This is a genomic window from uncultured Stenotrophomonas sp. (assembly GCF_963519925.1).
GTDB lineage: Bacteria > Pseudomonadota > Gammaproteobacteria > Xanthomonadales > Xanthomonadaceae > Stenotrophomonas > Stenotrophomonas maltophilia_AE.
In genome coordinates this window covers 1-56,895 of sequence record NZ_CAUQPH010000008.1, presented here as the reverse complement: position 1 = coordinate 56,895, position 56,895 = coordinate 1, and the positions used below count along the sequence as shown (strand labels likewise).

The following is a 56,895-nucleotide window of genomic DNA, read 5'->3' as shown; positions in this document are numbered from 1 at the left end:
CCCCTGGTCACCCTGCGCGGCCAGGCCCAGGAAGCCGCCCTCCTGCAGGCCCAGGCCACCTTCGCCGAAGCCGACCAGCTCTACAAACGCCAGCGCGAACTCGCCGCCCAGCAGCTCGTCGCCAGCGCCACCCTCGACACCCAGCGCGCCATCCGCGACGCCGCCGAAGCGCGCGTCCGCGAAATGCAGTCCGACATCGGCGACCGCCGCGTGCGTGCCCCCTTCGCCGGCGTCCTCGGCATCCGCCAGGTCAGCGAAGGCTCCCTGGTCACACCGACCACCGTCATCGCCACCCTCGACGACATCGAACGCATGCACGTCGACTTCCAGGTTCCCGAAGCCGAACTCGCCTCACTGACCGAAGGCGACACCGTCAGCGCCACCAGCGTCGCCTATCCCGGCCGTACCTTCGACGGCAAAGTCGCCACCATCGACACCCGTGTCGACCCCGGCACCCGCGCCGTCACCGTGCGCGCCGACTTCATCAACGCCGACCACAGCCTGCGCCCCGGCATGCTGCTGGATGTGCGCATGTTCCGCCCCGAGCGCCAGGCGCTGGTCATCCCGGAAATCGCCGTCGTCCAGGTCGGTCGCGACTCCTTCGTGTTCCGGGTCAAGCCCGACCATACCGTCGAACGCGTCGACGTCGTCAGCGGCGCGCGCCGCTCCGGCGTCGTCGAAATCCGCGAAGGCCTCAAGGCCGGCGAACGCATCGTCATCGACGGCACCGGCAAACTGCGCCCCGGCCTGAAAGTGGACGACAGCGCCGCCCCGGCCGACGAACCGGCTGAAAAGGCGACCACCCCCGCACCGGCCGGCAGCCCCCGTGCACCCGCCGGCGCCACCACCACCGTCGCACCTGCGGGCCGCGCCGGATGAAACTCTCCAACATCTCCATCCAGCGGCCCGTGTTTGCCGTGGTGATGAGTCTGCTGCTGGTCGTGCTGGGCATCATGTCCTTCACCCGCCTGACCCTGCGCGAACTGCCCGCCATCGACCCGCCCATCGTGTCGGTCTCCGTCGACTACACGGGTGCCTCCGCCGCCGTCATCGAAAGCCGCATCACCCAGGTGCTCGAAGACGCCCTCGCCGGCATCGAAGGCATCGACACCATCAACGCCCGCAGCTCCAACGGCCGCTCCCAGGTCAGCATCGAATTCACCTCCAACCGCGACATCGAAGCCGCCGCCAACGACGTGCGCGACGCCGTCAGTCGCGTCGCCGACCGCATGCCCGAAGAAGCGCGGCCGCCGGAAATCGCCAAAGTCGAAAGCGACGCCGACCCGATCATCTGGTTCAACATGACCTCCTCCAGCATGAACACGCTGGAGCTGAGCGACTACGCCGACCGCTACGTCGTCGACCGTTTCTCCAGCCTCGACGGCGTCGCCCAGGTCCGCATCGGCGGCCGCCAGCGCTATGCCATGCGCATCTGGCTCGACCGCGACCAGCTCGCCGCCCGCGGCTTCACCGTCGGCGACGTGGAAACCGCACTGCGCAACGAAAACGTGGAACTGCCGGCCGGCCGCATCGAATCGGCCGACCGCGATTTCACCCTGCGCGTCGAACGCAACTACGTAAAGCCCGAAGACTTCGCCACCATCCCGCTGGGCAAGGGTGCCGACGGCTACGTCGTGCGCATGGGCGATGTCGCGAAGATCGAACTGGCCTCGTCCGAGCGCCGCGCCTACTACCGCAGCAACGGCGAACCCGGCATCGGCCTCGGCATCGTCAAGACCTCCACCGCCAACTCGCTGGACGTCGCCCGCACCGCCCGCGCCGAAGCCGAGCGCGTAGGCCAGACCCTGCCCGAAGGCACCCACATCTTCGTCGCCTTCGACAACACCACCTTCATCGAAGCCGCCGTCGACCGCGTCTACGCCACCCTGGTCGAGGCCATGCTGCTGGTGCTGGTGGTGATCTGGCTGTTCCTCGGCAGCTTCCGCGCCGCACTGATCCCCGCCGTCACCGTCCCGGTCTGCCTGGTCGCCGCCTTCATCGCCCTGTACGCCTTCGGCTTCTCGATCAACCTGCTGACCCTGCTCGCCCTGGTCCTGTGTATCGGCCTGGTGGTGGACGACGCCATCGTCGTGGTGGAAAACGTGCAGCGCCGCATCGACCTCGGCGAACCGCCGCTGGTGGCCTCCAAACGCGGTACCGCGCAGGTCGCGTTCGCGGTCATCGCCACCACCGCCGTGCTGGTGGCCGTGTTCCTCCCGGTCGGCTTCCTCGAAGGCAACACCGGCCGCCTGTTCCGCGAACTCGCGGTCGCCCTGGCCGCAGCGGTCGCGCTGTCCGCGTTCGTGTCGCTCACCCTCACCCCGATGATGGCCTCCAAGCTGCTCAAGCCGCACACCGGCCAGCCGCCCAAGGGCCTGCACGGCTTCATCAACCGCAACCTGGACCGCGTCTCGGCGTCCTACGGCCGCGTGCTCGACGCCCACGTCGGCAGGATCTGGATCTACGTGGCCGTCATGGTGCTGTCGCTGGCGGCCAGCGCGCTGCTGCTGAAGGTGTTGCCGTCCGAGCTGGCCCCGGCCGAAGACCGTGGCTCGTTCCAGATCATGATCGACGGTCCCGAAGGCGCGGGCTACGACTACACCGTCGGCCAGGTGCAGGAAGTGGAAAAGATCGTCGGCGACTTCGTCGGCGAGGGCAAACCCATCGTGCGCGCCAACCCGCGGGTTCCCGGCGGCTTCGGCGCCAGCGAGGAAATGCACACCGGCCGCATCAGCGTGTTCCTGCAGCCTTGGCGTGAACGCGCCACCGCGACCCCCGACGTCGCTGCCGAACTGCAGAAGCATTTAGACACCATGCGCGGCGTGCGCGTGCGCACCCAGGTCGGCGGCGGCCTCGTGCGCAGTGGCGGGCAGCCGTTCCAGATCGTGCTGGGCGGCCCCGAATACGCCGAAATCGCCCAGTGGCGTGACCGCATGCTCGAGCGCATGGCCGACAACCCCGGGCTGGTCGGCGCGGATTCGGACTACAAGGAAACCCGCCCGCAGATGCGCGTGAACATCGACCGCCAGCGCGCCGCCGACCTCGGCGTCTCGGTCACCGCGATCGGTTCGGCGCTGGAAACCATGATGGGCTCGCGCCGCGTCACCACCTTCGTCGACAACGGCGAGGAGTACGACGTGCTGGTGCAGGCCGGACGCGAAGGCCGTGCCTCGCCGGACGACCTTGCCGCCATCCGCGTGCGCGCCAGCAACGGCGAACTGGTGCCACTCTCCAACCTCGTCACCCTCAGCGAAGTGGCCGAAGCCGGCAACCTCAACCGCTTCAACCGCCTGCGCTCGATCACCATCAGCGCCGGCCTGGCCCCGGGCTATCCGCTCGGCGAAGCGATCGCCTGGGCGCAGCAGACCGCGCGCGAAGAACTGCCGCAGCACGCGCAGATCGACTGGAAGGGTGAATCGCGCGAATACCAGAACGCCGGCAGCGCCGTGCTGCTGACCTTCGCCATGGCGCTGCTGGTGGTTTACCTCGTGCTGGCCGCGCAGTTCGAAAGCTTCATCCACCCGCTGGTGATCATGCTCACCGTGCCGCTGGGCGTGCTGGGGGCGCTGCTTGGCCTGTACGTCAGCGGCGGCACCATCAACCTGTTCAGCCAGATCGGCATCGTCATGCTGGTGGGGCTGGCGGCGAAGAACGGCATCCTGATCGTCGAATTCGCCAACCAGCTGCGCGACGAAGGCCGCGACGTGCACCGGGCCATCGTCGAATCGGCGATGGTGCGCCTGCGCCCGATCCTGATGACCTCCATTGCCACCGTGGTCGGTGCGATCCCGCTGGTGGTCGCCGGCGGCCCGGGGTCGGCCAGCCGCGGCACCATCGGCATCGTGGTGATCTTCGGTGTCACCGTCTCCACCTTCCTGTCGCTGTTCGTGGTCCCGGCCTTCTATTCGCTGCTGGCCCCGTACACGCGCTCGCCCGAGGCCGTGGCCCGCGAGCTGGAGAAGCAGGAAGCGGACACCCCGTCGGTGGGCGGCCATGCCTGACCGCCCGCTGCGGCTGGAAGGCGACGGATTCGTGCTGCGCCCCTGGCGCAGTGACGACCTCGAGTCCCTGCTGCGGCATGCCAACGACGAGGCGGTCTCGCGCGGCCTGCGCGACCGCTTCCCGTTCCCCTACACCCGCGACGACGGCGAGGCGTTCCTCGCTGGCCGGATCCTGGCCCCCGGTACGCTCAGCCTGGCCATCGAGATCGAAGGCGCCGCCTGCGGCAGCATCGGCGCCCAGCCGGGCGTGGCCGAGCGTGGGCACAGCGCCGAACTGGGCTACTGGTTGGGCCGGGCGCTCTGGGGGCAGGGCTGGATAACCCGCGTAGTAGGCCTGTTCGCGCCGTGGGTGATGGACGAATTGCGCCTGTTCAGGCTGCAGGCCGAGGTGCTGGATTTCAACGAAGGCTCGGCCCGGGTACTGCTGGCCAACGGCTTCCAGGAAGAGGGCACCGCCCGCTGCGCGGTCTACAAGCGCGGCCAGCTGCACGACCTGCGCCGGTTCGCCCGCGTGCGTGAACGGGTGGACTGAGGGCCGTCGAGTTTCGTCCCGACCAACGGTCGGGACCTACCGTAGAGGGGCCGCCGGCGCGAAGCGGCACCTGGCGCGGTGATTCTGCCAGCGCCGAGCGATGGTAGGCCACGACCGTTGGTCGTGGCGGCAGCCGCCGGGTTGATCAATCGGCCCTATCGGGCTGGCGCGCTATGGTGGAGAATCGACCGGGTCCCTTCCAGCCGACGGGACGTCCTTCATTTTCCGCCGACTGGAGAGAGCGCGTGGAAGCAGTAGTTGAATTCATCAATGGCATCATCTGGAGCAAGGCGCTGATCTTCCTGTGCCTGGCTGCCGGCCTGTTCTTCAGCGTGCGCACGCGCTTCATGCAGCTGCGCGGATTCTTTGAAATGTGCCGGCTCACCGTGCAGGGCGAAAAGTCCGACGCCGGCGTGTCCTCGTTCCAGGCGCTGGCAATGTCCATGGCCGGCCGCATGGGCATCGGCAACATCGCCGGCGTGGCCACCGCCATCGCCTTCGGCGGCCCCGGTGCGATCTTCTGGATGTGGGTGATGGGCTTCCTCGGCGCATCCACCTCGTACATCGAGTGCACCCTGGCGCAGATCTACAAGACCAAGGATGCCGAAGGCCGCTACCGTGGCGGCCCGGCGTACTACATCGAAAAGGCCATGGGCCTGAAGTGGTATGCGATGGCCTTCGCCATGGCCACGATCGTCGCGGCCGGCTTCCTGATGCCGGGCGTGCAGGCCAATGCGATCGCTGACAGCATCATCAATTCCTGCCGCGGCGGTTCGCTGTGCGGGCCACTGGATGGCCAGTTCATGGGCATGGAATCGGTGCAGGCCTTCAAGCTGGGCATCGGCATCGTGGTCGCCCTGCTGCTGGGCGTGGTGATCTTCGGCGGCGTCAAGCGCATCGCCAACTTCGCCGAAGTGGTGGTGCCGTTCATGGCCGCCGGCTTCATCCTCATGGCCATCGTCATCATGATCCTCAACTATGACCGCGTGCCGGACATGTTCCGTACCGTGTTCAGCAGCGCCTTCGGCGCCCACGCCGCGTTCGGCGCGATGATGGGCCTGGCGGTGGAGTGGGGCGTCAAGCGCGGCATCTACGCCAACGAAGCCGGCCAAGGCACCGGCCCGCACGCGGCCGCGGCCTCGGAGGTTTCGCACCCGGCCAAGCAGGGCTACGTGCAGGCGTTCGCGATCTATTTCGACACCATGATGGTGTGCACCGCCACCGCGTTCCTGATTCTGGCCGCCGGCACCTACAACGTGTACTCGCCCACCCCGGGTGCCGAGCCGGTGTTCGCCGGCCTGGCCGGTGTCGCCGAAGGCGCAGGCTACGCGCAGGCCGCGGTGGAAACCGTGCTGCCGGGCTGGGGTTCGGGCTTCGTGGCGATCGCGATCTTCTTCTTCGCCTTCACCACCATCATGGCCTATTACTACATGGCCGAAACCAACCTCAGCTACCTCAACCACAACCGCAAGCGCCCGCTGACCGTGCTCGCGCTGCGCCTGGGCATCATCGGCATGGTGGTGTTCGGCGCCTTCCACAACGCCAAGATGGCCTGGGCGCTGGGCGACATCGGCGTGGGCCTGATGGCGTGGTTGAACATCGTCGCCATCCTGATCGTGCAGAAGCCGGCCCTGATCGCACTGCGCGATTACGAGCGCCAGAAGAAGCTGGGCCTGGATCCGACCTTCGACCCCGATGCCCTGGGCATCAAGAACGCCGATTTCTGGCGTCAACGCAAGCTGGAGCCGTCCCGTAGTGAATGATCCCTGGAAGAACGCCCGCCGCCCGTCGTCGCGACCGCCGCGGGCCACCCCGCTGCCGCCGCGCGAAGGCGGCACCCCGCCACCGCCGGGGCGCGGCAACGACGAACTGCGCCTGTACGGCTGGAACGCCGTGCAGGCCATGTTCGAGCGCCGCCCGCAGGCGCTGCGCAAGCTGTACCTGGCCGACGCGCTGATCCCGCGCATGCAGCCGGTGCTGAAGTGGTGCGTGGCCAACCGCGTTGGTTACCGCGTGGTGGAAGAGGGCGACCTCAACAAGCTGGCTGCCACCACCCACCACGAAGGCGTGGTCGCCGACGTGGTGCGGGCGCCGATGCTGACCCTGCCGGAATGGCTGGATGGACTGCCGGCGCGGAAGCCGGTGCTGGCACTGTGGCTGGATGGCGTTGGCAACCCGCACAACTTCGGCGCGATCCTGCGTTCGGCCGCGCACTTCGGCGTGGCCGGGCTGCTGCTGCCGCCCGATTCCACGCTGGCCCTGTCGGGCGCGGCCGCGCGCGTTGCCGAAGGTGGCGCCGAGGCGGTGCCGCTGGTGCGCCTGCCGGCGCTTCCGCAGGCGATGGAGGCACTGCGCGCCGGCGGGTTCGGCCTGGCCGCCACGCTGGTGGACGGCGGCGACAACCTGTTCAAGTGCGCCTTGCCGGAACGGCTGGTGTACGTCATGGGCGCCGAAGGCGAAGGCATGGATCGCGCGCTGGCGCAGACCTGCGACATGCAGGTTTCCATTCCGGGCAGCGGTGCGGTGGAAAGTCTGAACGTTGCCTCGGCAACGGCGGTGCTGTTGTCGCACTGGTACGCACAAAGGTAGACGACGACCGCTGGTCGTCGTGCTTTGAACGGGGCAACGCAAACGCGCGCTGCCCCACGTGATGTGATCGACTTCTCCAATGAAGTCACGCTTACACGGGATTCGGATTTTTCGGATGGTGTGCAGCGATCCTGCTGCGCCACAGTGAAAAGCAGCACTGCACTGCGTAGGTGAGGAGAGACACCCACCCAGTGCGGCGCCGTTGTCCGGATCACGGTCTGTCCGTGGCGCTCACCGCGTGGGGTGTGATGAATCCCGGTAGCCCGGCCCTCTGGCCGGGCTTTTTTTTCGCCCGCTGCACGCCTGCGGGTGACATGCGACAAACCACGCCTGGAAATGGGAATTTCGTGCTTCGACCGAAGCGTCGTTTCGGGCCGTCCGCGATGGATTTCCTGTAGCGCGTCCAGCGGTCTGGCCCTGCCTGCAACCGTGTTTGGCGCGATGAGCCTGTTCGCGTGTGCGCCCGTGCACAGAACCCCACAATCGCGTGATTTACCGATATTTAACGGCTTGCTTCCTGTGCAGATTGCCGGTGCGGCGGATTGGCCCGCCGCATCCACCCGTCACCACGGAGGCATTCCATGAAGCCCATTGCGCTGCGCTCCCTTCGCTCATCCCGTTCCGCCTTGATCGCCGCCCTGATCGCCGGCCTGTGCCTGCCTGCCGCCGCGTCCGCCGACGAGCGCACGCTCGACGGCGTCAATTTCATGGGCCCGCTGATCACCCCGAACCCGGCCGGCATGCCCAAGGGCGGGCTGTTCATCGAGCCCTACCTGGTGCGGATCAACAGCGACAGCTACTTCGACGGCGAAGGCCGTCGGCATGACAGCGACGGCCGCAGCAGCGCGTGGCTGACCGTGGTGCCGATCGCCTACGGCCTGGGCCAGCGCGTCACCGCGCAGGTCAACCTGAGCGCATCGCGCGCCGAGACCGGCAGCGACCGCAGCCGTGGCTTCCGCGCCGGCGATACCACCGCCATGGTGCAGTACCTGCTGCAGGCGCCCAGTGCCGACGGCACGCGCCCGGCGGTGTCGGTGTCGCTCAGCCAGCGCTACGCCACCGGCAGTTACGACCGCATCGACGGCAACCCGCTCAATGCGCAGGGCGACGGCGTGCAGCGCACCACCTTCGGCCTGGGCGTGCAGCAGGTGGTATGGCTGCCCAACGGCCGCCCGCTGCGCTGGCGCAGCCAGCTCAGCGCCAGCCCCGCGCCGGCACGCGTGGCGCTCAACGACCACAGCGTCTACGGCACCCCTGAAGGATTCCGCGGCAACATCGCGCCGGGCTCGCTGATCGGCCTGTCCGCGGCCGGCGAATACAGCTTCAACCCGAAGTGGGTGGGGGTGATGGAGGTTGCCGTGAGCCGCCAGAGCGACCGCCACCTCAGCGGTTACGCGCCCGCTGCCGACGGCAGCATGCAACGCTTCGACGAGCGCCGCCCCGGCAGCCGCAACGTTACCCTCGCACCGGCCGTGCAATACCACTTCAGCCCCAGCGTCGGCCTGATCGCCGGAGTTGAATTCACCGTGGCCGGGCGCAACACCGGCAGTTACATCAATCCGCAGGTCGCGCTGGGCATGTTCTTCTGATGGGCGTCGAGGATATCGTCGCCCGCCTGCTGGGCATCGTCTGGAGTCCCGCGCTGGTCGGGCTGTGCCTGCTGGTGGGCCTGTATTTCAGCGTGCGCACCCGCTTCGTGCAGCTGCGTGGCCTGCCTGAAATGCTCAAGCTCATGTTCCAGGGCCGCAGCTCGGCGGCGGGGGTGTCCTCGTTCCAGGCCTTGAGCCTGTCGCTGTCGAGCCGGGTCGGCGTGGGCAACATCGCCGGCGTGGCCATGGCCATCGCCTACGGGGGACCCGGTGCGATCTTCTGGATGTGGATCGTGGCGTTCCTGGGCGCCTCCAGCGCCTTCGTGGAATCCACGCTGGCGCAGATCTACAAGCAGCGCGACAGCAAGGGCATGTATCGCGGTGGGCCGGCGTATTACATCGAGAAGGGCCTGGGCAAGCGCTGGTATGCGGTGCTGTTCGCGCTGAGCACGGTGGTGGGCTGTGGCCTGCTGTTGCCGGGTACCCAGTCCAACGCCATCGTCAGCGCACTCGACGAAGCGTGGGCCCTGCCGGGCTGGATCACGGCCGCCGGCATCGGCACCGTGGTGGCGATGGTGATCTTCGGTGGCGTACGCCGCATCGCCCAGGTGGCGCAGGTGATCGTGCCGTTCATGGCGCTGGGCTACCTGCTGGTTGCCGCCGTGGTGATGGCCCTGAACCTGGACGCGGTACCGGAGATGTTCGCCATCATCCTGCGCAGTGCGTTCGGCCAGGACGCCGCGTTCGGCGCCATGATCGGCACCGCCATCCAGTGGGGCGTGCGCCGCGGGGTGATGAGCAACGAAGCCGGCATGGGCAGCGGTGCCCATCCGGCTGCAGCGGCCGAGGTCTCGCATCCGGTCAAGCAGGGTCTGGTGCAGGCGTGTTCGGTGTACATCGACACCATGGTGGTGTGCAGCGCCACCGCGTTCCTGATCCTGTCGACCGGCGCGTACAACGTGTATGACCCGGCGGTGCCGTCGCAGTGGATCGTGGCGAACGTACCCGGGCTGGAAGCCGGGCCGCGGTTCGTGCAGCAGGCGGTGGAATCGGCATTGCCGGGGTTCGGGCGCTCGTTCATCGCGCTGGCGATCATTCCGTTCGCCTTCACCACGATCCTGGCGCTGTACTACACCGCGGAAACCAACGTGGTGTACCTGGTGCGCAACCGGCATTCGCCTTGGGTGATGGCGCTGTTCCGCCTCGGCTTCATCGGCGCCATGCTGTATTCGGCGCTGAACACCGCCACCGTGGCCTGGTCGCTCGGCGACATCGGCGTGGGTCTGATGACCTGGCTCAACATCATCGCGCTGCTGCTGTTGCAGAAGCCGGCGTTGGCCGCCCTGCGTAACTATGAAGCCTCGCGCGGCGCGGGGCAGGACCCGGTGTACCGGCCGGACAACGTCACGCTGCCGGCCAGCACCGTATGGCTGAGATAACGCCGGGGGGTAGAGCCGTCTGTTAGACGGCTGCCGTTGGGTCAACGTGCAGCGGACCAACGGTCCGCTCTACCAGGTGACAGCGCTTTGCGCTGTCACTCGTTCGGCGGGGTGGTCGCCTTCGCTTCGCTGCCAAAGCTGCCATCGGCTTCCGCGGCCAGGTAGGCGAACACCGTGTACGCGGCCACGTTCTGCGCCAGCGCCGCCGGCTCGATCTTGTCGAGCGTGTCGTCGGCGGTGTGGTGCAGGTTGAAGTAGTCGGTTCCGTCCTGCGCCAGCCACGCCCACGCGCCACCCTTGGCCGCCAGCGGACCGATGTCCGGGCCCGGGCCACCCTTGTCGGCCACGTACTCGATGCCCAGCGGCTTCAGCACTTCGGCGATCTGGCGGGTGGCCTCGCGGGATCCCTCCGGGTTCGGCGAGCCGGTGTTGAAGGCATAGATGCGGCCGGCACCGAAGTCGCTCTCGGCGGCCAGCTGGTGAAGGGCGATGTCCTTGGCATGCGCTTCGGCATAGGCCTTGCCGCCGTACAGGCCCTGTTCCTCGTTGGCGAACGCCACCACGCGGATGCTGCGCTTCGGGGCCTGCTTGAGCTGGCCGATAAGGTGGCCGGCGGCCATGGTCAGTGCCACGCCCGCACCGTCATCGATCGCGCCGGTGCCCAGGTCCCAGGAATCCAGGTGACCGCCGATCACCACCACTTCCTTGGGCAGGCTGCGCCCGGTGATCTCGCCGATCACGTTGTACGACGTGGCGGTGCCGTCCCAGCCGCAATCCAGGCTCAGCTTGACCGTGGTCGGGCCCAGCGCGACCAGGCGCGCCAGCTGGTTGGCGTCGGGCACCGACAGTGCCGCCGACGGCACCGGGGTCAGGCCGTCGTCGAAGCGGGTGATGCCGGTGTGCGGGACGCGGTGCGAATCGGTACCGGCCGAGCGCATCACGAAGCCGACCGCGCCCTTGCGGATCGCCTCGGACGGCCCCTTGCTGCGCACCGCGCCGCCCTTGCCGTAGTCACGGCCGTCGCGGTAGGCGGTCATCTGGTAATCGACGAAGGCGATCTTGCCCTTAAGCGAACCTTCCGGCGCGGCCTGCAGGGCGGCCAGGTCGGCGAAGCGCACCACCTCGGCCTCGACCGTGCCGCCCGGGCTGCCGCCCAGTGCGGTGATCGCCAGCGGCTGGGCGTGCTTGCCCGTCACCTGCGCGTGTTCGCTGCGGCGCTCCCATTTCGGGAAGGTCACCGGTTCTTTCCAGACCCTGTCGAAGCCGAGTGCCTTGAATTTCGCCTCGGCCCAGGCCACGGCGCGGGCGTCGGCTTCGCTGCCGGCAATACGCGGACCGATTTCGGTGGTCAGCGACTCGACAACCTTCCAGCCGGTGTCGTCCTTGAGGGCCTGTTCGCGCAGTTCAGCGGCAGTGGCCAGCGACTTCGGCGGCAGGGTGGTGGTGCCGGTCGCGGCGAACGCCGGAGCGGCCAGCAGGGCAAGGGAAGATGCGATGGCAAGGACGCGGCGACGCATGGGACGAACTCCGGGGCAACAGGGCGTAAGCCACCGAGCTTAGCAGCCTGTCCACCGCGCACATGGGCGCAAGGTCATGGTTGTGCGGATGCTGATTTCCATCGGTGGTTCGGCGACGACCAACGGTCGTCGCCTACCCGCATATACGCGACATGCCCGCCAAGGGCCGTACCAACCCGGACGACGCGCGCCGGCTGGTACCCCGCGCGCGCGGCACGCCCGCCACCGGGGTACCGCACGCGCGCGGCACGCCCGCCACGGTAGGTACCGACCGTTGGTCGGTACGCCGTCACAACGTTCTTACTTTTTCAGGTTGTCGCGGATTTCGCGCAGCAGCACGATCTCTTCCTTCGGCGCCACCGGCGCTGCTTCCTTCTTCCGCGCCACGCGGTTGATGACCTTGATCAGCAGGAAGATCGCGAACGCCACGATGATGAACTGCACCAGCGTATTGAGGAAATCGCCGTAGCCGATCACCACGGCGGGAATCTCGGTGCCATCGGCGGCCACGCGTGCCGGCGCCAGAGTCCACGCCAGCTCCGAGAAATCCACCCGGCCGATCAGCCAGCCCAGCGGCGGCATGATGATCTTGTCCACCAGCGCGGTGACGATCTTGCCGAACGCCGCACCGATGACCACACCGACCGCGAGGTCGATGACGTTGCCACGCATGGCGAATTCCTTGAACTCAGTCAGCATTCCCATCGGGTTCTCCTGTAACGGGGGATATCAAAGGACGCTGCAGCGTAACGCGGTGCGTGTCGTCATCCGGCGATGACGCCGTGGCGCTCGGCCACGTTTTCCAGGCGCGCGCTGAAACGGTCGCCCGGCTTCAGCGCCGCTACGCCGGCCGGCGTGCCCATGAACACCAGGTCGCCGGCGCGCAGCGCCCACAGCTTCGACAGCTCGTGCAGGATCTCCGGCACGTTCCAGATCATCTGGTCCAGCAGCGATTGCTGGCGGACTTCGCCATTGACCTCGAGCGACAGGTTGAGCGCGGCAAGATCGCCCACTTCACCGGCCGGTACCAGTTCGCTGACCGGCGCGGAATAGTCGAAGCCCTTGGCCGAATCCCACGGATGGCCCTTGGCCTTGGCCGCCGCCTGCAGGTCGCGACGGGTAAGGTCAAGGCCCACGCCGTAGCCGAACACCAGCGCCTCTGCCTGTACGACCGGCAACTCGCCCGCCGGCGCATCACGGCCGATCGCCACCACCAGCTCCACTTCGTGGTGCAGGTCGTGGGTGGCGGGCGGGTAGGGGATGACATGCACATCGTCGACTACGATCGCATCGGCCGGCTTGCTGAAGAACATCGGGCGGCCGCGATCATCCGCGGCGGGAACGGCGGCGCCCATTTCCTTGGCATGGTCGGCAAAGTTGCGGCCTACGCAGTACACGCGGCGCACCGGGAACGTACCGCCACCCGCAACGGGAATACGGGTCGGCTCGGGCGTGGGGATTACATCAGTCATGCGCGCATCCAGAAACAGGGGATGCTGGCAGTGTAGTGCCGACCGTTGGTCGGCAACAATGTCGGACGGAGCCGCCCATGTAGTGCCGACCGTTGGTCGGCAAGAGAGCCTCAACGCGACAGCGGCAGCGCCTGCTTGCGCACCACGCGGTACTCACCTTCCACGACCTGCGGGTCGGCCGCACGCACCGCCTGGCGGCGGTTGGCCAGCAGCTTCCAGGCCACGCCGGCAATGATCATCGCCGCGCCCACGAACACGCCCACGAACACCAAGGCGGCCAGGATCGCCAGACCGAGCAGACCCACCGCAACGCGCACCAACGGATGGCGCGGCTTGCGCGGCGCAAACAGGGAGCGGAACTGGTTGAACTGGAATCGGTTGTACATGGCGGTTCTTTGGCTGAAGTCAGCGAAGTGCCAGTATCCCGGCACCGTTCTGTCATTGAGTGAAAAATACGTTAATCCCGACGCTCGTTCATTTGAAATCAAGCACTTGTGTTCATCGCGGAGCCAGCCAGATGAGGGCGTGCGACAATGCCGCATCCCGTCCTGGATCGCGTTTTCATGTCCGTTTCCGATGCTCCCGCCGCTGCCCTGATCGCCCTGGAACGCATTGCGGATGGGGGATTTGCCGAAGCCGAGGCCTGCATCGACGGCGACCACGAGCCGCTGGTGCTGTACCGCGAGGGTGAGCGCGTGCGGGGCTGGCTCAACATCTGCCCGCACGCCGGCCGTCGGTTGGACTGGGCGCCCGGCCAGTTCCTCAAGAGCAAAGCCGGGGACCTGGTCTGCGCCGCGCACGGCGCGTCGTTCTCGCTGACGAATGGCGAATGCGTAGCGGGCCCGTGCAAGGGCGACCGGCTGCGGAGCGTGGCGCTGGACGTGCGGGACGGGCAGGTATTCCTGGCGTGAGCCCATGCCGACCAACGGTCGGCATCTACCTGTGCCATGCCGACCAACGGTCGGCATCTACCGGTAGGTACCGACCGTTGGTCGGTACACCACTCAGAACATCAGGTTGATCATCGCCACCACCACGATGGTGTAGATCAACGACAGCGGCGCACCCACCCGCCACAACTCGCGCGGGGTGTAGTTGGCCGGACCGGTGATCATCGAAATCACCGGGTTTGACGCGGTCATCAGGTTGTTGGATGCCGACAGCGCCACGATCAGCGCGAAGGCGGTGGGGCTGCCGCCGGCCGCCAGGGCCAGGTTCACCGCGATCGGCACCATCACGATGGTCGCCCCCACATGGCTGATCACCAGCGAGAACACCGTGGTCAGCAGCGCCAACGCGATTTCCAGCACCCACACCGGTATGCCGGTCGGGAGTCGGTCGATGGTATGCCCGGCCACCCACGCCGCCGCGCCGCTGCTGTCCATCGCCCAGCCCAGCGGGATCAGCCCGGCCATCATGAACACCGTCTTCCAGTTGATCGAGGCGTAGGCCTCGTCCATCCGCAGCACCCCGGTGAGCAGCATGCCGGCCACGCCGGTCATCAGGGTCAGCGCCACCGGCAGCCGGGAGGTCAGCGCGATCAGGATGGTGATGGCGAAGATCGACATCGCGATCTTGAACTTGTGCGGCCGCTGCTCGCCCTTCGGGTAGTCGGTCACCACCACGAAGTCACGGCTCTTGGCCGCCTGCGCCAGATCGGTCCAGATGCTGTGGAACACCAGCATGTCGCCGGCGCGCAGCGGCACATTGCGCACGTCTTCGCGGATCACCTGCTTGTCGCGGTTGATCGCCAGCAGGCTGATGCCGCGCTGCTTGCGCAGCCGCAGGTCCGACGCGCTCTTGCCGATCACCTCGGAGGTGGGCGGCACCACCGCTTCGGAAATGCCGGCGCGGCTGGGGTTGAACAGGTCGCCCAGGTGCTTCAGGCGCGAGGACATGCGCAGGAACTGGTTCTGCGCGAAGTCGCTCACCTGCTGGCGGCTGCCCATCACCCCGAGCACGCTGCCCACCCAGATGCGCATTTCCGCCGGCGGCGCCAGCCGGGTGTCGTTGCCCGTCTTCAGCGCCAGCATCAGCGGCGCATCGTGCACGGTTTCGGCCTCGCCCAGGGTCATGCCCACCAGCGGGCTTTCGGCGCTGACCACCAGTTCGAACACGTCGCCCTCGATCCCGTAGGTCTTGGCGAAGTAACTTTCGGTGCGGGCCGGGGTGACCCCGTCGTTGGCCAGGGTTTCCTCTTCCACCAGCTTGCGGTCGCCGAAGTAGCGGAAGTACAGCAGCGACGCGACCAGCAGGGCCAGGCCGATCGGCAGCGGCGCGAACATGCGCAGCGGCTCGATGGTGGCCAGGCCCGAGGGCAGGTTGTTGTTGGCCGATGCGAGCAGATCGTTGAGCAGGATCAACGGTGAATTGCCGACCATGGTCAGCGCACCGCCCATCACGATCGCCGCGGCGATCGGCAGCAGCAGGCGCTGCAGCGTCAGCCCGGTGCGCGCCACCAGCCGCGACGCCACCGGCAGGTACAGCGCCATCACCGACGGGTTCTGCATGAACGATGAGTTCAACCCGGCAATGGCCGTGGTCATCATCAGCAACCGTGTTTCGACGCCATGCCCGCGCCGCAGCAACCATGCCGCCAGCCGGTTCAGCGCGCCGGTGCGGTCCAGCCCTGCGCCGAGGATGGTGGTGGCGATGATGCTCATCACCGCGTTACCGGAAAAACCGCCGAAGATTTCCTCCGGCGCGATAAGGCCGGTCACGCCCAGCACCACCAGCACCACCAGCGCCACCACGTCGGCGCGGATGCGTTCGAACAGGAACATCGCCATCGTGAAGCCGACCAGCCCCAGGACGAGCTTCATGTCGGTGGTCAGCGTCAGCGTGGTGTCCATGGGGTGGTGCGGTTCCTATTGTGGGATCAGGTACGGTCGTACAGCAGGTCCCACACCCCGTGGCCGAGTTTCTGGCCGCGGGTTTCGAAGTGCGTCTGCGGCCGCCATTCGGGCCGCTCCACCTGGCCACGCGGACCGGCACGGTTGACCAGCCCCGGGGTGGCGTCGAGCACCTCCCACATCTGCTCCGCATAGTCTTCCCAGTCGGTGGCGCAGTGCAGCCGCCCGCCCACGCGCAGCTTGCGCACCAGCAGCTCGGCGAATGCCGGCTGGATCAGGCGACGCTTGTTGTGGCGCTTCTTGTGCCACGGATCGGGGAAATAGATCCGCACTTCATCCAGCGCGCCGTCGGCGATTTCCTTTTCCAGCACCTCCACCGCATCGTGGTGGTACAGGCGCACGTGGTCGGCGTTGTCGTCGGCCAGTGCGTTCAGCAGGCGGCCCACGCCGGGGGCGTGCACTTCCAGCCCGATGTAGTCACGGCTCGGATCCTGCTGCGCGGCAAAGCGCAGCGCGGCACCGTTGCCGAAGCCGATCTCCAGCACCTTCAGCGCATCGCGCCCGAAGGTGGCATCCAGGTCACGCGGCTCGCCGGTGAAATCCAGCCCGAAACGCGGCCAGCGGTCGTCGAACGCGCGCTGCTGGGCCGGGGTGAAGCGGCCCTGGCGCAATACGAAGCTGCGCACCTCGCGGCGGCCTTCGGTAACGGTGAAGGGCTTGGGCGGCGCCTTGGCGCCTGCGCTGTCGAAGGGATTGGTCATCAGCCGATCAACCCGTCCACCGGCGACGACGCACTCGCATAGCGCTTGCGCGGGATGCGCCCGGCCAGGAACGCCTCGCGTCCGGCTTCCACCGCCTTGCGCATGGCGCTGGCCATCAGCACCGGGTTGCGCGCACCGGCAATGGCGGTGTTCATCAGCACGCCATCGCAGCCCAGCTCCATCGCGATCGCCGCGTCGGACGCGGTACCCACGCCGGCATCGACGATGATCGGCACCTTCGCGCTTTCGATGATCTCCAGCAGGTTGTAGCGGTTCTGGATGCCCAGCCCCGAGCCGATCGGCGCCGCCAACGGCATCACCGCCACGCAGCCGATCTCTTCCAGCCGCTTGGCCAGGATCGGATCGTCGGAGGTGTAGACCATGACCTCGAAACCATCCTTGACCAGCTGTTCCGCGGCCTTGAGGGTCTGCACCACGTCCGGATACAGCGTCTTCTGGTCGCCCAGCACTTCCAGCTTGGTCAGGTTGTGCCCGTCCAGCAGCTCACGCGCCAGCCGGCACGTCCGCACGGCGTCTTCGGCGGTGTAGCAGCCGGCGGTGTTGGGGAGGATCGTGTAGCGGTCTGGCGGCAGCACATCCAGCAGGTTGGGCTCGCCCGGGTTCTGCCCGATGTTGGTGCGGCGGATCGCCACGGTCACGATCTGGGCGCCGGCTGCGTCGGTAGCAGCACGGGTTTCATCCAGGTCCTTGAACTTGCCGGTCCCGGTCAGCAACCGGGAGGCGTAGGTCTTGCCGGCGATCACCAGCGAATCGGGGGAAGAATGAGCAGTCATAAGCGAATTATCACACAGCCCACTGCGGCACAGACCCGGTAGCGCCGGCCGTTGGCCGGCCCACGCGACCCGTCAATCGTCACCCGCCCCCCAACGCGTGCACGATCTCCACCACATCGCCTTCCTGCAGCACATGCGTGCCGTGCAGGCTGCGGGTCACGATCTCCCCGTTGACCTCCACCGCGACCCGGCGCTCGGTGAGGCCATCGACCTGGAGCAGGTCCAGCACAGTGGCACTTTGCGGAAGCTGGCGGTGTTCGCCGTTGAGCGTGATGTTGACGAAGTTCATGGCGCGATTGTCCCCCAAAGTCGTCACTTCTGCGTACCCTTGCGCCCCCACCGATGCCCGTCCCGGCTTGTCCCGCCTGTGTTGCCAGCGCCCCTGGCCCCTGCCATGCCGCAGCGCAGCGTGATGTACCCGGGGTGCAGTGGAACCATGGCACCGTGCGCCGGCGTACGTCGGCTGTCCTCACCCGAAAAGGAGTTTTTTCCATGCTGCTCAGCAAGCGTCCCCTGCGTTCCCTGATGGCCGTGGCCATCGCCTTGGCCGCCGTGCCGGCGATGGCGCAGTCGCCCTATTCGAAGACCGTCTTCATCGGCGACAGCCTCACCGACCAGGGCTACTTCCGTCCGCTGCTGCCGGCCTCGCTGCAGCCGGTGACCGGCCAGTTCACCACCAACCCGGGCTGGGTCTGGGCGCAGTACGTAGCCGACTACTACGGCACCAACGCCACCGCGCACGGCAATGGCCAGAACGGCGACAATTACGCCATCGGCGGCGCCCGCGTCGGCGTCGACAGCACCCAGACCCTGGCCCCGGGCACCCCGGCGATCCCGGTCTACTCGCTCAAGACCCAGACCGCGCAGTACCTGGCCGCCAACGGCGGCAAGGCCGACGCCAACGCGCTGTACACCGTGTGGGGCGGCGCCAACGACCTGTTCGCCATCCAGGCCGGCGCCCCGCTGCAGGCCACGCTGGGCGCGGCCGTGACCGACCAGGTCGGCATCGTGGGTACCCTCAAGGCGGCCGGCGCACAGTACGTCGTGGTGCCGACCCTGCCGGACATCGGCCTGACCCCGGCCGCGCGCGCCGGCGGCGCGGTGGGCATGGCGCAGGGCACCGCCCTGGCCAAGGCCTACAACGACGCCCTGTTCGGTGGCCTGAAGGCCGCCGGCCTGCAGGTGATCCCGGTGGATACCTTCCACATCCTGCAGGAAATCGTCGCCAGCCCGGGTACCTACGGGTTCGTCAACGTCACCAGCCCGGCCTGCACCACGGCCTCGTCGCTGACCTGCAACCCGACCGCCTACGTCAACCCGAACGCGGCCAACAACTACGTGTTCGCCGACGGCGTGCACCCGACCACCGCCACCCACCAGATGCTGGGCCAGTACACGCTGTCGATCCTGGAAGCCCCGCGCAACCAGCAGATCCTGACCCACTCGGCACAGACCGTGGGCCGCGCGCGTGCCGACCAGGTCGGTTCGCACCTGGACGGCCGCCCGGCCGATGGCCTGAGCTGGTGGGGCGGCCTGCGTGGCGACATGCAGCGCTATGACCACGCCGACCTGTACGACGGCATGGCCCCGGCCGGCCTGTTCGGCATCGACTGGGCCAAGGACGGCATGGTCGTCGGCGGCTTCGGCGGCTACGGCCGCATGGATGCCGACTTCGGCAACAGCAAGGGCGACTTCACCCAGTCCGATGCGACCCTGGGCCTGTTCGCCGGCTGGTACGGCGACAACGTGTGGGTCAACGGCCAGGTCAGCTACAGCTGGCTGGATTACGACGTGACCCGCCGCGTCCAGCTCGGCCCGGCCGAACGCACCCACACCGGCTCGCCGGAAGGCAGCAACCTCACCGTGGCCCTGAATGCCGGCTATGAATTCGGCACCGAAGGCGGCTTCCGCCATGGTCCGGTGGCCGCCGTGATCTGGCAGCAGGTGAAGCTGGACGGGTACGTCGAATCCAACCCGAGCGCCACCGCGCTGGGCTACGCCGACCAGGACGCCGACTCCACCGTTGGCCGCATCGGCTGGCAGGCCCGCTTCGACGGCGGCAGCGTCAAGCCGTACGTGCAGGTCACCTACGACCACGAGTTCGAGGATGGCAAGCAGGCCAGCGCCTGGCTGCAGACCATGCCGGACGTGGGCATGTACAAGGTGCCGGGCCTGGAGTTCGACAAGGATTACGCCACCGCCGTGCTGGGTGCGCGCATGAACCTGTTCGGCCTGACCAGCAACATCGGCATGAGCACCACCGCCATGCAGAAGCGCCAGCGCGACGTGAGCCTGTTCGCGACCGTCAGCGGCAGCTTCTGAGGTAACGCCGGTCCCACACCGGTAGGGCACGACCGGTGGTCGTGCCGCAAGCAACGGGCGGCTGATGCCGCCCGTTGCCTTTTAACCCCCCGGGCAACTAAACTTCCCCGGCACCAAGCGGGTGTAGCTCAATGGTAGAGCTGTAGCTTCCCAAGCTACTGACGAGGGTTCGATTCCCTTCACCCGCTCCACGGTTTGCCCAGCAAACCATGGAGCGTGGCGGCATGCCACCAGATCCCCGCGCTGACACCCCCCTATCAATCTCCTTGCGCCGCATTAACCTGGCAGCGGTGACCATCCATCCGTCGGCGTCCTGCGCCATCGGTGGAGCATCCACATGCCTGGTACCAACAAGTCCATCCTGCTACAGGCCAACGAGGCCATTGTTGCAGGCGACAATGAGGGATTCCTTTCCCACTGCACCGAAGACATCCGCTGGACGACGGTGGGCGAGGGCACGCTGGAAGGCAAAGAGGCGGTTCGGCAATGGATGAAGGGCGCCTACGCCAGCCCACCGCAGTTCAAGGTTGATCACCTCATCGCCGAAGACGACACGGTGGTGGCGCTCGGCACCATCGTTGTCAGTGGCGATGATGGCCAGCCAACAGAGTTCACCTACAGCGACGTATGGCGGTTCCGGGACCGGAAGATGGCCGAACTGCGCGCGTTTGTTGTCCCGACACAGAAGTCGCGATAACCCTAGCTGTCATCGTAGTTGAACCGCTGCAGGATTCCCGGCACCTGCAGGGAAATCTCCCGTGCGAGGAAGCCCAGCGGGCCGACCGAGTCAGCAAGCAACCGACCCGCTTCCCCGTGCGTCCACACGCCCCACAACGCGGCCTCCATCGGTGTTGCACCACGCGCGGCGAAGCCGGTGATGAGCCCGGCAAGTGCATCGCCGGAGCCGGAAGTGCCGAGGCCGGGGCCGCCACCTTCATGAAGCCATGCCTCTCCATCGGCCCCGACGATGAACGTTCGCGGCCCCTTGAGGACCACCACGCTGGACGTGGCACGCGCCATCTCGACGGCGTGCTCCAGCGGGCTGCGCTCAACGTCCTCCTTGCGCCCGCCGCACATGAACGCCATTTCGCCCGCGTGCGGGGTGAGGATGAACGGGGCGCCCGCTCCGGCGCATACCCCGCCGTTTAGCGCGCCAGCGTCGAGCACAACGGTCGCCTTCATCTGATGCAGCCGCGCCGTAAATCGGGTCAGGAACGGCGTGGCGCGCATTCCCGGCCCCACGAGGACGGCGTCGCATTGCTCCAAGGCGGCTTGCAGGGCAGGGCTGCCGGGCGCGATCTCGCCGGTTGCGTCCTCGGGCAGACCAAGCACCAGCGCTTCGGGAACCGCCACCCCCAGCGCCGTGGCGCAGGAGCGCACCGTCGCGATCTGCAGCTTGCCTGCCCCGGCGCGCAGCGCCGCCTCCGCAGCCAGCAGCGCCGCGCCGGGGACCTGGACCGAGCCGCCCACGACGCATAGCCGCCCCCGGTCCTCTTTGCTGGTCCCAGGCGCCGGCAGGGGCATCGCCTGCAGCGCGGCGGGGGTCAGGTCACGGACAACAGGCCGTTTCATTTCACCGCGCTCCCGCCGGCGTATCCGGCGCGCCGGTGCGGCCCTGCTGCGCCAGTTCGGCAGGAACGAAGTTGGTCGCCACCAGTTCCAGCGCATCACCGGCGTCGGATGCCCGGTATTCGGTCACCCCGCAGTTGGGCACATCGCCTTCGCGGTCGATATCGAGGATCGCGCGCTCATCCAGTCCTTCCAGCAGGTAGCGCATGCAGTTGACGATGACCTGATGGCCCACGACCATCACGTTCGCACCCACATGGCTGCGCTGCAGGTCGGCAATCACGCCGCGCAGGCGCAGGATGACGTCGCACCAGCTCTCGCCACCGGGTGGCCTGAAATAGAACTTGCCCACCAGCTTGCGCTGTTCGGCCAACTCGGGAAACGTCGCCCGGATGCCGCTCGAGGTGTATCGGTCCAGTACCCCGAATTCTTTTTCGCGAAGCCGCTCATCCACGATCAAGGCGTTGCTGGGATGGCCAAGCACGGCCGCAACGGCTTCGGCGGTCTGGCGTGCCCGCACATAGGGGGACACCAGCACGACGGTCGGACGATCCGCTTCGGGCATCTTCCCGACCCAGTCTGCGAGCGCCGCCGATTGGCGTTCCCCCAGCGCAGACAGCGGAACATCGGCATCGCGATGCTCCAGTTCGATCAACGTGATGCCCTCGGCCTCGGCGTGGTCGCGCGCCACATTGCCTGCACTCTGGCCATGCCGGACCACCCAGATGCGGTCCGGCCATCGGGCGGTAACGCCCTCCATCGCACTTTTCTGGTCCACCTGCACCTCCTGGCTGGTTGGGCGATCACCTCGCGGCGTTGATCACACGCTAGAGGGGCCTTTGTTATGCATACGCGTAGCATCGTGAAGATGGGCTACACGGTGCTGGCGAAGCGCCACGCATCGCCGCACATCTCATGGATGTCCCGTTGTGCGGTCCAGCCGAGCAGGGCGGCGGCGCGCGTGGGATCGGCGTAATAACAGGCCACGTCGCCGGCCCGCCGGGCCACGACCTGGTAGGCCAGCGGATGGCCGCACGCCGCGGCATACGCGCGTACCAGGCCCAGTACCGACACGCCCACACCGGTGCCAAGATTCGCCACCCGCAGGCCGGGCGCCTGCAGGGCCAGCCGCACGGCCGCAACATGCGCTTCGGCCAGGTCCATGACGTGCACGTAATCGCGCACGCAGGTGCCGTCGCAGGTGGGGTAATCGTCGCCGAACACCCTCAGCAGGGCGGTTTCCCCGGAGGCGACCCGGCCCAGGTACGGCATCAGGTTCTCGGGCACGCCCAAGGGCGACTCCCCCAGCCCGCCCCCGGGATGCGCGCCGACCGGGTTGAAGTAGCGCAGGGTCACCACCGAAGCGTCGGCGTCGGCCGCGCAGACATCGGCCAGGATCAGCTCGACCATCATCTTGCTGCGGCCGTATGCGCTCTCCGGCCGCAATGGATGGCCTTCCTGCAGCGGAAGTGCGTCCGGCTCGCCGTACACCGTGGCCGACGAGCTGAACACCAGACACGGCGGACCCTGCCGCGTCATGGCCGCAAGCAGCGTCAGCGAGCCGCTGACGTTGTTGTCGTAGTACATCACCGGTTCGCGCACCGACTCGGCCACCGACTTCACCCCGGCGAAGTGGATCGCCGCCAGGGGCCGGTAGCGGTCCACAATGGCATTCATGGCGGCGGCGTCGCGCACATCGGCGTGCTCGAACAACGGGCGGCGGCCGCTGATCGCCGCGATGGCCGACAGCACGTCCTCGCTGCTGTTGCTCAGGTTGTCCACCACCAGCACGCTGAAGCCGGCATCCTGCAGGCAGACGCAGGTATGCGACCCGATGTAGCCGGTGCCGCCGCTGACCAGGATCAGCGTCGTGCCGGTGGGCTGGAAGGGCAGGCCGGAGTCCGGGCCCTGGGTAGCGCGCGCGGCGATCATGTGGTGCCCGCCCGGCGTACGGTCAACGCGCTGCGCACCTGTCCGGCCGCGCGGCGCCCGGCCAGGAAGGCATGGTCGGAGTTGTAGTACTCCCACTCACTGTAGCGGCCGGCCAGCACGATGTCGTGGGTGAGCAGCCAGCTGCGGATGGTCTCCACGTTCGCCGCGCGCATGTGGTCGTAGAGCACGTAGGCATATGGCATGTCCACGATCGATGCGGTGAGCACCGTGTCGTCGGCGGTCATCATGCCTACCTCGATGCACTCGCGGATGCAGCGTTCGATCAACGCATCGCCGTCGACCGGCAGCGGCTTGGTCGGCGAGTAGGTGATCTCACAGGTGAGCCCGAAGCCGCCGGGCGGGTTGTTGTGCGGGCTCGCGTTTCCCTGCACGAAGATGCGATGGAAGATCGTGTCTTCCGGGTAGTAGATCCAGTGCTTGTCGGTCAGATTTTCGCGGCCGATGCCCAGGTTCACGCAGCGCACTGAAACATGGCGCAGCCCGGCCGCCGCGGCGCGGACGCGCTCCGGCGCTTCATCGCCGATCAGCCGCACGAACTCGGGCAGGGGCAGGGTGCTCACCAGCTGCTGCCAGCGCATGCGATGGCCGTCGGAGAAGGTCACCTGGCGGCGGCGCACCGAAATGGCCGTGGCGGTCTTGCCCAGCAGGAGCTTGCCTTCCAGGTGCGGGAGGAATCCGTCCATCAGGGCCTGGAAACCGCCGTGCAGCGGGTAACCGAAGCGCGCGTTGGGCCCAACCGGCGATGCCACTGGTTCCAGCGCACCTTCGATCATTTCCTCCAGGTTCGGCATCGGCACGCGCCCGCCCAGCCACGAGGTCTCCATCTCGCGCAGCGGGACCGTCCACAGCTTGACGTTGTAGGGCACCGCGAAGTGCCTGGCCACGCCCGCGCCCCACACCTGATAGATGAACTCCTCGAAGTTGGCCGGCGTGCCGCGCCGCGCGAACGGGGTGACCTTGGCCGGGGTGGCCAGGTCCTTCGGATCGCCCACGCCCTCCGCATCCGGCACCGCGCCGTCGGCACAGCAATCCATGGCGTCATTGGCGGCCATGGCCGACAACTCGCGCACCGCCGTGGCCACCGGCCTGGCCGGTGCCGCAGCACTGCCGTCGAGTGCGCCGAACCGCGCTTCGATCGCCCCGACCAGGCATTCCTTCAGCACCGCCGGTGGCAGGCCATGCAACGCGCCCTGGAACGGGTAACGGGTATGTACGCCTTTGCTGAACACCCAGGCTTCGCGGTTCTGCCAATGCAGGTTGTTGCCCAGCAGCGTCTCGTAAAGCTTGAGCACGTAGGCGTCGTTGGAAAACATGATGTGCCCCGCATGGTCGAAGCGGAAACCCTGGTCGTCGATCGAGCGGCACCACCCGCCCACCGTCTGCTCGCGTTCCACCAGCACGCTGCCTTCGCCATAGTGATACGCCGCCGACAGGCCGGTAGGCCCGGCGCCAAGGATCAGGCACGGCACCGGTGCGTCCTCGATCGCCACCACGTGGTCACCGCCCAGGTACGCCTGGGCGCGGGCGTTGAGCCCATCGGCCATGGCCTGCACCACGCAGGTGGCCATGTCGTCCGCGGTCTGGTCCCAGGAGGTGGCCGCGGTGAGACGGTCCTGCACGGCAATCCGCTGCTGTCGCGCCGGTTCCTGCTCGGCCAGCGCGCTTTCGCACGCACGGATGAAGGCTGCGGGGGTGTCGCCCACCTGCACGCCGGTGGCATACAGCCGCACCACGTCGCGCACCGGTGTGGTCACCACCGGCTTCCGGGCCGCCATGTATTCCAGGGTCTTGGTCGGGCTGATGAAGGCGGTGGAGGCATTCATCGCGAACGGCAGCAGGCAGACATCCCAGCCGGCGACCAGGCCGGGCAGCTCGGCGTAGTCGCGCTGGCCGAGGTAGTGCAGGTTGGCCGCCTGCGGCATGGTGGCAGGGTCGATCTTGACCACCGGGCCGACCAGGTCGATCTGCCAGTCCGGATGCGAGGCCGACAGCGCCTCCAGCAGCGCCAGGTCCAGGCGCTCGTCGAGCACGCCGAAGAAGCCCAGGCGCGGCGAAGCGCCCTGCGCGGCGGGCGGCAACGCCCCCCGGCCCTGCGCGAAGTGGGCAACGTCCACGCTGCTGGGGAAGCACAGCACCTTCGGGTTGTGTGGCGCCTTGGCATCCTGCAGCGCGGGGCCGCCGGTGAACACCAGATCGGCCACCTCCAGCAGCGTGCGCTCCCGGTCCATCAGGCGCTCGGGCGCATTCTTGAACGCGCCCAGCTCATCCATGCAGTCGTAGATGATCGCGCCCGGGGCCAGCCCGTGCAGCAGGGGCAGCGCCATCGGCGTGTACAGCCACACCGCCATGCCAGGCTCGCCATTTCCGGCCAGCCAGTCCTGCAGCAGTTCGGCCAGCGCCGGGAACTGCGCGTCGGCAAAGCCGGGGTCGGCAATCGGGGTGTGCGGGCGCAGTACGGTCACGCCGATGCAGGGCCGCAGCACCTCCAGCCAGGCCGGGCTGCCGGGGTCATGGACCGGCTCTTCGAAAACCACCACATCCCACCGCTGGGCAAAGCGCGAGAGCAGGTGCTGCGGGCGCTGGTAGACGAAATCCCAGCGGAGATGCGAGAAGACAAGGAGCTGGTGCATGGTCGGGTGTCCTGGGGAAGGTGATGCGGAAAGGCCGGCGGACCGCGCCGCCAGGTAAGCCTGGGCGTAGTCGCGCACGAGTACGGGTGACGCAGTGGGCGATCGCGCAGGGATGTCCCACAGACCGCTTTGATGCCAATGACCGGGGTCTTCCCAATCCGGACGATCCATCACCGGATACAGGCAGATGCCCTCGATCGGGACGCCGCCTGCAGTGGCGTGGTCCACCTGGGTGACGACCTCGCGCAGCCAGGCCGCGCGTCCGCTGCCCACGTGGCTGGTCTCACTGAGGGTCATCGGCAGCCGGTAACGCTCATGGACCTTTCGCAGCAGCCGTGACAGCGGCAGCCGCAGGGGATCATCGCGGTGCCAGTCCAGGGAGCGGTGGCTGCCGGCCTCCCACTGGTTGCCGTGGTAGTAGTTCAGGCCGATCAGGTCCACGCAGGCGGGATCACCGCCCAGTTCAGGCCGCGTGCGTCCGATCAGCGCGTCCATCACCTCGAACTGGCTTTCGCAGTGCTGCAGGGCCTCGCCGCGCAGACCGGGCAGGTCAGGCGGGGTGGCGACGTGGATCAACGGTTCAACCCACATCATCCGCGCCCCGGGTTCGATCTCGCGGTACGCACGGCACCCTGCCAGCGCGGCGCGGATCAATCGTGATTTCAGCCGTCCCGCATCGTCATGACGGTCCCCCCGATGTGGATGGATCAACCCCGTCCGGGTCGCGGCCCAGCACAGGAACGACAGTTCATTGATCGGCGTCACGATGCGCGGCATGGCGTGCGGGTAGCCGCTCAGTGCGACAGCCGTCGACCTGCAGAACCGCGCGAAGCGTTCGACGAAAACATCGTCGTCGCCGTCCAGCAGATCGATATCCGCCGGCGTGCCGTAATGCATCAGCGTCCAGCGGATCTCGATGCGCTGGCGCGCTGCGGCCAGCATGCGTGCATGCAGGTCGTGGAAGTCGAACACCCCTGCGTTTTCGGACAAGCGCCAGCCGACGCTCTCCCTTACTGCCGTGAATCCCATCCGGCGCAGGCGCCGGTAGTCGGCATCCAGCCGACCCAGGTGACCGCTGTCGCGGGCCATCGACAGCGGTCTCCCGCTGCCGTTGACGTGGTCGGCGCCTTCGAAGCCGCCGATCCACTGCACCGTCGTCAACCCAGCAGGGCGTCGGCAGGCTCGTCGCCGCGAACGCGTCCCGAGCCCAGCTCGGCACCGGTAAGCGGGTCGGAATCAGGATCGGAGGCGGTGCGGACCGCCAGCGCGTCCAGCGCATCCTCCTGGGCTTCGGTCAGGCCATCAACGGTGGCTTCGCCGTCGCCGCCGTCCAGCGCGTACTGCTCTTCGCGCGACGAGATCACGGTCCACTGCTCGCCGCTGTTCCACGGCCCTTCCACGTCCCCATCGCCCTGCGACATGTCCATGTACACATCGGTGAACTCCGGATCGCCCGGCAGCTTGCCCGGCGGGAAGTTCGGTTCAATGGCATACAGCGCCTTCTCGAACGACTTCTGGTGCGCGATCTCGCGGGTCATCAGGAAGCGCAGCGCGTCCTTGATGCCGGGGTCGTCGGTGACATTGATCAGACGCTCGTAGACGATCTTCGCGCGCGACTCGGCTGCGATGTTGGAGCGCAGGTCCGCGGTCGGGTCGCCGATCGAATCGATGTAGGCCGCGCTCCACGGCACTCCGCTGGAGTTGACCAGCGCCGGCCCGCCGCCATACAGGATGGACTGGGTATGGCTGGTGCTGTTCTGGGTCAGCCCGCGCATCTCGATCGCTTCGATCATGCCTTCGGAGAGCTCACCCTTGACGCCCTTGTTGAGCATCGCAATCACCGAGCCGATGATCTCCAGATGGCTCAGTTCTTCCGTGGCCACATCCAGCAGCAGGTCCTTGCGACCGGCGTCTTCTTCGGCCAGGGCCTGGGTGAAGTAGCGCATGGCGGCGGCGAGTTCGCCCTGCGGGCCACCAAACTGCTCGAGCAGCAGCGCGGCAAGCGCGGGGTCGGGGCGTTCGACGTGCACGGTGTACATGAGGCGCTTGTTATGCATGAACATGGGGCGTAACTCCTGGATGGCAGGGGCGTGTGCCGCTGCGTGGGTGGGCGGGTCGGATATCGACCACACCTGCCGGCCCGGTAGTGGGCGTCGTTCGGCGTTCTGATGCATTCGACGCTACGCGGCGGCCCGTGAGGGTGGGCAGCGGATCAAGTGAGGGTAGAGAGACAAGCTGCCTATACAGGTGCGCTGCGCGCTGAAGTGTTCAGATCCATGGCGCATCGCGAGGCCGTCATCCTTCCTTGGCCGCTGCGCGCTATGCTTCGCGCTTTCCCCATCCCCATGCCGCAATGAAACTGGCCATCCTTTCCCGCAACAGCAAGCTGTACTCCACGCGGCGGTTGGTGGACGCGGCGCGTTCGCGGGGGCACACCGTGCGCGTATTGGACCCGCTGCGCTGCTACATGCGCATCGCCGCCAACGGATTCACCCTGCACTACAAGGGCCGGCCCATCACCGGGGTGGACGCGGTGATTCCGCGCATCGGTGCTTCGGTCACCCGCTATGGCACCGCCGTGCTGCGCCAGTTCGAGATGATGGGGGCGGTTACGCCAAATCCGTCCGACGCGATCCTGCGCGCCCGCGACAAACTGCGCGCGCACCAGATCCTGGCCTCCAAGGGCATCGACATGCCGGTAACGGTGTTTGGCGACAACCCTGACGACACCGTCGATCTGCTGTCCATGCTCGGCCCGCCGCCGCACGTGGTGAAGCTCAATGAAGGCACGCAGGGCAGGGGGGTGATCCTGACCGAGAAGGCCAGCGCCTCGCGCGGCATCGTCGAAGCCCTGCGGGGCCTGTATGCCAATTTCCTGATGCAGGAATTCATCGGCGAAGCGCAGGGCGCGGACCTGCGCTGCCTGGTGGTGGGTGACCAGGTGGTGGCGGCGATGCAGCGCCAGGCGCCGGACGGCGACTTCCGGTCCAACCTGCACGCCGGCGGCAGCGCCCGCGCGGCGAAGGCCAGCCGCGCCGAGCAGCAGGTGGCCGTGCGCTCGGCACGCGCGCTGGGGCTGGGCATCGCCGGGGTCGACCTGATCCGCTCCAGCCGTGGGCCGCTGGTGCTGGAAGTGAACTCCACGCCCGGCCTGGAAGGTATCGAGGGCATCAGCCAGGACGATCTGGCGGGGAAGATCATCGAACATGTCGCAGCCCAGGTGGCTGCAGTAAAAAAGCCTGTAAAATCAAAGAATTGAAAATTAACGGGTCGGTTCGAGCGGGTTTTAACACCTGTTTAATCGCCGCCCGCGTAGGCTTCAACGAACCGCAGCTCTGCCCTCCTCAGCAGATAACGGTAATCGGGAATGACTTCAGGCCCGGGTGGGCAGCTACCCGGGCCTTTTTATGCCCTGCCGGAGGTCACGTTGTTTCGGCGGCGACGGACTCGTAAAGTAATGCTTCGTTCATGGAAGGATGGGTGGAAGCATATGTACCGCATTGGTTCGATTGTTTTGCTGTTAGCACTGCTGGGCTCGGTGGAAGCCCAGGGTAAACCGAGCAAGGACCCGGTTCAGATGGGCGGGGCAAAACCCGTCTCTGAACAGATCCGGGAAGTGGAACTGGCCATGTCCAGTGATGAGTACAGCGAGCTGACCCTGCAGGACAAAAGCACGGTCAAAGCGTCACTCAGCCAGATCCAGTCCGAGATCGGCGATCACGAGCGCGTTGACCAGCTCCCGCCGCAGAAGCAGGTGGCGATTTTCAACGAGCAGGAGAAGGTCAATACCATCCTGACCCGCAGCCATGCGGACAGCCGCGTGGTGTGCCGCCGCGAGAAGACCGTGGGCAGTAACTTCCCCAACAACGTGTGCATGACCGTCGCCCAGCGTCGCGATGCGTTGGAGGCGGCCCGCAAAAACATGCGCGACGCGAACCGCTCTCAGTTGATTCCGATGGACTGACTGCTCTTCACGCCTTGGCACGGGTACGAAATGTTAAGACGGGACCCTGTATGGTCCATCCGCTGATCATGGTCCCCGCACCCTCCGGTGCGGGGACCGCGACTTAATCCGAACCCCGAGGTACCCGTGCGCATCCTAGTAATTGAAGACAACAGCGACATCGCCGCCAACCTTGGCGACTACCTCGAAGACCGCGGTCACACCGTCGACTTCGCCGCTGACGGTGTGACCGGCCTGCACCTGGCGGTCGTGCATGAGTTCGACGCGATCGTGCTGGATCTCAATCTGCCGGGCATGGACGGCATCGAGGTCTGCCGCAAGCTTCGCAACGAAGCGCGCAAGCAGACCCCGGTGCTGATGCTGACCGCACGCGATTCGCTGGACAACAAGCTGGCCGGCTTCGATTCCGGTGCCGACGACTACCTGATCAAGCCGTTCGCGCTGCAGGAAGTGGAAGTACGCCTGAACGCCCTGTCGCGTCGCGGCAAGGGCGTGCAGACCCGGGTGCTGGAAACCGGCGACCTGGAATACAACCTGGACACCCTGGAGGTTCGCCGCCAGGGCAAGCTGCTGCAGCTCAACCCGACCGCGCTGAAGATCCTGCAGGCGCTGATGGAAGCCGCACCGGCCGTGGTCACCCGCCAGGAGCTGGAAACCCGCGTGTGGGGCGAAGAACTGCCCGATTCCGATTCGCTGCGCGTGCACATCCACGGCCTGCGCGCCGTGGTCGACAAGCCGTTCGAGGTGCCGTTGATCCAGACCCGCCATGGCATCGGATACCGAATCGCCGCGCCGGAAGTCTGATCCGGTGAGCGACAGGGGAAGCCGCCGCCGCGCGCCGTACCGGCGCCGGTTGCGCAGCCGCATCATCGTCTCATTCGTGCTGTTGGGCTTCTGCCTGACCACGCTGTTCGCGTTCGCCACGAACTGGACGCGCGCGCGTGTGGAGAACCAGCTCGTCGAAGATGTGATGAACCGCAACATCGACGAATACGCGCGGCGGTTCCAGCTGGACCCGTCGCGCAGCCCCGACCTGCCCGTGCAGCAGATCCGGGCGTTCGTATATCCCGCCGACAAATTCGACCGGGTCCGCGAGGAGCGCCCCGAATGGGCCGCGTTCTCCAATGGCAACTACAACGTCAGCGGGATGGACGAGGAGAACAACCCCTTCTCCTACAAGCTGGCGGTACGCAAAACCCCAGAGGCGTGGTTCTTCCTCGCCTACGACATGACCGAAAGCCTGCGTGGCGAAGGCCAGTTGAACCGCGCGCTGTTCTTCTCGGTGCTGGTGTTCAGTGCGCTGTCGCTGGTGCTGGGCTGGTGGTCGGCGTCGAAGGTGATGAAGCCGGTTTCGGACCTGGCCGCGCGCCTGCGTGCGTATCGCGGCGGCACCAGCGATCCGGAGCCACTGGCGCCACGGTTCCCGGACGACGAAGTGGGGCAGCTGGCACAGGCCCTGGATGATTATTCCGCGCGCCTGACCGAAGTGGTCCAGCGCGATCGTGAGTTCAATGCCGACGTCAGCCACGAACTGCGCACCCCGCTGGCGGTGATCCGTGGCGCCACCGAGCTGCTGCTGACCCGTCCCGATCTGGACCCGAAGGTGCTGCAGCGCCTGCAGCGCATCCAGCGCGCCGAACAGCAGTGCACCGACCTGATCGGCTCGCTGCTGCTGCTGTCGCGTAATGAGCGCGGGCAGGGCAGCAGCAACGTGGCCCGCGTGGCCGAACAGCTGCTGGATTCGCACCGCGCCCAGCTCGGTGGCAAGCCGCTGGAGCTGATCCTGGAAGGTGACCGCGAGCTGGTCATCGACGCGCCCGAATCGGCCCTCTCGGTGGCACTGGGCAACCTGATCGGCAACGCCGTGAAGTATTCGCAGGAAGGCTCGGTGCGGGTGGTGGTCACCGGCAACCGGGTGGAAGTGATCGACAGCGGCCCCGGCCTGAGCGCCGAAGACGCGGCCAAGCTGTTCCAGCGCGGTTACCGCGGCACCCATGCTGGCCACTCGCAGGGCGGCGGCATCGGCCTGTCCATCGTCAGCCGCCTGTGCGACCTGTACGGCTGGCAGGTAAACGTACGCCCAGGCGAGCAACGCGGCGTAATAGCCACCCTGGCGTTCTCCCCAGCGTAGAGCCACGCCCTGCGTGGCTGCTCTTCGCAGCCCACCATCCCATCGGTAGAGCCACGCCCTGCGTGGCTGCTCTTCGCAGCCCACCATCCCATCGGTAGAGCCACGCCTTGCGTGGCTGCTCTTCGCCGCGCAACCCGCAGCCACGCAGGGCGTGGCTCTACGACGCCAGCTGCCGATAAGCCCGGTCCAACCGCTCCACCTCGGCCTGCAGCTGCTCCGGGTGCCCATCATTGACCACCACATCATCGGCCAGCGCCAGGCGTTCCTCGCGGCTGGCCTGTGCGGCAATCATCCGATCGGCAAGATCAGCATTCGTCCCGTCACGCTGCATCAGCCGCGCATGCTGCACGGCCACCGGCGCATCCACCACCAGGATCCGGTCCAGCCACGGGTAGCGCTGGCGGCCACCGGCCTCGGTCAGCAACGGAATGGCCGCAATGGCGTAGGGGCTGGCCGCCTCTTCGCAGGTGCGCCGCAGCAGCTCGCGGATGGCAGGGTGGGTAATGGCTTCCAGCGCCTGCCGCTCCTGGGCGGAGGCGAAAATGCGCTGGCGCAGCGCGGCACGGTCCAGCTGGCCATCGGCCAGCAGGATCCCGGAACCAAAGTGCGCCACGATCCGGTCCAGGCCGTCGCTGCCGGGCGCCACCACCGCGCGGGCGGCGACATCGGCATCGGCCACTACGATGCCCAATGCCTCGAAGCGGCGGCTGACTTCGCTTTTGCCGGCGGCCACGCCGCCGGTCAACCCCACCACGAACTGACTCATCGCCGTGCCCTCAGCGCAGGCCGGACATTCTCATGTACGCGTCGATCAGCGGCTCGCCCCACATGAACACGATCCAGCCAGCAATGGCCAGGTAGGGCCCGAACGGGATCGGCGTGGCATGGTCGCGGCCGCGCGAATACAGCCAGATGGAGCCCAGGATCGCGCCGATCACCGACGACAGCAGGATGATCGGCAGGATGCCCTTCAACCCGCACCAGGCGCCCAGCGCGGCCAGCAGCTTGAAATCGCCGTGACCCATGCCTTCCTTGCCGGTGATCTGCTTGAACAGCCACCACACCGACCAGAGCGACAGGTACCCGGCGATGGCGCCGAGCAGGGCCGGTTTGGCCGGCATGTACAGGTTGTCGATACTGCCTATCAGCCCCAGCCACATCAGTGGCAGGGTGAGCTGGTCGGGCAGCAGCTGGGTGCGCAGGTCGATCCCGGACAGGGCGACCAGGAAGCAGCTCAGCACGATGGCGCCAAAGCCCTGCCAGCCGAAGCCGAACTGCCAGACACTGGCCACCACCAGCAGCCCGGTGATCAGTTCCACCAGCGGGTACTGGATCGAGATCGGTGCGTGGCAATGGCGACACTTGCCGCGCAGTACCAGCCAGCTGAACAGCGGGATGTTCTCGTACCAGGACAGCTTGTGCTTGCAGTGCGGGCAGTGCGATGGCTCGACCACGATCCCGGGCGGGGGTGGCTCGTAGATGTCCGGCAGCTCCAGCACCTCGCGGGCGTCGCGCTTCCACTGCCATTCCAGCCTCTTGGGGAGGCGCAGGATGACCACGTTGAGGAAGCTGCCGATCAACAGCCCCAGTGCGGCCGCGGCGGGATAGCCGAGGCCGGGATGCTGGTCTAGAAATGCCATGGTGTCCTTAGCCGACGACGGCGCCGAGTTTGAAGATGGGCAGGTACATGCCGATCACCATGCCGCCGACAATAGTACCAATGAACACCATGATCATCGGCTCCAACAGGCTGCTCAGGGAGTCCACGGCATTGTTGACCTCCTGCTCATAGTACTCGGCCACCTTGAACAGCATGGTATCGAGCGCACCGGCCTCTTCGCCGATGGCGGTCATCTGGATGACCATGTGCGGGAAGATGTTGACCTGCTTCATGGCCATATTGACCGGGTAGCCGACCGCCACGTCGTCGCGCATCCGCAGCACGGCCTCCTCGTACACCTTGTTGCCGGTTGCGCCGGCTACGATGCCCAGCGCTTCGACCAGCGGCACACCGGCCTTGAAGGTCACGGCAGTGGTGCGGGCGAAGCGCGCGATGGCGCTGTTGTTCATGATCTCGCCGATCACCGGCACCTTCAGGATCAGGCGATCCATGGTGTGTTGCAGCTTGGGCGAGCGCTTGTAGGTGTAAATGAACCCGGCAAAGGCGCCGCCGAAGATCAACCCGATCAGCCACCAGTACGACACAGTGAACCGGGACAGGCTGACGATCATCTGGGTGAAGGCGGGCAATTCCGCGCCGAAACCGGAGAACACTTCTTCGAATTGCGGGACCACGAAGATCAACAGGATCGCGCTGACAATGATCGCCACCGCCACCACCATGGCAGGATAGAACAGCGCCTTCTTGATCTTGCCCTTCAGCGCTTCGATGTTCTCCTTGTAGGTGGCCACCGTGTCCAGCACGGTTTCCAGCACGCCAGCGCCTTCACCGGCCCGTACCAGGTTTCGGTAGAGCTCGTCGAACTGCACCGGGTGTTTGCTGATGGCCTCATACAGCGACGAGCCACCCTCGATATCGGTGCGGATTCCGTCCACCAGCTTCTTCATGCGCGGATTCTTGTGTCCGCTGCCAATGATTTCCAGGGCGCTCACGATCGGCACGCCGGACTTCATCATGGTGGCCATCTGGCGGCTGAAGAAAGAAATGTCCTTCGCCCCCACGGCTTTACCGGCCGCACCGAACAACGGTTTGGGCTTGGGCTTGACCACCCCCGGCATGATGCCTTGGCGGCGCAGCTCGGCGCGCAGCAGGTTGGCGTTCTTCGCCACCTGCTCGCCCTTCATCTTCACACCCCGCTTGTCGGTCCCCTCCCAGACAAACGGCTGCATCTCCATGGTGCTACGCGCCACGGGCTCTTTCTTGATCGCACTACGGCTGACAGACATGTAAGGCTCCCCGGCCGCGCCATCCCCAGGCGGGCTTCTGGCCGAATGGTAGCCGGTTCCGGCCCGCAGTGGCATCCCTCTTGCACGGCAGACCATGACCCGCGGCACGGGCCGGATCCGTCAGAAGGTGACGCAACACGTCACTATGCTGGGTGGGTCTCACTTTGTTGCGCGGGGGGTTCCAATCCTGAAGATTGCTGCCATCATTGCGCCGGGGAAATGCTGGGGAGCATTGCCGGGAACTTGGCACGCAACCTGCTATCAACCACCCGCACGGGCGTCAGCCTTGCTCGGCCGGTCCATCGGCCAGGCTTCGTCCCAGTGTTCGCTAACTATCTACCTCTAGGGGATGTACACATGAAGAAGCAGCAGGGCTTTACCCTTATCGAACTGATGATCGTTGTCGCGATCATCGCCATCCTGGCCGCCATCGCACTGCCGGCGTACCAGGACTACACCGTCCGTTCGCGCGTTGCTGAAGGCATGGGCCTGGTGTCCGCTGCCAAGGTGAGCGTTGTCGAAAACGCTGCCAACGGCAACGCCTTCGCCAGCGGCTACACCCCGCCGACCGCCACCCCGAACACCGCTTCGGTTGGCATCGCTGCCAACGGCGTGATCACCCTCACCACCACTGCTCGCGCAGGCGGCGGTACCATCGTCTTCACCCCGTCCCCGGCCCTGGTTGTGGGCACCCCCCCGGCCAGCAACGTGACCTGGGTCTGCAACACCGGCGGCACGCTGGCTGCGAAGTTCCGTCCGGCCGAATGCCGTCCGTGATGTTTGAAGTTCAGTAGCTGAAAAAAGCCCCGCACATGCGGGGTTTTTTTTGCGATAAATTACGCTACACGCCTGAAAGTCGTCCGGGGAACCACGCATGAACGCTATTGCTACCGCCAACCTTGTCGGCATTACCGGTATCGCGCGCCGTCTGGTACAGGACGGTGCGCTGGAGGAAGCCGCCGCCCGCGAAGCAATGGCCAAGGCAAGTGCAGCCAAGCAGCCGCTGCCACAGTATTTCGCAGAGAAGAAGCTGGTCACCCCGGCGCAACTGGCTGCGGCCAATGCACTGGAATTCGGCATGCCGTTGTTGGACGTCAACGTGTTCGACAGTGCGCAGAGTGCGATCAGCCTGGTGAGCGAGGAGCTGCTGCGCAAGCACCACGTGTTGCCGTTGTTCAAGCGGGGCGGAAAGCTGTTCGTTGGCACCAGCGACCCGACCCACTCACTGGATGAGATCAAGTTTCACACCAATCTGGTGGTCGAGCCGATCCTGGTCGATGAGGACCAGATCAGGCGCACACTGGAGCAATGGCAGTCCAAGCATGACGCCCTGGGGAATTCGCTCGGCGGCGATGACGAAGGCATGGGAGACCTTGAGGTCTCGGTCAACGACGACGAGGGCGGCACCACGGAATCCGGGGTGGATGCCAAGGGTGATGACACCCCGGTGGTGAAGTTCGTCAACAAGGTGCTGGTGGATGCGATCCGCAAGGGCGCTTCCGATATCCATTTCGAGCCTTATGAAGATGATTACCGCGTGCGGTTCCGTATCGACGGCCTGCTGAAGAACGTGGCCAAGGCGCCAGTCAAGCTGAGCCAGCGCATTGCTGCGCGCCTCAAGGTCATGTCGCAGTTGGACATCGCCGAAAAGCGCGTGCCGCAGGACGGGCGCATCAAGCTCAACCTGTCCAAGACCAAGCAGATCGACTTCCGCGTCAGCACCCTGCCGACCCTGTTTGGTGAAAAGGTGGTGCTGCGTATCCTGGACGGCAGTGCCGCCAAGCTGGGTATCGATAAGCTCGGCTACGAGCCCGAACAGCAACGACTGTTCCTTGAGGCCATCCACAAGCCCTACGGCATGGTGCTGGTCACCGGCCCCACGGGGTCGGGTAAGACGGTGTCGCTGTATACCGCGCTGGGAATCCTCAACGACGAAACGCGCAACATCTCCACTGCCGAGGATCCGGTAGAAATCCGCCTGCCGGGTGTGAACCAGGTGCAGCAGAACGTCAAGCGCGGCATGACCTTCGCCGCTGCTCTGCGCTCCTTCCTGCGACAGGATCCGGACATCATCATGGTCGGCGAAATCCGTGACCTCGAAACGGCTGAAATCGCGGTCAAGGCGGCGCAGACCGGGCACATGGTGCTGTCCACCCTGCATACCAATGACGGCCCACAAACGATCGCCCGACTGATGAACATGGGCATTGCTCCGTTCAACATCACCAGTTCGGTGACCCTGGTCATTGCACAGCGTCTGGCTCGCCGGTTGTGCAGCAACTGCAAGCGGCCAGCGAACCTCCCGGACAACGCGCTGCTGGCGGAGGGGTTCACCCAGGCCCAACTGGATGCAGGTATCACCCTCTACGAACCGGTTGGCTGCGACGAGTGCACCGAGGGCTACAAGGGCCGAACCGGTATTTACCAGGTGATGCCGATGAGCGAAGAGATCTCGGTGATCGTCCTGGAAGGCGGCAATGCAATCCAGATTGCTGAGGCTGCGCAACGCGCCGGCATCAACGATCTGCGGCAATCTGCTCTGGTGAAAGCGGCAGCCGGCACTACAAGCTTGGCCGAAATCAACCGTGTGACCAAGGACTGATAGCGTTCTCTTGGCACGATAAGTGCTTGCCAGTCAGTTGAATGGCCGACTGGGGGGCATGTAGTGAAGAGTGCGAAGGGGTTCACCCTGATTGAGTTGATGATCGTTGTGGCGATCATCGCCATTTTGGCGGCGATTGCCTTGCCTGCTTATCAGGATTACACGATACGGGCCAGGGTAACCGAGGCTTTGCTGATTGCATCGGCTCCCAAGGTTACGGTGGGGGAGAACATCAATAGCGCCAATGCGTTGAACGCGACGGCCTGCCGGGGCGTGGAAGGACAGGCGACGGCAACAACCAACGTGGTGTCAATGACGTGTACTGGAAACGGCGTCATCACGGTGGTCACTACGCTGAGAGCCGGAAATGTGACCGTTCTGCTGAGGCCGAGCTTCACGCAGGATGACGCCATCCGTTGGGCGTGCATCAGAACGGCGGGCGAGAACAGCCACGTGCCGGCGGGGTGTCGGAGCTGACGGGATTACGGGGGCTTCTTTATTTGTGAGGCTGGTTCCAACCGCCTTGCCCCGGGCATGTCATCATCCGCTCTGGCTCTTTGAGTGTGCTGTACGGATCGCGGCACCGACGCTATGCCGCCCTAAACGGAACTGGGTATGCGATCTGCAACGAGTTGGAGTGCGGGCAGCAAGGCAATGGCATTAGGAATGCTCGCCGCCGCGACGGTGTTTTCTGCAGGTGCTCAGAACGACGGGAAACCCACCTGGAGTTTGAAGGCATCCACTCCCACCGCCAAGCTCGTGGGCGAATGGGAACTGTCGAATCCCCCCGGAGCCGCAACAGCGAGACCCGGCTCGAGCACCCCCGGGGTAGCGCAGGTCGGCGTGACCAAAGGTGCTTCGTTCCAACTTTCGGTCAAGCTTGTGAGCCCGACCGGCGTCGTTAAAGACGTTACAGGATCCCCAAAGCTCATCTATCGACCAAAGGGCTGCATGTCGATCGGGGCCAACGGGATTGCGACGGTTCTGCGCTCGGCCCCTGAGCCGTGGACATGCAATTCCGGCGATCCGGTGCCGCTCACCATCATCTACGCCGATCAGTCGACCGGTGTTGCGGCAGTCAACATGTACTTGTTCAAAATCAATTGAGATCGTTGGATCTGGCGCAGGCTGGCCTTTGATCCGCCATTGCGCTATCAGGTTTGGCCCGAAGAATATTGGCGGCGCCGTGACATGCCGCGCTTGAAGGACTTTGCAGAGGCTAAAAGGATTGCAGCTTCGTGGTCGACTCGCTGTCGCCGACCTCAGCTACCAACTTCTGCAGCGGCGCAATAGGCAGGGACGCACAGTGGGGCTTGGCTCACGTGCAGGCGTTCACGCCGCCGTGCGACGGTGCGTCATCGGCTTGCTGTTGCCTGCGCTTGCGATGCTTATCCCTGCCTGCGCAAAGGCTCAGGTCAAGATTCCCGAGAGGGCATGCGGGATGAGGCGCTGATCGTTGCCAGTGATGTATTCGGCCACCAGTCAGTCGACTAATTCCATGGCTTGGCACCTGGAATAACTAATGTCCAAAGAATGGCTTATTCAAGTTAAAGGGTTCATCAGGCGTGGCGATGCTCGAATACCAGCGGAAGTAGGAGCATCGACGCCCGAATCCGTTGATGGTGAAACGGAGTATCGATGCCGAGTTCGGTTATCGCCATTCTTGAGGAGGGAAGTTGAAATTGCTGGCATGGATTCTCACCAAGCCGAGAAACTAGCCACTGCCTTCGCCAAGTCGATCATAGGAGATGAGCTGCTGGAAGACGAAGCCGGCCAGGGGATTCAATGGTAGTTGCTCGTCGCTGGGCAGCTCATTGCCACCATCGGCCCTTGGCAGTACGTGGCTGACGTCCGCTCTTTGGCGTACTTCACCAGCGATGCACCGGGGTGCGCTGTTGCCGGTGGTGAGTGCTCGCACCGGAAATCCATCTGCTGCTCTTGCTGGCGTCATTCCAGCTGAACTCTTTCAGGTAAAAGAAGGGCTGAGCTGCAACATGTTCGTGACCTCAATCGTTGGGTAACTTCTTTCCAAGGGCGCGCGGCAGCGCTTGGGCAGGTGTTGAAGGGAGTGGTGTACTCTGCTGAAAGGGAGTGCTCAGACGCGAATGGAGGAAGGCTTCAACCAATAATGGCAGGCGGAGCGTATGACGATTTTTTGCGTCCAAGCGCAGGTGGGATGACAGTGGTCGACATTCGAGGGTTGTGTCATGAGGCCGCGTGGAAGTGTCCTGCTATTGGCTGTGCTGTTAGTCCAAGGTTCGCCGAGATTCGGCGAGCTCGGAATGGCGGGAGGATGATCTCGATCTCGGGCATTCGAGGGCGCCAGCGGGTGCGAGACCACTCGCCTCCGGTCGATGCGCTCGGATGTGGCGTGTAGTGTATGGATAGCTCAGATAGGGATTTCAGGTTTTCAAGTGCAGGAGACTGGTGTGAGTGACGTGACGTGTCAGGAGATGTTTGATGATGTCGAGTTCCATGATGGCGTCATCAATTCAGTTTCCCTATCAATTGTTGAGCGAACATGCGAGATCGACTTAAGCCTTGGTGACTACAAGGTGGGTAGGGCGAGATCAGTGTGCTTGCTCTCCTGTGCGGGCACGGAGGAGTTCTTCGGGCGATTTGGTTTTGAGGAGTTGGCCCGCAACGCTTCATTCGGGAACATCCAAGATGGTCGCGTTGACGCCTCACGCGGAAGTCTTCGGCTCTACCTGGCGGGAGGCCTCGTCGAGGCGGCCGGTCGTGATGTGCGGTTGGCTGCACTGCCTCGGCCAATGGATGCAACCGAAACGTCGCGCGTTCGGGCTGGCGGTGGCGGGTTCAAGCAGATCGAGGGTATGGAGTTCGATTTTTCATATTTAGAATCGATCCATTTCTCGCCTGCCGCCGGTATTTGCTCCATGAATCTTCTCATTCGCAACGGAGGCATTACCTCAGAGCCCCAGCCTGTGACGATCGCATTTGGTGGTGTGACGTCTTGCCTGGCCAGGCTGGATGTCGCCTCGCTGGCGGCCGAACACCGGTTTGGCAATGTTCGAAGCTGCATAGTTCACCGTAAGCAGAATATGATCAGGATGTACGTCAGCGATGGCTTCATTGAAGTGGTCGCGATGCGCGTCTCGATTGTTCAGCCATGACAGCTCGCGAAGTCTTGCCGTGATGCTGTTGTTTGGTACGCCCATGGTCGTAGTTTGCTGTTTGTCGCTAAATGGATCCAAGGCTTCTTGAGCAGTGCTTGAGTTGCAGGTCGAGCCGCAAGCCTTGCGGGTCGGCAGAACGGGCCGAGAGGCTGTGCCAGATCCATATCCAGATCCACGTCCTGGTCGCCAGCCAGGAAACATTCGGTCCGCCAGTCATTGGTAGCGTCTGCTTGGATGAGGCAGATTCCACAGGCTGTATAGACCATCCGGCTGACGCCTCGCGATGCTCAACGAGGAACTTTGGCGCCAGATTGTTGAAGGGTGTGAGGTGGCAGCGAGTCTCGAGCAACGTGCTGAGTCGTACCGTGCCGCCGTGCCCTGGAAGTCGTATGCTTCCCTCGGGCGTGCGCGCCAGTTCGAATTCAGGGACACGCGGGAATGGGTAGATGAGCTTCTGAAGGGATGCGGGTATGAAAGACGTAACGGGTCAAATGCAGAGATTCAAGGAAGCAAGCCGGCATATCTGGAATTCCTACCTGATGCCTGGCGAAGGTGTCCTGGACATGGCGGTGGAGGATTCTTTCCTCCAGATCGAGCGAGAGCTGCTGCGCAGCATCGTGCTCGAGGGGAGTGCCGCCGCAGATCAATACGGGCACTCCGCAAGTGCTGGCCTTATCGTCAAGCCAAGCGAGAGTTTGGATGTCAGTGTTCCCATGGACGCGGCTTTCCTCGAACAATTTGGTCCGGATGCTACGCTTAGTCTGAAAATGAGTAGTATTGCAACACGCTGCGAGGTTGATTCCGAATCGGTGCGCGTAGGCGACCTGACCGGTCGGATTGGTGACGATGATCATGGATAAGTTCGTGTTTCATCTCTTCTACGTCGCCGTGGCCATCATCATCAGCCGAACGTGCGCGGTAATTCTTGCGCGTCGAGCTGTGGAGAAGACCGCGGGCGAGGAAGTTCTCGCCAAGCTGCCCCTTTTGGCGTCCAGAGACATCGGCGATATGCAGGACACCTTCTACGGGTGCGTGCTGGCGATCAGAACGGGTTCCTTGCGCAGGCCTGCGACCATGGCTGCGCTTGTGCAAATGTGCCTGTGGGGCGTCGTCGTTGCCCTGCTGTTGATGATGGCCGTCGTGGGTATTATTGACATTGTGAAACACGCAAAAGGGGAGTGATCGTGTATCCGGATACGGAAAAATCAAGCCCCGGGAGTGAATGGAAGGGATTGATCGCGTTCTTGCGGGCGCTGTGTTCAATCTATGAGCGCGGGAAAGTTCAGGCTCCACACGTGCACGTCAAGTATGCCCAAGACGAGCAGATATACGTCAACTGGACCCCGGGACGTCAGTCGGGCATCGAAGTGAACGGGCTTCGTGATCCCGGGTTTGGCCCTGGACCGGTGTACTACGCTGATCTGGATTTGGTCGAGGTCAGGCTGAGTGATTGGGTAGCGCAGAAGGGAGAGGCCGGACGGGCAGGCCTTGCGTATCTTTTAGAGACGCTGGCCGGTAGCCCCGACCTTGAGCTCGGCGACGAGACCGTTCTCTGGAAGAAGCGGTGACCTTGCCTTCCAACGTGAGAGGGCGTGATCATAGAGCTCCCGAGGAGTAGGGAAGTGAAGTACGAAGACGGGTTTGAGGTGCTGCTCCATGACCAGGTGGATCTGGGTGGGGGGGTGACCGGAACGGTTGTCGCGGTGTTAGATACCGGGATGTACACCCCTGATTATCTGGAGGAGCATTGGGGTTACCTTGCACAAGGCGCCCTGGTGAAATCGTTGGAAATCGGCTTGGTGCATTTTCCGTGTCCCGATGTTGATTTCACGCTAATTCGCCGCGGTTGAGGTGTCTTGCGGTCTGGTTGGCCTGGGGACGTCCGTCCATGCTGCGAGGTGCGAGGTGCGAGGTGCGAGGTTGCCGCCGGCCGTTTGATCGGTGCACTGTGGTTTACGTGCGGACCTGCGTTTTTCGTCTTTATCAATCTGCAGCGACGGCTGGGTTACAGGGTCAGCGTTATGAGCAGTTAGTAGTGCAGGCACAGGCGCAGTTTGCGCTTGTATTTGATGAGCCAATCGGAACGGAAGAAATGTCGCTGCAGGTCCCCAAGGTGTCATGAGATCATCCCGAATGGCTAATTTGCCAACTGCAGTGACGACCGAGTACGACCGCCTCGTTAGCGCGGATGACTGGGATGGCGTGAGGGTCCTGCTCGCGCCTCTTGTGGAGTTCGGTCTTGCAGAGGCGCTTTACCTATCGGCCATGTCGAGTCAGCCGGGCGAGAGTGAAGAGCAATTCCACGCACGTCATGTCGATTCTGTGAGAGTGGCGGCGAAATCGGGCTACGCGCCTGCGCTATTCATGCAAGGCATGTATCACTTGTTCGGTGACCTGGCGCCATTGGACAAGAAGCTGGCAGCAGAGAGTTTTGCGGCCGCAGCTCGTCAAGGCTACCCCCCAGCTCAGTATGAGTACGGGCTCTCGTTGGTGCATGGGGTCGGCGTTTCCGCCGATGTCCTGAAAGGGATGCGCTTGATTCACGCTGCCGCTTCTGCGGGGAATGAGGCCGCCCAGGAGTTTGTTCGAGCCGAGGGCGACAGTGCCGGGCTATAGATGGCTACGATCGGTAAGGTCGGCGGAGACTTAAAATCGTCCTGATGGCGCTGGGGTGTTGCTCAGGTCAAGTGAGGCTCGGACGGACGACTGAAATCGTCACCGGCCGAAGTAGTCACGCCGCTACCGTATTGATCGGTGCTTGTGCTGCAGGTCAAGCGACAAGCTCTGTGAGGTACGGCAGAAGGGTCGAGGCGCTGAGGAACAAAACAATGAGTAATGAACCCCCTCAGTCTACGCTCCAAGCGCTGGCCGTCATCTATAAGAACGGTGACGGTCCTTCCAGTGCGGTGTACGTGAAATACGGGGGTGACAAAGCGGTTTGCCAGAAGCGGGCGCCCCGGCGTCTCTGAAGACGACACTGCGTGAAGACACGCTCGATGACCGGGGTGCGGCGACTTGGTGAGAACATGCGGGATGATGCGCCCAAAAAAATCAAATGCAACGGGGCGTGCCCACTTGCCGTTGGGACTTCAGATGAAAATGGAATTACCAGAAATCAGGGTTTTCGTCCACGGATGGCCTCCCTACACCGGCGCGCAGGTTGAACTCGCAATGGTCTCAATGGATGGGTACACGACTGAGAATCTTCAGCGGGCAGTCTCGGACGCCGTGAGCATGGTTGATCAATCGGTCGGAGGCGCGGAGCTTCCGCTCTTGAGGCCTCAATTGTCCGTTTGGCTCCGAAGCGAACGAGGTGTGCGCGCCAGGATGAGGCTTTCCGCGGAATTGATCCGGAGGATTTCAGCTGTGGGCGCCAGCATTGACTTCGATCCTTATATGTACGATGGGATGGAGTATCTTCGCTCGGAAATGACCGGCGCGCGGGTGGCACCGCCCGAGGTCAGTGCCTTCGTTCTTGGCTCTGATCCGGGCTCTGGAGCGGAAAAGGTAATCGCGAGGTCGGCCTGTGGCGTGTACAGTTTCGAGAATGTTGAACTGTTGATCTACGCCATGCTGAAGGACGCTTGTGTCGAGGTAGGCGAGTTGCTGCCTCGATGGAACCCTCGCGTCTTGCTGCAGCCGACTCTTCGCCGCGATGATCGAGCCAGCATGCACTTCACTTCAGACGTGATACGGAAAATTGCAGAAGCCGGTGCATCATTGGAATTCGATCCCTCCGTTTATGTCGACGTGGAGGATCAATCAAGACTGCTCGATGGCTGCTGATTGTCCGGGCGGCTGATAGCTGGAACGTCATGGGCTTCCGCATCTGAGTTTCCAAGCTCAGGGTTATGGCGGGCAATACAGTCGTGGGTACGAAGCAAGGCGCGCTGCGGAATTGGGTGGCCGTTTGGCCGTTGGTCAACAAGGCTCAGGGAGGTGCGATGAAGTATGTTAATAATGGACCAGGCATTGCTGTAGGGGACTCGGTGCTTGTTGAAGGCGATATAAGAGGGGTGGTAATTCGCGATTTTGACAACTGGCAATGCTTGACTGGCTATGAGGGTTGGTTGACCAAGGAGGAAATGGTGGGTGGGGGATTTCTGTCCAGTGGTGTCTTGATCGAAACCGCGGAAATCGGCATCGTCCACTATGCCTTGCCTGACGATGAAATCGCTTTGGTTGCTCGGGCAGAGGCAGATCCACACCCTTAGTCGGGATGCTTTGCGGAAATTATGTTTCTGGGATGTGGGCCGGGGTACCTGCGCCTTGCTTGCGATTGCTTGAGGGCCCCTGTTCGCGTTCAAGTTGCTGGAAGTCCCAAAGAGCGATTGGGCCAGAGACCATGGCGAGCAGAGGCCTGGGCGCGCTGTTTAAGTTGCGGGATGTTCTCGATGGCGAATCAGGATTGGACCTGGCCGCGAGCTCGATAGCCTGGCGAAGGGCGTGTCAGGCAAAGTGATGGCATGTTCTTCACCATTGGCGTTTGACTCGATGCCTCGGCTCTGGTGCCCCTTCGTTGGGCCAGCCGGGCAGAGCCCGGCTCTACCTCACCGTCTGGTGCTTCTGCTGCAGCTTCCACCAGAACCACTGCGAGGTGCTGGAGAACGGGGCCAGGCGTTCTGCCAGGTCCAGATCGACGTCGTGGTCGCCGGCGAGAAAGCATTCGGCCAGATCCTGCGAGATGCCGATGGCGTGGGCGAAGTCCAATGTGGACGCGCCCATGGGAGCGAGGATGTGCTCGCGCACCAGCCAGCCGGGGTGTTCGTGTACGACGTCGCTGCCCGGATCTGCGCTACCCAGCTTTTCGATATGCTTTTCAAAGTTCCGCGGCTGCCGGTCGCGCGTTGATTCGGGGTATTCGATCAAGCGGACGATCAACTGGCCGACGCTGGCTTCGACGCTGACGCTTGCACCGGTTCGGAAGCCTGCCTTTTCCAGCCAGTGTCCGTGTATCGAAAGGCACGGTGCGGCACCGTTGCTGAAGGTGTCCATCCACGCGTAGGTATGCGCGCGCACGGTGTAGTGGCGCGGGCGGGCTGCGGTGGGGAGGTGGACTTCGGGGAAGAGAGGGGTGTTGCGTGCTGAGCGCATGGGGAGCCTCCAAGGGGAAATCTCCCTTGCCGGGTGGGCAAGGGAGCCGGGAGGTTCAAATCCGCGTACGTGCGAGCGGCGTGGCGTATTTCCCCGGATGAGGGGTCTTGTATTAGCCACCCTCCCGACATGGGACGTCCATAATTTTGCACGTACATGGAGATTTGAAGCTCCGTCGCACACCATGCGCGATGATGTGTTGGGCGGCTAGTTGATTGTTTCTGTTGGGTTTGCGACTTTCGGTAGGCGTTGCCTAAACCGTGTCGCGAGTGGCGCGGGTTTGGGCGGAAGTGCGACGGTGGTGCGGTTTGGGTGGGGTGGTCGCGTCATGGTTGACGTGGGACACGCGTGGCGTGTCGCTACGCGGATCACGCAGTTGGCGCAGTGACACGCCACGCGTGTCATCGCGTCAAACGGTCGAACGTAGTGACACGCCATGCGTGTCATCGCGGTGCGTGGCGAAGCCGGGGTCGCGGCCCCGGGATAAGAACGTGACGATCATCGCGCCCAGCCACGCAGGGCGTGGCTCTACGGGTTTGTTGCCCCACGTGGAATTCAAGCCGGTTTCGGATTCAATCCATTCCCAGCTTTTTCAGCTTGTACCGCAACGCACGGAAGGTGATCCCCAACTGCGCTGCGGTCTTGGTCTTGTTCCAGCGGTTCTCTTCCAGCGCCTTCTGGATCGCGGTGCGTTCCATCTGTTCGATATACGAAGGCAGCGCGCCACTGCCCGCAGGCAGGTCCACCACGGCTTCTTCATGCGCCGCCACCGCCGCGCCGGTCTGGCGCACCGCCCCCGGCTGCGGCAGGCGCAGGTCGCTGTCGCCGATGCTGTCGCCTTCGGCCAGGGCCAGCGCACGCTCCAGGATGTTCTCCAGCTCGCGCACGTTGCCCGGGAAGTGGTATGCGCCCAGCGCTTCCAGCGCCGACGGCGCCAGCAGCGGGGTGGGGCGGCCGTGCGTGCGCGCCAAGCGGGAAAGAATGGAGGCCGCCAACTGCGGCAGGTCGCTGCGGCGCTCGCGCAGCGGCGGCACGCGCAGTTCAATCACGTTGATGCGGTAATACAGGTCGTGGCGGAAGCGCCCATCCTCCACCAGGTCGCCCAGGTCCTTGTGGGTGGCAGAAAGAATGCGCACATCCACCGGCACTTCGGTGGCCGCGCCCACCGGGCGGATCGATTTCTCCTGGATCGCACGAAGCAGCTTCACCTGCATCTGCAGCGGCAGCTCGGCCACTTCATCCAGGAACAGGGTGCCCCCATGCGCGGCCTGGAACAGGCCGGGCTTGTCGGCGTGGGCGCCGCTGAAGCTGCCCTTCTTGTGCCCGAAGAATTCGCTTTCCATCAGTTCCGATGGAATGGCGCCGCAGTTCACCGGCACGAACGGGCCGGCCGCACGCGCGCTCTGGCCGTGGATGGTGCGCGCCACCAGCTCCTTGCCCACGCCCGATTCGCCCAGGATGTACACCGGCGCCTGGCTGCGCGCGACCTTGGTGATGGTGGCACGCAGGCCGTCCATCGCGGCCGACTCGCCGAGCAGGCGTGCGGTGGTGTCGCTGGTCAGCGGCGGCGGGGCGGGGCGCTCGGTGTTGTTGAGTTCCAGTGCGTGCTTGACCAGGCCGCGCAGCACCGAAATGTCCACCGGCTTGCTGACGAAGTCGAACGCGCCGGCCTTCAGTGCTTCCACCGCCAGGTCCATGCTGCCGAAGGCGGTGATCATCGCCACCGGGGTGCGCGGGTAGTGCTGGGCGATTTCGGTGACCAGTTCGATGCCGTTGCCGTCGGGCAGCCGCATGTCGGTGATGCACAGGTCGTAGGGGTTGCTGGCCAGCAGCTCGCGCGCTTCGGCAAGGTTGGCGGCGGTGCTGATGCGCAGGCCCATGCGGCCCAGGGTCAGTACCAGCAGTTCGCGGATGTCGCGTTCGTCGTCGACGACGAGGGCGCTGCGGGTTTCGTTCATATGGGGGAAAGATAGCCGAGTGCGGTTGATAACGACAAATTGTTGACGCCCGCAGGGTAGCGGATCATTGCGGCAGCATGGTGTGCGGGCCGGGCAGCACCAGCCGGAAGCACGCACCGCCTGCCGGCACCGACACGTACTCCAGGCTGGCCTGGTTGGCGCGGCACAGTTCGCGGGCGATATACAGGCCCAGCCCGGTGCCGTGCTCGGAGGTGGTGAAGAACGGCCGGAACAGCTGGGCGGCCACCGATTCGGGAATGCCCGGGCCGCGGTCCATCACGTCGATCACCGCTGAGCGGTCCTGGCGCGCCACCCGCAGTCGTACCCGGGCCGGGTCCTGGCCGGTGCGGCCGTACTTGAGCGCGTTGTGGACCAGCACGGTGAGGATCTGGTGCAGGTGGCGCGGGTCGACCAGGCCATGCACGGAGGAGGCGCTGATGATCGGCTCGATGCTGTCCGTTTCCAGGGTCAGGCTCTGCTTGTACTCCAGCACGAAGCGGCGCACGAACGCGGCCAGGTCCAGGTTTTCCGGGTTGGCCCGTTCGCGCCGGGCCAGCCCCAATACGCTTTCGACGATGCCGTTGGTGCGCTGGCACTGCTGGTGGATGATCTGCAGCAGGCGGCGGTCGGTGTCGCCGATGGCGGTGGACTCTTCCAGCAGCTGGGCGGCGTAGTTGATCGCCGCCAGCGGGTTGCGGATCTCGTGGGCCAGGCTGGCCGAGAACCGACCCATGGCCGACAGGGTGAGCGATTCGGCGCGCCGCGAGACCACGCTGGAGTCGTCCAGGAACACCAGGGTGAGGTCGCTGCCGGCCAGCAGGCGGGCGAAGCGCGGCTGCACTTCGGGCTGGTCGGCGGAGAGCTGCAGTGGGGTTTCTTCGTTGGCCCAGCCATTACGCCAGCGCTGCAGGCGGCGGCTGAGGTCGGGGGCGGCGCTGCCCAGGTCGAGCAGGCCGGTGCCGCTGTTGCCGTCGTTGTCGCCGATCAGGGTGGAGGCCGCTTCGTTGGCCAGGGTGATGCGGTTGGCCGCGTCCACCACCAGCACGCCGGTGCGCATGCGGCGGATGATCAGTTCGTTGATCTGGAACAGGTTGGCCACCTCGTCGCCGCGCTGGTTGGCGAGCTGCTGATTCTGGCGGGCACGGTTGCCGACCTGGTAGCTGACGAACGCCAAGGCCAGGAAGCTGCTGATGAACATGGCCAGCTCGGCCAGGGTGCGGGTGGGGTCGCCGGTTTCCAGCAGGTTCCACACGTAGCCGCCGGCGGTGGCGGCCCCGGCCGTCAGGGCAAGGCCCATGCCCCACGACAGCGGCAGCAGGGTGGCGGCGGCGGCGATGTTGAACAGCAGGGCCATGGAGAGGCCGGCGCTGGCGCCGGGCAGGGCATGGGCCAGCAGCACGGTGGCGGCGATGTCCACCAGCAGGCTGGTGACCACGGTGCGGCGCAGCCAGCGGTCGTTGCGGCCGAGCATGAGGATGAGCAGCGACGCCACCAGGTAGCTGATGCTGACGATCGCAGCCAGTTCCGGGTGGGTGGACTCCCCCACCAGCCCACTGAGCGGGCTGAACAACAGCGCGGCGATGACCGCGGCGATCAGCACCCGGTACAGGGCGAAGAAGTACAGCTCCCGCTTCGGCAAGGACTCGATGCGGTCGATCAGTGAAGCGCTGGGTGACACGCCGGAACTCCCCTTCTGGCTGTCGGGTGGTGAAGCCGGGCAGAGCCCGGCTCTACCGGCCCCCCCGCCGTAGAGCCGGGCTCTGCCCGGCTGCTCGTATCCTCACAGTATAGGAAACCCACCCGAAGATGGGTGGCCTGCGCCAGGCCGCGCATTCTGCCCGCTTGCGAACCGCGCCCCGCCTGCCCTGGCCGACGCAACTGACTGAATGGCGGTGGAAAAGTTCCACGGCGGGCTGCCGGTTTCACACGCATTTTGCGCCTGCGCGCCGGGTCGTCCACAATAGTGGGCCCGCCGCGGTCCGTGCGTGCGGTCGTTCCTATTCCCACGGTGACGCATGAATTTCCACGAATACCAGTCAAAACAGCTGCTTGCCGAGTACGGCATCCCGGTCCCGGCCGGCAAGGTCGCAGCGACTCCCGAAGAAGCGGTCGAAGCGGCCAATGCCTTGGGCCAGGGCCCCTGGATGGTGAAGGCTCAGATCCATGCGGGCGGTCGCGGCAAGGCTGGCGGCGTCAAGTTCTGCAAGACCACCGATGACGTCAAGGCCGCTGCGGCCAAGATGCTCGGCACCAAGATGGCCACCTACCAGACCGCGGGCGTTGAACTGCCGGTCAACCTGGTGCTGGTGACCACCGCCGGTGAGATCGTCAAGGAACTGTACCTGTCGGTGCTGGTCGACCGTGGCACCAAGACCATCACCTACATCGCCTCTTCGGAAGGCGGCGTGGAGATCGAGCAGGTTGCTGCTGAAACCCCGGAGCTGATCCACTCGCTCAACGTCGATTTCGTTGAAGGCGTGCAGGGTTACCACGGCCGCGATTTCGGCTTCAAGCTCGGCCTGACCGCCAAGCAGGCCGGCCAGTTCGCCAGCATCATGGTGAACCTGTACCGCCTGTTCAACGAAAAGGACCTGGCGCTGGTTGAAATCAACCCGCTGGCGATCCTGGACGACGGCAACCTGTACGCGCTGGACGGCAAGTTCGACAGCGACGACAACGCCGCATTCCGTCAGAAGGCCCTGGTCGCCATGCGCGACAAGACCCAGGAAGACGAAACCGAAGTGACCGCTTCGGAGCTGGACATCAACTACGTCACCATGGACGGCAACATCGGCTGCATGGTGAACGGCGCCGGCCTGGCCATGGCCACCATGGACGTGATCAAGCTCAACGGCGGCGAGCCGGCGAACTTCCTGGACGTGGGCGGCGGTGCGAACAAGCAGCGCGTCATCGAAGCGTTCAAGCTGATCCTGTCCTCGGACAAGGTCGAAGGCATCTTCGTCAACATCTTCGGCGGCATCGTCCGCTGCGACATGATCGCCGAGGGCATCATCGCCGCGGTCAAGGAAGTGGGCGTCAAGGTTCCGGTCGTGGTGCGCCTGGAAGGCACCAACGTGGAAGAAGGCAAGCAGCTGCTGCGCGACAGCGGCATGGCCATCATCCCGGCTGACAACATCAACGACGGTGCCAAGAAGGTCGTCGAAGCTGTCAAGAACGCCGCCTGATCCGACACCGAAGGAATAACAATGTCTGTTTTGATCAATAAGAACACCAAGGTGATCGTGCAGGGCTTCACCGGCCAGCAGGGCACCTTCCACGCCACTCAGATGATCGAGTACGGCACCCAGGTCGTCGGCGGCGTGACGCCGGGCAAGGGCGGCACCACCCATATCGACCTGCCGGTGTTCAACACCGTGGCCGATGCCGTGCAGAGCACCGGCGCTGATGCGTCGGTCATCTACGTGCCGCCGCCGTACGCGGCTGACGCGATCCTGGAAGCTGCGGCTGCCGGCATCAAGGTCATCGTGTGCATCACCGAAGGCATTCCGGTGCTGGACATGCTGCGCGTGAAGAACGTGCTGACCCGTGCGCATCCGGACACCGTGCTGATCGGGCCGAACTGCCCCGGCGTGATCACCCCGGGCGAATGCAAGATCGGCATCATGCCGGGCCACATCCACAAGCCGGGCAAGATCGGCATCGTGTCGCGTTCGGGCACCCTGACCTATGAAGCGGTCAAGCAGACCACCGAAGTCGGCCTGGGCCAGTCCACCTGCATCGGTATCGGTGGTGACCCGATCAACGGCCTGAACTTCGTCGACTGCCTCAAGCTGTTCAACGAAGACCCGCAGACCGAAGGCATCATCATGGTCGGCGAAATCGGCGGCGACGCTGAAGAAGCCGGCGCCGAGTACATCAAGAACCACGTGAAGAAGCCGGTCGTCGGTTTCATCGCCGGTGCGTCGGCTCCGGCCGGCAAGCGCATGGGCCACGCCGGTGCGATCGCATCGGGCGGCAAGGGCACGGCCGAAGGCAAGTTCGCCGCCATGGAAGCTGCCGGTGTGGTCACCGTCCGCTCGCCGGGCGACCTGGGCGCCGCCATCGCCAAGCTGGTGAAATAAGCGCGCCGGCCGCAACGCGGCCAACCACGCGTAGCGCCGACTGTTAGTCGGCAAACGAAAAGCCGCCCCCAGGGGCGGCTTTTCTGCTTTTGCAGTCCGCCGAACCACCAGCGCTACAATGGGCCATCGCAACCACAGGCTTCACCACATGACCTCGATCCGCATCGCGATGGCCCAGTTCGATTTCCCGGTCGGTACGGTCGAACGCAACACCGACACCATCATCGCGATGATCGCCGAGGCGCGCGATGAGTTCGGCGCCGAGCTGGTGGTGTTCCCGGAACTTGCCATCAGTGGCTACCCGCCCGAAGACCTGCTGCTGCGTCCCCGCTTCCTGTACGACTGCCAGCAGGCAATGGCGCGAATCGCCGCAAGCACCCAGGGCATCACCGCCGTGGTCGGCTGGCCCGAGGCCACCGGTGCGGTGGTCTACAACGCCGCCAGCGTGCTGCGCGACGGCGAGGTGCTGCACACCTACCGCAAGCGCGAGCTGCCCAACTATGCGGTGTTCGACGAACGCCGCTACTTCGACATCGACCCCGACGGCGGCAGCTGCGTGTTCGACCTGAAGGGCGTGCCGGTGGGCGTGCTGGTGTGCGAAGACCTGTGGTTCCCGGAGCCGCTGGCCGACACCGTGCGCAATGGCGCCGAACTGGTGGTGATTCCCAATGCGTCGCCCTACGAGCGCGGCAAGCACGCCCAGCGCGATGCGCTGCTGGCCGAACGCACCCGCGAAAGCGGTGCGGCGCTGCTGTACGTCAACATGGTCGGCGGGCAGGACGCACTGACGTTCGACGGCGCATCGGTAGTGGCCGACGGCGATGGCACCGTGCACCCGGCCGCCGCGGCCTTCACCGACCAGTGGCTGGTGGTGGACTACGACGCGGAATCCCGCCGTTTCCTGCCGCGCGAGTGGATGGACGATGGCGACGAGAGCATGGATGCGCTGGCCTGGCGCGCGGTCACCCGCGGCATCCGCGACTACTGCGGCAAGAACGGGTTCAAGAAGGTGTGGCTGGGCCTGTCCGGCGGCATCGATTCGGCGCTGGTGCTGGCGATGGCGGTGGACGCGCTGGGTGCGGACAACGTCACCGCGGTGCGCCTGCCATCACGCTATACCGCGGACATGTCCAACGACCTGGCCGCCGAGCAGTGCCGCGCGTTGGGGGTGAAGCTGGAAGCGGTATCGATCGAACCGGTGTTCGAAGGCCTGATGACCGCGCTCGGCCCGATGTTCGAAGGCCAGCCGGCGGACGTGACCGAGGAAAACCTGCAGTCGCGCGCACGCGGGGTGATCCTGATGGCGCTGTCCAACAAGTTCGGCGGGCTGCTGCTCACCACCGGCAACAAGAGCGAGTACGCGGTCGGCTACGCCACCATCTACGGTGACATGTGCGGTGGCTATGCGCCGCTGAAGGACCTGTACAAGACCGAGGTGTTCGGCTTGTCCAAGTGGCGCAACACGGTGGGCGGTGCGCCGGTGATCCCGCCGGCGGTGATCGCGCGGCCGCCGTCGGCCGAGCTGCGCGCCAACCAGACCGACCAGGATTCGCTGCCGGCCTACGACGTGCTGGACGGCATCCTGTACCGCTACGTGGACCAGGAGCAGTCGCGCGAGGAGATCGTGGCGGCCGGCTACGCCGCCGAGGTGGTCGACCGGGTGCTGCGGCTGGTGCGCACCAGCGAGTGGAAGCGCCACCAGGCCGCACCGGGACCGAAGGTGTCGCGGCGCGCGTTCGGTCGCGAACGGCGCTATCCGATCAGCAACGGCTACAAAGGCTGAGCGCAGGCTAGCGGAACAGATCCGGTCGCACGTGCTGCGCACGGCTGATGAAGCTGTGCAGCACGTCGAACGGGAGGGATCCTTCCTGACAGCTGTACCCGCTGTTGCGGCCGATCTCGTCGAGCGCGCGCACCAGCAGCTTCTCCGACCGGGCCGACACCAGGCCGTGGTCCGTGTTGGCTGCCAACGACTGCAACAGCAGCTTGCGGACGTACCGGGTTGATACCTCGTCGCCGTCGTCGAGCACGGGCAGCGCCTGGGTCAACGCGTCGAAATCCACCGCGACGCGACTGGAGGCCGCCTGCCACGAGTTCGGCGTGCGGCCAACGTCAGGACGATCGGCAAAGCTGACCGTGCGGGAGGGCGGGGTGAACGCCACGGGATTGTTCCGCTGGGCCATCCTGGGCGCCGTCCCCCCGGTTGTTGTCCTGACCTCCTTCAGCGTCTGCGCGATGCCGCGACCGGGCGCGGCAGGAGCAGTCTTCCGGCTTGGGGCGCTGGAAAACAGGCGGTTTTCGATGGCGCTGATGTCGAGCCGTCCCGGCGCCGGGGACGGACGTGACGCAGCGTCGGTGCGGCGCAACGGGAGCGCGGCAGGGGGCGCGGAGGGAATTCGGGACATGGCGGGGACGGACGACGGGGGCGGGGAGCGGAAGGTAGCCGGCTTCCGCTGGACGTGCCTTCAAGAATTACGCATCCGCGCACACAAAAAAAACGGGCAGCCATGAGGCTGCCCGCTTCAATTTCCTACCGCGCTGGAATCAACGGCGGTTCATGGTCGCATTGCGCTGGCCGGTGCTGGCCGACTTCTCGCCTGCGAACGGGTTCAGCTTGCGGACCATCCACGGGTACTTCGGCCAGTTGCCCTGCAGCCACGGGTGCTCGGGCTGGTTCAGCTCCAGCACGCGGCGGGCGTCGTCGGCCAGGGTCTTGTTGCCCAGGTGGGTATAGGCCTCACCCAGCGCGGCCACGGCGTCGTACTGGAAGGCGCTCTGCGGGTAGGTTTCCAGCAGGTAGTTGGCGCGGCCGGCGGCCGAGACCCAGGCCTCGCGGCGCAGGTAGTACAGGGCGTTGTCCAGCTCGTGCTGGGCGAACACGTCGCGCAGCTCGAGCATGCGGCTGCGTGCGTCGGCGGCGTAACGGCTGTTGGGGTAACGCTCGACGACGATGTTGAAGTCGGCGTAGGCCTGGCGCGGGGTGGACAGGTCGCGGCGGCTCGGGTCCAGCGACCACACGCGGCGCAGGAACACCGTGTTGCGGTTGCTGTTGGCCAGCCCGCGCAGGTAGTACATGTAGGCGATGTTGCGGTGGGTCGGGTAGGTGCGGATGAAGCGGTCGATGCTGGACACCGCGTCATCGTGCTTGCCGGCCTTGTACTGGGCGTAGGCGGTTTCGATCATCGCCTGCTCGGTGTACGGGCCGTACGGGTACTGGGCGATCAGGCGGCGGAAGGTCGCCTCGGCGCCGCTCCAGTTGCCCTTTTCCATCAGGCCATGGCTCTTTTCGTAGATCGTTTCTACCGGCTGGCCTTCCTCCGGGTTGTCACCCTTGGCGCCACGGTGGCAGCCGGTGGAAACGAGGGCCAGGACCAGCATCAGGGCCGCGGTGCGGACGGGCGCGGACAGCAGGGAAGAGCGTCGGATCATGGGGTCAGGGCGGGACGCGGCTGGAATACGAAGGGTCGATGATAGCCTAGTGGCCTGTCCTGCGACTGAAAGTGGTCGCCGGGACCCCCAATTTGTCTTCCTGCGGTGTGCTCCCCATGTCCGATAACCCTTCTGAAACCGACTCCACCCGCCAGGCCACGGTGCCCGATACCGCCGCTGGGCGGCGCTTCGACGCCGTGCTGGCCGAACTGTTCCCCGAATTCTCCCGGTCCAAGCTGACCGAGTGGATCAAGTCTGGCGACGTGCTGCTGGACGGCAACCCGGTGCGCGGCCGCGACCCGGTGCGCGGCGGCGAGGTGGCCAGCCTGCATGTCGTGCTGGACACCCAGACCCATGCGGAGCCCGAAGACATCCCGCTGGACATCCTGTACGAGGATGAACACGTTTACGTGATCAACAAGCCGGTCGGCCTGGTGGTCCACCCGGGCGCCGGCAACCCGAGCGGCACCCTGGTCAACGCGCTGCTGTTCCGCGACCCGGGCCTGTCGGTGCTGCCGCGCGCCGGCATCGTGCACCGCCTGGACAAGGACACCAGCGGTGTCATGGTGGTGGCCCGTACGATCCAGGCGCAGACCGCGCTGGTGGAACAGCTGGCCGCGCGCAACGTGCACCGCCAGTACCTGGCAGTGGTGGTGGGCGCGCTGGTGTCCGGCGGTACCGCCGATGCGCCGATCGACCGCCACCCGCGCGACCGCATCCGCATGGCGGTGCGCGAGGACGGCAAGGACGCTGTGACCCATTACCGCCTGCGCGAGCGGTTCCGCGCCCACACCGCGCTGGAGTGCCGCCTGGAGACCGGGCGTACCCACCAGATCCGCGTGCACATGGCCCACCTCAAGCACGCCATCGTCGGCGATTCGCTGTACGGCGGTGCGCTGAAGCTGCCCAAGGGCGCCAGCGACGAGCTCGTGGCCCAGCTGCGCGGCTTCAAGCGCCAGGCGCTGCATGCCGAAACGCTGGAATTCGCGCACCCGATCACCGGCGAGCCGATCCGCAACAGTGCGCCGGTGCCGGCTGACATGGTCGCGCTGATGGACGCGCTGCGCGAAGACACCAAGCGTATCGCCGAGCTGGAGCGCGGGCGCCGCTGATGGCCACGTCCGCTGCGCCGCTGTCCCTGGCCCACGCTGCCGTGCCGGTGCTGGCGGCGGAGTGGGTGGCGCCGCCCGGGGTGCATGCCGTGACCACCCTGCGCCATGGCGCGGGTGGGTCGTTGCCGCCGTTCGAGCAGTTCAACATGGGCAACCGGTATGCCGCCGACGGCGATGATCCGGCCCAGGTGGAGCTCAATCGTTCCCTGCTGCGGGATGGCCTCGGCCTGCCCTCGGCACCGCACTGGCTGCGCCAGGTGCATGGCACGGGCGTGCTGCGCTTCGAGGGCCCGCCCGGCGCCATCGGTGTGGACGACGAACCCACTGCCGATGCGGCGGTGACCTCGGTGCCGGGGGTGGTGCTGGCCATCCTCACCGCCGACTGCCTGCCGGTGGTGCTGGCCGCGCGCGACGGCGCCGAGATCGGCGCGGCGCAATACGGCTGGCGCGGGCTGGACG

Annotated in this window: 53 protein-coding genes and 1 tRNA gene (1 of these 54 only partly in view); 33 read left to right on the top strand and 21 right to left on the bottom strand. The window is 65.4% G+C overall.

Features of this window, described 5'->3' with window-relative positions; translation table 11 throughout:
• The 7 genes from RWO33_RS03155 to RWO33_RS03125 all read left to right on the top strand — a co-directional run.
• Positions 1–879: the 3' portion of an efflux RND transporter periplasmic adaptor subunit gene (locus RWO33_RS03155; RefSeq protein ID WP_314101919.1), read on the top strand. It extends 264 nt beyond the left edge of the window; only the last 879 of its 1,143 coding nucleotides appear in the window; the start codon falls outside the window, past its left edge; the stop codon is at positions 877–879.
• Entirely contained in the window at positions 876–4,001 is a 3,126-nt protein-coding gene (locus RWO33_RS03150) for an efflux RND transporter permease subunit (protein ID WP_145479352.1), read from the top strand. Before RWO33_RS03155 ends, RWO33_RS03150 begins: the two co-directional genes overlap by 4 nt.
• Complete coding sequence (locus RWO33_RS03145) at positions 3,994–4,533, top strand: GNAT family protein (protein WP_314101917.1); 540 nt, start codon at positions 3,994–3,996, stop codon at positions 4,531–4,533. Before RWO33_RS03150 ends, RWO33_RS03145 begins: the two co-directional genes overlap by 8 nt.
• A gap of 245 nt (positions 4,534–4,778) precedes the next feature.
• Positions 4,779–6,296, top strand: a complete 1,518-nt coding sequence (locus tag RWO33_RS03140) for an alanine/glycine:cation symporter family protein (RefSeq protein WP_314101915.1) — start codon at positions 4,779–4,781, stop codon at positions 6,294–6,296.
• Positions 6,289–7,122: a TrmH family RNA methyltransferase gene (locus RWO33_RS03135; protein ID WP_314101913.1), complete on the top strand. Its 834-nt coding sequence runs from the start codon at positions 6,289–6,291 to the stop codon at positions 7,120–7,122. The genes RWO33_RS03140 and RWO33_RS03135 overlap by 8 nt, the downstream gene beginning before the upstream one ends.
• A gap of 581 nt (positions 7,123–7,703) precedes the next feature.
• Positions 7,704–8,711, top strand: a complete 1,008-nt coding sequence (locus tag RWO33_RS03130; protein WP_314101911.1) for a hypothetical protein — start codon at positions 7,704–7,706, stop codon at positions 8,709–8,711.
• Entirely contained in the window at positions 8,711–10,150 is a 1,440-nt protein-coding gene (locus tag RWO33_RS03125; RefSeq protein ID WP_314101909.1) for an alanine/glycine:cation symporter family protein, read from the top strand. Before RWO33_RS03130 ends, RWO33_RS03125 begins: the two co-directional genes overlap by 1 nt.
• Positions 10,151–10,245: 95 nt before the next feature.
• Here the strand turns inward: RWO33_RS03125 and RWO33_RS03120 are convergent, their stop codons facing one another.
• The 4 genes from RWO33_RS03120 to RWO33_RS03105 all read right to left on the bottom strand — a co-directional run bounded on the left by RWO33_RS03120 (position 10,246) and on the right by RWO33_RS03105 (position 13,525).
• Positions 10,246–11,667, bottom strand: a complete 1,422-nt coding sequence (locus RWO33_RS03120; RefSeq protein ID WP_314101907.1) for a M28 family peptidase — start codon at positions 11,665–11,667, stop codon at positions 10,246–10,248.
• 300 nt (positions 11,668–11,967) lie between these two features.
• The gene (gene mscL, locus RWO33_RS03115) at positions 11,968–12,372 is read right to left on the bottom strand and encodes a large-conductance mechanosensitive channel protein MscL (protein WP_314101905.1); all 405 of its coding nucleotides are present in this window, start codon (positions 12,370–12,372) and stop codon (positions 11,968–11,970) included.
• 59 nt (positions 12,373–12,431) lie between these two features.
• Positions 12,432–13,139, bottom strand: coding sequence for a fumarylacetoacetate hydrolase family protein (locus tag RWO33_RS03110; RefSeq protein WP_314101903.1), 708 nt, complete (start codon positions 13,137–13,139; stop codon positions 12,432–12,434).
• 110 nt (positions 13,140–13,249) lie between these two features.
• On the bottom strand, positions 13,250–13,525 hold the full coding sequence (locus tag RWO33_RS03105; RefSeq protein ID WP_314101901.1) for a hypothetical protein: 276 nt from the start codon (positions 13,523–13,525) through the stop codon (positions 13,250–13,252).
• 177 nt (positions 13,526–13,702) lie between these two features.
• Between RWO33_RS03105 and RWO33_RS03100 the strand changes: the two genes are divergently transcribed.
• A complete protein-coding gene (locus RWO33_RS03100) occupies positions 13,703–14,050 on the top strand; it encodes a Rieske 2Fe-2S domain-containing protein (protein ID WP_314101899.1) in 348 nt (115 codons plus the stop codon).
• A 93-nt stretch (positions 14,051–14,143) separates the two neighbouring features.
• Here the strand turns inward: RWO33_RS03100 and RWO33_RS03095 are convergent, their stop codons facing one another.
• The 4 genes from RWO33_RS03095 to thiS all read right to left on the bottom strand — a co-directional run bounded on the left by RWO33_RS03095 (position 14,144) and on the right by thiS (position 17,835).
• Positions 14,144–15,991, bottom strand: a complete 1,848-nt coding sequence (locus RWO33_RS03095; RefSeq protein WP_314101897.1) for an SLC13 family permease — start codon at positions 15,989–15,991, stop codon at positions 14,144–14,146.
• A gap of 26 nt (positions 15,992–16,017) precedes the next feature.
• Positions 16,018–16,752, bottom strand: coding sequence for a tRNA (guanosine(46)-N7)-methyltransferase TrmB (gene trmB / locus RWO33_RS03090; protein WP_314101895.1), 735 nt, complete (start codon positions 16,750–16,752; stop codon positions 16,018–16,020).
• Positions 16,752–17,546 carry a thiazole synthase gene (locus RWO33_RS03085; RefSeq protein ID WP_145479365.1) on the bottom strand — a complete coding sequence of 265 codons (795 nt, stop codon included), beginning with the start codon at positions 17,544–17,546 and terminating at the stop codon, positions 16,752–16,754. The genes trmB and RWO33_RS03085 overlap by 1 nt, the downstream gene beginning before the upstream one ends.
• A gap of 79 nt (positions 17,547–17,625) precedes the next feature.
• Positions 17,626–17,835, bottom strand: coding sequence for a sulfur carrier protein ThiS (gene thiS / locus RWO33_RS03080; RefSeq protein ID WP_314101892.1), 210 nt, complete (start codon positions 17,833–17,835; stop codon positions 17,626–17,628).
• 203 nt (positions 17,836–18,038) lie between these two features.
• Here thiS and RWO33_RS03075 point away from each other — a divergent pair, with 203 nt between their 5' ends.
• The 3 genes from RWO33_RS03075 to RWO33_RS03065 all read left to right on the top strand — a co-directional run bounded on the left by RWO33_RS03075 (position 18,039) and on the right by RWO33_RS03065 (position 20,565).
• On the top strand, positions 18,039–19,868 hold the full coding sequence (locus tag RWO33_RS03075; RefSeq protein ID WP_314101890.1) for an autotransporter domain-containing protein: 1,830 nt from the start codon (positions 18,039–18,041) through the stop codon (positions 19,866–19,868).
• A gap of 117 nt (positions 19,869–19,985) precedes the next feature.
• A tRNA-Gly gene (locus tag RWO33_RS03070) sits at positions 19,986–20,059 on the top strand.
• A 146-nt stretch (positions 20,060–20,205) separates the two neighbouring features.
• Entirely contained in the window at positions 20,206–20,565 is a 360-nt protein-coding gene (locus tag RWO33_RS03065) for a nuclear transport factor 2 family protein (protein ID WP_314101888.1), read from the top strand.
• Between the two features lie 2 nt (positions 20,566–20,567).
• On the opposite strand, the gene RWO33_RS03060 is transcribed toward RWO33_RS03065, so the two are convergent.
• From RWO33_RS03060 to RWO33_RS03040, 5 genes are all read right to left on the bottom strand, one after another.
• Complete coding sequence (locus tag RWO33_RS03060) at positions 20,568–21,440, bottom strand: NAD(P)H-hydrate dehydratase (RefSeq protein ID WP_314101887.1); 873 nt, start codon at positions 21,438–21,440, stop codon at positions 20,568–20,570.
• 1 nt (position 21,441) lies between these two features.
• Entirely contained in the window at positions 21,442–22,221 is a 780-nt protein-coding gene (locus tag RWO33_RS03055; protein ID WP_186308886.1) for a histidine phosphatase family protein, read from the bottom strand.
• An 89-nt stretch (positions 22,222–22,310) separates the two neighbouring features.
• Entirely contained in the window at positions 22,311–23,369 is a 1,059-nt protein-coding gene (gene galE, locus RWO33_RS03050) for a UDP-glucose 4-epimerase GalE (RefSeq protein ID WP_314101885.1), read from the bottom strand.
• Positions 23,366–27,172, bottom strand: a complete 3,807-nt coding sequence (locus RWO33_RS03045; protein ID WP_314101884.1) for an NAD(P)-binding protein — start codon at positions 27,170–27,172, stop codon at positions 23,366–23,368. The genes galE and RWO33_RS03045 overlap by 4 nt, the downstream gene beginning before the upstream one ends.
• Before the next feature lie 5 nt (positions 27,173–27,177).
• The gene (locus RWO33_RS03040; protein WP_145479372.1) at positions 27,178–28,083 is read right to left on the bottom strand and encodes a manganese catalase family protein; all 906 of its coding nucleotides are present in this window, start codon (positions 28,081–28,083) and stop codon (positions 27,178–27,180) included.
• A gap of 290 nt (positions 28,084–28,373) precedes the next feature.
• Here RWO33_RS03040 and rimK point away from each other — a divergent pair, with 290 nt between their 5' ends.
• The 4 genes from rimK (at position 28,374) to RWO33_RS03020 (ending at position 32,115) form a co-directional block, all read left to right on the top strand.
• Positions 28,374–29,279 carry a 30S ribosomal protein S6--L-glutamate ligase gene (gene rimK, locus RWO33_RS03035; RefSeq protein ID WP_314101881.1) on the top strand — a complete coding sequence of 302 codons (906 nt, stop codon included), beginning with the start codon at positions 28,374–28,376 and terminating at the stop codon, positions 29,277–29,279.
• A gap of 231 nt (positions 29,280–29,510) precedes the next feature.
• Entirely contained in the window at positions 29,511–29,984 is a 474-nt protein-coding gene (locus RWO33_RS03030; protein WP_314101880.1) for a hypothetical protein, read from the top strand.
• 126 nt (positions 29,985–30,110) lie between these two features.
• Positions 30,111–30,788, top strand: a complete 678-nt coding sequence (locus tag RWO33_RS03025; RefSeq protein WP_070207495.1) for a response regulator transcription factor — start codon at positions 30,111–30,113, stop codon at positions 30,786–30,788.
• A gap of 4 nt (positions 30,789–30,792) precedes the next feature.
• Positions 30,793–32,115, top strand: coding sequence for a HAMP domain-containing sensor histidine kinase (locus RWO33_RS03020; RefSeq protein WP_314101875.1), 1,323 nt, complete (start codon positions 30,793–30,795; stop codon positions 32,113–32,115).
• Between the two features lie 157 nt (positions 32,116–32,272).
• On the opposite strand, the gene coaE is transcribed toward RWO33_RS03020, so the two are convergent.
• From coaE to RWO33_RS03005, 3 genes are read right to left on the bottom strand one after another with little or no spacing between them, the layout of a single operon-like run.
• Positions 32,273–32,881, bottom strand: coding sequence for a dephospho-CoA kinase (gene coaE, locus RWO33_RS03015; RefSeq protein WP_314101874.1), 609 nt, complete (start codon positions 32,879–32,881; stop codon positions 32,273–32,275).
• Positions 32,882–32,891: 10 nt separating this feature from the next.
• Positions 32,892–33,755, bottom strand: coding sequence for an A24 family peptidase (locus tag RWO33_RS03010; protein WP_314101871.1), 864 nt, complete (start codon positions 33,753–33,755; stop codon positions 32,892–32,894).
• A gap of 7 nt (positions 33,756–33,762) precedes the next feature.
• Positions 33,763–35,022, bottom strand: a complete 1,260-nt coding sequence (locus tag RWO33_RS03005; RefSeq protein ID WP_314101939.1) for a type II secretion system F family protein — start codon at positions 35,020–35,022, stop codon at positions 33,763–33,765.
• A 357-nt stretch (positions 35,023–35,379) separates the two neighbouring features.
• Here RWO33_RS03005 and RWO33_RS03000 point away from each other — a divergent pair, with 357 nt between their 5' ends.
• The 13 genes from RWO33_RS03000 to RWO33_RS02940 all read left to right on the top strand — a co-directional run bounded on the left by RWO33_RS03000 (position 35,380) and on the right by RWO33_RS02940 (position 44,975).
• Positions 35,380–35,799, top strand: coding sequence for a pilin (locus RWO33_RS03000; protein ID WP_314101869.1), 420 nt, complete (start codon positions 35,380–35,382; stop codon positions 35,797–35,799).
• A gap of 97 nt (positions 35,800–35,896) precedes the next feature.
• Complete coding sequence (gene pilB / locus RWO33_RS02995) at positions 35,897–37,624, top strand: type IV-A pilus assembly ATPase PilB (RefSeq protein WP_314101867.1); 1,728 nt, start codon at positions 35,897–35,899, stop codon at positions 37,622–37,624.
• 63 nt (positions 37,625–37,687) lie between these two features.
• On the top strand, positions 37,688–38,101 hold the full coding sequence (locus RWO33_RS02990) for a prepilin-type N-terminal cleavage/methylation domain-containing protein (protein ID WP_314101865.1): 414 nt from the start codon (positions 37,688–37,690) through the stop codon (positions 38,099–38,101).
• A 189-nt stretch (positions 38,102–38,290) separates the two neighbouring features.
• Positions 38,291–38,731, top strand: coding sequence for a hypothetical protein (locus tag RWO33_RS02985; RefSeq protein WP_314101863.1), 441 nt, complete (start codon positions 38,291–38,293; stop codon positions 38,729–38,731).
• Positions 38,732–39,146: 415 nt separating this feature from the next.
• The gene (locus RWO33_RS02980) at positions 39,147–39,416 is read left to right on the top strand and encodes a hypothetical protein (protein ID WP_314101862.1); all 270 of its coding nucleotides are present in this window, start codon (positions 39,147–39,149) and stop codon (positions 39,414–39,416) included.
• 637 nt (positions 39,417–40,053) lie between these two features.
• Complete coding sequence (locus RWO33_RS02975; protein ID WP_314101860.1) at positions 40,054–40,758, top strand: hypothetical protein; 705 nt, start codon at positions 40,054–40,056, stop codon at positions 40,756–40,758.
• Positions 40,759–41,231: 473 nt separating this feature from the next.
• Complete coding sequence (locus tag RWO33_RS02970) at positions 41,232–41,621, top strand: hypothetical protein (RefSeq protein ID WP_314101858.1); 390 nt, start codon at positions 41,232–41,234, stop codon at positions 41,619–41,621.
• Complete coding sequence (locus RWO33_RS02965) at positions 41,614–41,943, top strand: hypothetical protein (protein WP_314101856.1); 330 nt, start codon at positions 41,614–41,616, stop codon at positions 41,941–41,943. The genes RWO33_RS02970 and RWO33_RS02965 overlap by 8 nt, the downstream gene beginning before the upstream one ends.
• Positions 41,940–42,329 (top strand): hypothetical protein, encoded by a 390-nt coding sequence (locus tag RWO33_RS02960; RefSeq protein ID WP_314101854.1) that lies wholly within the window; start codon positions 41,940–41,942, stop codon positions 42,327–42,329. The genes RWO33_RS02965 and RWO33_RS02960 overlap by 4 nt, the downstream gene beginning before the upstream one ends.
• A gap of 54 nt (positions 42,330–42,383) precedes the next feature.
• Positions 42,384–42,611 (top strand): hypothetical protein, encoded by a 228-nt coding sequence (locus RWO33_RS02955; RefSeq protein ID WP_314101852.1) that lies wholly within the window; start codon positions 42,384–42,386, stop codon positions 42,609–42,611.
• A gap of 283 nt (positions 42,612–42,894) precedes the next feature.
• A complete protein-coding gene (locus tag RWO33_RS02950; protein WP_314101850.1) occupies positions 42,895–43,377 on the top strand; it encodes a hypothetical protein in 483 nt (160 codons plus the stop codon).
• A 477-nt stretch (positions 43,378–43,854) separates the two neighbouring features.
• The gene (locus tag RWO33_RS02945) at positions 43,855–44,547 is read left to right on the top strand and encodes a hypothetical protein (protein WP_314101848.1); all 693 of its coding nucleotides are present in this window, start codon (positions 43,855–43,857) and stop codon (positions 44,545–44,547) included.
• A 158-nt stretch (positions 44,548–44,705) separates the two neighbouring features.
• Entirely contained in the window at positions 44,706–44,975 is a 270-nt protein-coding gene (locus RWO33_RS02940; RefSeq protein ID WP_314101846.1) for a hypothetical protein, read from the top strand.
• A gap of 331 nt (positions 44,976–45,306) precedes the next feature.
• Here RWO33_RS02940 and RWO33_RS02935 read toward each other — a convergent pair whose 3' ends face one another.
• The 3 genes from RWO33_RS02935 to RWO33_RS02925 all read right to left on the bottom strand — a co-directional run bounded on the left by RWO33_RS02935 (position 45,307) and on the right by RWO33_RS02925 (position 49,491).
• Positions 45,307–45,855 (bottom strand): SymE family type I addiction module toxin, encoded by a 549-nt coding sequence (locus RWO33_RS02935; protein WP_314101844.1) that lies wholly within the window; start codon positions 45,853–45,855, stop codon positions 45,307–45,309.
• Positions 45,856–46,427: 572 nt separating this feature from the next.
• Positions 46,428–47,813: a sigma-54 dependent transcriptional regulator gene (locus RWO33_RS02930; protein WP_314101842.1), complete on the bottom strand. Its 1,386-nt coding sequence runs from the start codon at positions 47,811–47,813 to the stop codon at positions 46,428–46,430.
• A 64-nt stretch (positions 47,814–47,877) separates the two neighbouring features.
• On the bottom strand, positions 47,878–49,491 hold the full coding sequence (locus RWO33_RS02925; RefSeq protein ID WP_314101840.1) for an ATP-binding protein: 1,614 nt from the start codon (positions 49,489–49,491) through the stop codon (positions 47,878–47,880).
• Between the two features lie 337 nt (positions 49,492–49,828).
• Here RWO33_RS02925 and sucC point away from each other — a divergent pair, with 337 nt between their 5' ends.
• The 3 genes from sucC (at position 49,829) to RWO33_RS02910 (ending at position 53,678) form a co-directional block, all read left to right on the top strand.
• A complete protein-coding gene (gene sucC, locus RWO33_RS02920) occupies positions 49,829–50,998 on the top strand; it encodes an ADP-forming succinate--CoA ligase subunit beta (RefSeq protein ID WP_145479387.1) in 1,170 nt (389 codons plus the stop codon).
• Positions 50,999–51,019: 21 nt separating this feature from the next.
• On the top strand, positions 51,020–51,895 hold the full coding sequence (gene sucD / locus RWO33_RS02915; protein WP_145479388.1) for a succinate--CoA ligase subunit alpha: 876 nt from the start codon (positions 51,020–51,022) through the stop codon (positions 51,893–51,895).
• Between the two features lie 148 nt (positions 51,896–52,043).
• The gene (locus RWO33_RS02910; RefSeq protein WP_314101838.1) at positions 52,044–53,678 is read left to right on the top strand and encodes an NAD+ synthase; all 1,635 of its coding nucleotides are present in this window, start codon (positions 52,044–52,046) and stop codon (positions 53,676–53,678) included.
• 7 nt (positions 53,679–53,685) lie between these two features.
• On the opposite strand, the gene RWO33_RS02905 is transcribed toward RWO33_RS02910, so the two are convergent.
• A complete protein-coding gene (locus RWO33_RS02905) occupies positions 53,686–54,300 on the bottom strand; it encodes a hypothetical protein (RefSeq protein ID WP_314101836.1) in 615 nt (204 codons plus the stop codon).
• Between the two features lie 139 nt (positions 54,301–54,439).
• Positions 54,440–55,324: an outer membrane protein assembly factor BamD gene (locus RWO33_RS02900; RefSeq protein WP_145479391.1), complete on the bottom strand. Its 885-nt coding sequence runs from the start codon at positions 55,322–55,324 to the stop codon at positions 54,440–54,442.
• Between the two features lie 116 nt (positions 55,325–55,440).
• On the opposite strand from RWO33_RS02900, the gene rluD reads away from it, so the two are divergent.
• Entirely contained in the window at positions 55,441–56,436 is a 996-nt protein-coding gene (gene rluD / locus RWO33_RS02895; RefSeq protein WP_145479392.1) for a 23S rRNA pseudouridine(1911/1915/1917) synthase RluD, read from the top strand.
• Positions 56,436–56,895, top strand: a 460-nt coding sequence (locus RWO33_RS02890) for a laccase domain-containing protein (protein ID WP_314101834.1), incomplete at its 3' end; no start/stop codon positions are given. The genes rluD and RWO33_RS02890, both read left to right, overlap by 1 nt.

Excerpts from the sequence above, each read along its gene's own strand:
- RWO33_RS03150 (WP_145479352.1), top strand. The coding sequence starts at position 876 with ATGAAACTCTCCAACATCTCCATCCAGCGGCCCGTGTTTGCCGTGGTG.
- RWO33_RS03145 (WP_314101917.1), top strand. The coding sequence starts at position 3,994 with ATGCCTGACCGCCCGCTGCGGCTGGAAGGCGACGGATTCGTGCTGCGC.
- RWO33_RS03130 (WP_314101911.1), top strand. The coding sequence starts at position 7,704 with ATGAAGCCCATTGCGCTGCGCTCCCTTCGCTCATCCCGTTCCGCCTTG.
- RWO33_RS03125 (WP_314101909.1), top strand. The coding sequence starts at position 8,711 with ATGGGCGTCGAGGATATCGTCGCCCGCCTGCTGGGCATCGTCTGGAGT.
- RWO33_RS03120 (WP_314101907.1), bottom strand. The coding sequence starts at position 11,667 with ATGCGTCGCCGCGTCCTTGCCATCGCATCTTCCCTTGCCCTGCTGGCC.
- mscL (WP_314101905.1), bottom strand. The coding sequence starts at position 12,372 with ATGGGAATGCTGACTGAGTTCAAGGAATTCGCCATGCGTGGCAACGTC.
- RWO33_RS03110 (WP_314101903.1), bottom strand. The coding sequence starts at position 13,139 with ATGACTGATGTAATCCCCACGCCCGAGCCGACCCGTATTCCCGTTGCG.
- RWO33_RS03105 (WP_314101901.1), bottom strand. The coding sequence starts at position 13,525 with ATGTACAACCGATTCCAGTTCAACCAGTTCCGCTCCCTGTTTGCGCCG.
- RWO33_RS03100 (WP_314101899.1), top strand. The coding sequence starts at position 13,703 with ATGTCCGTTTCCGATGCTCCCGCCGCTGCCCTGATCGCCCTGGAACGC.
- RWO33_RS03095 (WP_314101897.1), bottom strand. The coding sequence starts at position 15,991 with ATGGACACCACGCTGACGCTGACCACCGACATGAAGCTCGTCCTGGGG.
- trmB (WP_314101895.1), bottom strand. The coding sequence starts at position 16,752 with ATGACCAATCCCTTCGACAGCGCAGGCGCCAAGGCGCCGCCCAAGCCC.
- RWO33_RS03085 (WP_145479365.1), bottom strand. The coding sequence starts at position 17,546 with ATGACTGCTCATTCTTCCCCCGATTCGCTGGTGATCGCCGGCAAGACC.
- thiS (WP_314101892.1), bottom strand. The coding sequence starts at position 17,835 with ATGAACTTCGTCAACATCACGCTCAACGGCGAACACCGCCAGCTTCCG.
- RWO33_RS03075 (WP_314101890.1), top strand. The coding sequence starts at position 18,039 with ATGCTGCTCAGCAAGCGTCCCCTGCGTTCCCTGATGGCCGTGGCCATC.
- RWO33_RS03065 (WP_314101888.1), top strand. The coding sequence starts at position 20,206 with ATGCCTGGTACCAACAAGTCCATCCTGCTACAGGCCAACGAGGCCATT.
- RWO33_RS03060 (WP_314101887.1), bottom strand. The coding sequence starts at position 21,440 with ATGAAACGGCCTGTTGTCCGTGACCTGACCCCCGCCGCGCTGCAGGCG.
- galE (WP_314101885.1), bottom strand. The coding sequence starts at position 23,369 with ATGATCGCCGCGCGCGCTACCCAGGGCCCGGACTCCGGCCTGCCCTTC.
- RWO33_RS03040 (WP_145479372.1), bottom strand. The coding sequence starts at position 28,083 with ATGTTCATGCATAACAAGCGCCTCATGTACACCGTGCACGTCGAACGC.
- rimK (WP_314101881.1), top strand. The coding sequence starts at position 28,374 with ATGAAACTGGCCATCCTTTCCCGCAACAGCAAGCTGTACTCCACGCGG.
- RWO33_RS03030 (WP_314101880.1), top strand. The coding sequence starts at position 29,511 with ATGTACCGCATTGGTTCGATTGTTTTGCTGTTAGCACTGCTGGGCTCG.
- coaE (WP_314101874.1), bottom strand. The coding sequence starts at position 32,881 with ATGAGTCAGTTCGTGGTGGGGTTGACCGGCGGCGTGGCCGCCGGCAAA.
- RWO33_RS03010 (WP_314101871.1), bottom strand. The coding sequence starts at position 33,755 with ATGGCATTTCTAGACCAGCATCCCGGCCTCGGCTATCCCGCCGCGGCC.
- RWO33_RS03005 (WP_314101939.1), bottom strand. The coding sequence starts at position 35,022 with ATGTCTGTCAGCCGTAGTGCGATCAAGAAAGAGCCCGTGGCGCGTAGC.
- RWO33_RS03000 (WP_314101869.1), top strand. The coding sequence starts at position 35,380 with ATGAAGAAGCAGCAGGGCTTTACCCTTATCGAACTGATGATCGTTGTC.
- pilB (WP_314101867.1), top strand. The coding sequence starts at position 35,897 with ATGAACGCTATTGCTACCGCCAACCTTGTCGGCATTACCGGTATCGCG.
- RWO33_RS02985 (WP_314101863.1), top strand. The coding sequence starts at position 38,291 with ATGCTCGCCGCCGCGACGGTGTTTTCTGCAGGTGCTCAGAACGACGGG.
- RWO33_RS02980 (WP_314101862.1), top strand. The coding sequence starts at position 39,147 with ATGTCCAAAGAATGGCTTATTCAAGTTAAAGGGTTCATCAGGCGTGGC.
- RWO33_RS02970 (WP_314101858.1), top strand. The coding sequence starts at position 41,232 with ATGAAAGACGTAACGGGTCAAATGCAGAGATTCAAGGAAGCAAGCCGG.
- RWO33_RS02965 (WP_314101856.1), top strand. The coding sequence starts at position 41,614 with ATGGATAAGTTCGTGTTTCATCTCTTCTACGTCGCCGTGGCCATCATC.
- RWO33_RS02950 (WP_314101850.1), top strand. The coding sequence starts at position 42,895 with ATGGCTAATTTGCCAACTGCAGTGACGACCGAGTACGACCGCCTCGTT.
- RWO33_RS02945 (WP_314101848.1), top strand. The coding sequence starts at position 43,855 with ATGAAAATGGAATTACCAGAAATCAGGGTTTTCGTCCACGGATGGCCT.
- RWO33_RS02940 (WP_314101846.1), top strand. The coding sequence starts at position 44,706 with ATGAAGTATGTTAATAATGGACCAGGCATTGCTGTAGGGGACTCGGTG.
- RWO33_RS02935 (WP_314101844.1), bottom strand. The coding sequence starts at position 45,855 with ATGCGCTCAGCACGCAACACCCCTCTCTTCCCCGAAGTCCACCTCCCC.
- RWO33_RS02930 (WP_314101842.1), bottom strand. The coding sequence starts at position 47,813 with ATGAACGAAACCCGCAGCGCCCTCGTCGTCGACGACGAACGCGACATC.
- sucC (WP_145479387.1), top strand. The coding sequence starts at position 49,829 with ATGAATTTCCACGAATACCAGTCAAAACAGCTGCTTGCCGAGTACGGC.
- sucD (WP_145479388.1), top strand. The coding sequence starts at position 51,020 with ATGTCTGTTTTGATCAATAAGAACACCAAGGTGATCGTGCAGGGCTTC.
- RWO33_RS02910 (WP_314101838.1), top strand. The coding sequence starts at position 52,044 with ATGACCTCGATCCGCATCGCGATGGCCCAGTTCGATTTCCCGGTCGGT.
- RWO33_RS02905 (WP_314101836.1), bottom strand. The coding sequence starts at position 54,300 with ATGTCCCGAATTCCCTCCGCGCCCCCTGCCGCGCTCCCGTTGCGCCGC.
- RWO33_RS02900 (WP_145479391.1), bottom strand. The coding sequence starts at position 55,324 with ATGATCCGACGCTCTTCCCTGCTGTCCGCGCCCGTCCGCACCGCGGCC.
- rluD (WP_145479392.1), top strand. The coding sequence starts at position 55,441 with ATGTCCGATAACCCTTCTGAAACCGACTCCACCCGCCAGGCCACGGTG.